The sequence below is a fragment of the Ruegeria sp. YTSC325 genome, from assembly GCF_059609525.1.
Map to the genome: position 1 here is coordinate 1 of NZ_JBXWLY010000016.1, position 57,671 is coordinate 57,671.

At 57.0% G+C, this 57,671-nt stretch carries 54 protein-coding genes (1 of these 54 running past the window's edge); 31 read left to right on the forward strand and 23 right to left on the reverse strand.

Going from position 1 to position 57,671, the window contains the following annotated elements; translation table 11 throughout:
• Positions 1-674: 674 nt before the first annotated feature.
• Both AC2FF7_RS18620 and AC2FF7_RS18625 read right to left on the reverse strand, forming a co-directional pair.
• Positions 675-1,505, reverse strand: a complete 831-nt coding sequence (locus AC2FF7_RS18620) for a ParB/RepB/Spo0J family partition protein (RefSeq protein ID WP_480868513.1) — start codon at positions 1,503-1,505, stop codon at positions 675-677.
• A 229-nt stretch (positions 1,506-1,734) separates the two neighbouring features.
• Positions 1,735-3,120, reverse strand: coding sequence for an AAA family ATPase (locus tag AC2FF7_RS18625; RefSeq protein ID WP_170754356.1), 1,386 nt, complete (start codon positions 3,118-3,120; stop codon positions 1,735-1,737).
• Between the two features lie 580 nt (positions 3,121-3,700).
• On the opposite strand from AC2FF7_RS18625, the gene AC2FF7_RS18630 reads away from it, so the two are divergent.
• From AC2FF7_RS18630 to AC2FF7_RS18660, 7 genes are all read left to right on the forward strand, one after another.
• Complete coding sequence (locus tag AC2FF7_RS18630) at positions 3,701-4,978, forward strand: replication initiation protein (protein ID WP_496906129.1); 1,278 nt, start codon at positions 3,701-3,703, stop codon at positions 4,976-4,978.
• A gap of 1,068 nt (positions 4,979-6,046) precedes the next feature.
• Positions 6,047-7,201, forward strand: coding sequence for a LacI family DNA-binding transcriptional regulator (locus AC2FF7_RS18635; protein ID WP_480868509.1), 1,155 nt, complete (start codon positions 6,047-6,049; stop codon positions 7,199-7,201).
• Positions 7,198-8,553, forward strand: a complete 1,356-nt coding sequence (locus AC2FF7_RS18640; protein WP_480868507.1) for an ABC transporter substrate-binding protein — start codon at positions 7,198-7,200, stop codon at positions 8,551-8,553. The genes AC2FF7_RS18635 and AC2FF7_RS18640 overlap by 4 nt, the downstream gene beginning before the upstream one ends.
• Positions 8,554-8,618: 65 nt before the next feature.
• Positions 8,619-9,851: a carbohydrate ABC transporter permease gene (locus tag AC2FF7_RS18645; protein WP_496906130.1), complete on the forward strand. Its 1,233-nt coding sequence runs from the start codon at positions 8,619-8,621 to the stop codon at positions 9,849-9,851.
• Complete coding sequence (locus AC2FF7_RS18650) at positions 9,851-11,059, forward strand: carbohydrate ABC transporter permease (protein WP_480868505.1); 1,209 nt, start codon at positions 9,851-9,853, stop codon at positions 11,057-11,059. Before AC2FF7_RS18645 ends, AC2FF7_RS18650 begins: the two co-directional genes overlap by 1 nt.
• Before the next feature lie 5 nt (positions 11,060-11,064).
• Positions 11,065-12,312, forward strand: a complete 1,248-nt coding sequence (locus AC2FF7_RS18655) for an MGH1-like glycoside hydrolase domain-containing protein (protein ID WP_480868502.1) — start codon at positions 11,065-11,067, stop codon at positions 12,310-12,312.
• Entirely contained in the window at positions 12,312-13,367 is a 1,056-nt protein-coding gene (locus AC2FF7_RS18660) for an ABC transporter ATP-binding protein (protein WP_480868500.1), read from the forward strand. The genes AC2FF7_RS18655 and AC2FF7_RS18660 overlap by 1 nt, the downstream gene beginning before the upstream one ends.
• A 193-nt stretch (positions 13,368-13,560) precedes the next feature.
• Here AC2FF7_RS18660 and AC2FF7_RS18665 read toward each other — a convergent pair whose 3' ends face one another.
• The 6 genes from AC2FF7_RS18665 to pobA are packed head-to-tail and all read right to left on the reverse strand — an operon-like array spanning position 13,561 to position 18,394.
• Positions 13,561-14,622 carry a 3-carboxy-cis,cis-muconate cycloisomerase gene (locus tag AC2FF7_RS18665; RefSeq protein ID WP_480868498.1) on the reverse strand — a complete coding sequence of 354 codons (1,062 nt, stop codon included), beginning with the start codon at positions 14,620-14,622 and terminating at the stop codon, positions 13,561-13,563.
• A gap of 36 nt (positions 14,623-14,658) precedes the next feature.
• Complete coding sequence (locus AC2FF7_RS18670; protein WP_496906131.1) at positions 14,659-15,510, reverse strand: 3-oxoadipate:acetyl-CoA acetyltransferase; 852 nt, start codon at positions 15,508-15,510, stop codon at positions 14,659-14,661.
• Complete coding sequence (pcaG, locus tag AC2FF7_RS18675; protein ID WP_480868496.1) at positions 15,503-16,102, reverse strand: protocatechuate 3,4-dioxygenase subunit alpha; 600 nt, start codon at positions 16,100-16,102, stop codon at positions 15,503-15,505. Before pcaG ends, AC2FF7_RS18670 begins: the two co-directional genes overlap by 8 nt.
• A 2-nt stretch (positions 16,103-16,104) precedes the next feature.
• Positions 16,105-16,821: a protocatechuate 3,4-dioxygenase subunit beta gene (gene pcaH / locus AC2FF7_RS18680; RefSeq protein ID WP_480868494.1), complete on the reverse strand. Its 717-nt coding sequence runs from the start codon at positions 16,819-16,821 to the stop codon at positions 16,105-16,107.
• Positions 16,818-17,198, reverse strand: a complete 381-nt coding sequence (gene pcaC, locus AC2FF7_RS18685) for a 4-carboxymuconolactone decarboxylase (RefSeq protein WP_480868492.1) — start codon at positions 17,196-17,198, stop codon at positions 16,818-16,820. The genes pcaH and pcaC overlap by 4 nt, the downstream gene beginning before the upstream one ends.
• 26 nt (positions 17,199-17,224) lie before the next feature.
• The gene (gene pobA, locus AC2FF7_RS18690) at positions 17,225-18,394 is read right to left on the reverse strand and encodes a 4-hydroxybenzoate 3-monooxygenase (RefSeq protein ID WP_480868491.1); all 1,170 of its coding nucleotides are present in this window, start codon (positions 18,392-18,394) and stop codon (positions 17,225-17,227) included.
• A gap of 249 nt (positions 18,395-18,643) precedes the next feature.
• Here pobA and AC2FF7_RS18695 point away from each other — a divergent pair, with 249 nt between their 5' ends.
• From AC2FF7_RS18695 to AC2FF7_RS18780, 18 genes are all read left to right on the forward strand, one after another.
• Complete coding sequence (locus tag AC2FF7_RS18695; protein ID WP_480868489.1) at positions 18,644-19,672, forward strand: TRAP transporter substrate-binding protein; 1,029 nt, start codon at positions 18,644-18,646, stop codon at positions 19,670-19,672.
• A gap of 82 nt (positions 19,673-19,754) precedes the next feature.
• On the forward strand, positions 19,755-20,315 hold the full coding sequence (locus tag AC2FF7_RS18700) for a TRAP transporter small permease (RefSeq protein ID WP_480868488.1): 561 nt from the start codon (positions 19,755-19,757) through the stop codon (positions 20,313-20,315).
• Positions 20,312-21,808 (forward strand): TRAP transporter large permease, encoded by a 1,497-nt coding sequence (locus AC2FF7_RS18705; RefSeq protein WP_480868486.1) that lies wholly within the window; start codon positions 20,312-20,314, stop codon positions 21,806-21,808. Before AC2FF7_RS18700 ends, AC2FF7_RS18705 begins: the two co-directional genes overlap by 4 nt.
• A gap of 227 nt (positions 21,809-22,035) precedes the next feature.
• Positions 22,036-23,574 carry a benzoate-CoA ligase family protein gene (locus AC2FF7_RS18710; protein WP_480868484.1) on the forward strand — a complete coding sequence of 513 codons (1,539 nt, stop codon included), beginning with the start codon at positions 22,036-22,038 and terminating at the stop codon, positions 23,572-23,574.
• Complete coding sequence (locus AC2FF7_RS18715) at positions 23,571-24,389, forward strand: alpha/beta fold hydrolase (protein WP_480868483.1); 819 nt, start codon at positions 23,571-23,573, stop codon at positions 24,387-24,389. Before AC2FF7_RS18710 ends, AC2FF7_RS18715 begins: the two co-directional genes overlap by 4 nt.
• Positions 24,386-24,838, forward strand: coding sequence for a DUF309 domain-containing protein (locus AC2FF7_RS18720; protein WP_496906132.1), 453 nt, complete (start codon positions 24,386-24,388; stop codon positions 24,836-24,838). The genes AC2FF7_RS18715 and AC2FF7_RS18720 overlap by 4 nt, the downstream gene beginning before the upstream one ends.
• 80 nt (positions 24,839-24,918) lie before the next feature.
• Positions 24,919-26,577, forward strand: a complete 1,659-nt coding sequence (gene boxC / locus AC2FF7_RS18725) for a 2,3-epoxybenzoyl-CoA dihydrolase (RefSeq protein ID WP_480868479.1) — start codon at positions 24,919-24,921, stop codon at positions 26,575-26,577.
• A 33-nt stretch (positions 26,578-26,610) separates the two neighbouring features.
• On the forward strand, positions 26,611-28,062 hold the full coding sequence (gene boxB / locus AC2FF7_RS18730) for a benzoyl-CoA 2,3-epoxidase subunit BoxB (RefSeq protein ID WP_496848030.1): 1,452 nt from the start codon (positions 26,611-26,613) through the stop codon (positions 28,060-28,062).
• Positions 28,063-28,142: 80 nt separating this feature from the next.
• On the forward strand, positions 28,143-28,310 hold the full coding sequence (locus AC2FF7_RS18735; RefSeq protein ID WP_170783010.1) for a hypothetical protein: 168 nt from the start codon (positions 28,143-28,145) through the stop codon (positions 28,308-28,310).
• Entirely contained in the window at positions 28,307-29,497 is a 1,191-nt protein-coding gene (boxA, locus tag AC2FF7_RS18740) for a benzoyl-CoA 2,3-epoxidase subunit BoxA (protein WP_480868475.1), read from the forward strand. Before AC2FF7_RS18735 ends, boxA begins: the two co-directional genes overlap by 4 nt.
• Positions 29,497-29,943, forward strand: coding sequence for an acyl-CoA thioesterase (locus AC2FF7_RS18745; protein WP_480868473.1), 447 nt, complete (start codon positions 29,497-29,499; stop codon positions 29,941-29,943). The genes boxA and AC2FF7_RS18745 overlap by 1 nt, the downstream gene beginning before the upstream one ends.
• A 64-nt stretch (positions 29,944-30,007) precedes the next feature.
• Positions 30,008-30,928, forward strand: a complete 921-nt coding sequence (locus AC2FF7_RS18750) for a helix-turn-helix transcriptional regulator (protein ID WP_480868471.1) — start codon at positions 30,008-30,010, stop codon at positions 30,926-30,928.
• Between the two features lie 48 nt (positions 30,929-30,976).
• On the forward strand, positions 30,977-32,485 hold the full coding sequence (locus AC2FF7_RS18755; protein WP_496906133.1) for an enoyl-CoA hydratase-related protein: 1,509 nt from the start codon (positions 30,977-30,979) through the stop codon (positions 32,483-32,485).
• A gap of 403 nt (positions 32,486-32,888) precedes the next feature.
• Entirely contained in the window at positions 32,889-33,794 is a 906-nt protein-coding gene (locus AC2FF7_RS18760) for a LysR substrate-binding domain-containing protein (RefSeq protein WP_496906134.1), read from the forward strand.
• An 88-nt stretch (positions 33,795-33,882) separates the two neighbouring features.
• Positions 33,883-35,064 carry a CaiB/BaiF CoA transferase family protein gene (locus AC2FF7_RS18765; RefSeq protein ID WP_480868466.1) on the forward strand — a complete coding sequence of 394 codons (1,182 nt, stop codon included), beginning with the start codon at positions 33,883-33,885 and terminating at the stop codon, positions 35,062-35,064.
• Positions 35,061-35,771, forward strand: coding sequence for a glutathione S-transferase family protein (locus AC2FF7_RS18770; protein WP_170724620.1), 711 nt, complete (start codon positions 35,061-35,063; stop codon positions 35,769-35,771). Before AC2FF7_RS18765 ends, AC2FF7_RS18770 begins: the two co-directional genes overlap by 4 nt.
• Positions 35,772-35,799: 28 nt before the next feature.
• Complete coding sequence (locus AC2FF7_RS18775; protein WP_170355221.1) at positions 35,800-36,213, forward strand: GFA family protein; 414 nt, start codon at positions 35,800-35,802, stop codon at positions 36,211-36,213.
• Positions 36,214-36,291: 78 nt separating this feature from the next.
• Entirely contained in the window at positions 36,292-37,200 is a 909-nt protein-coding gene (locus AC2FF7_RS18780) for a carbon-nitrogen hydrolase family protein (RefSeq protein ID WP_480482436.1), read from the forward strand.
• A 9-nt stretch (positions 37,201-37,209) separates the two neighbouring features.
• On the opposite strand, the gene AC2FF7_RS18785 is transcribed toward AC2FF7_RS18780, so the two are convergent.
• Both AC2FF7_RS18785 and AC2FF7_RS18790 read right to left on the reverse strand, forming a co-directional pair.
• Positions 37,210-38,838, reverse strand: coding sequence for an FAD-binding oxidoreductase (locus AC2FF7_RS18785; RefSeq protein ID WP_496906135.1), 1,629 nt, complete (start codon positions 38,836-38,838; stop codon positions 37,210-37,212).
• An 80-nt stretch (positions 38,839-38,918) separates the two neighbouring features.
• Complete coding sequence (locus AC2FF7_RS18790; RefSeq protein WP_480868461.1) at positions 38,919-39,539, reverse strand: glutathione S-transferase family protein; 621 nt, start codon at positions 39,537-39,539, stop codon at positions 38,919-38,921.
• A gap of 112 nt (positions 39,540-39,651) precedes the next feature.
• Between AC2FF7_RS18790 and AC2FF7_RS18795 the strand changes: the two genes are divergently transcribed.
• Entirely contained in the window at positions 39,652-40,551 is a 900-nt protein-coding gene (locus tag AC2FF7_RS18795; RefSeq protein WP_480868459.1) for a LysR family transcriptional regulator, read from the forward strand.
• 29 nt (positions 40,552-40,580) lie between these two features.
• On the opposite strand, the gene AC2FF7_RS18800 is transcribed toward AC2FF7_RS18795, so the two are convergent.
• From AC2FF7_RS18800 to AC2FF7_RS18845, 10 genes are all read right to left on the reverse strand, one after another.
• Positions 40,581-41,402 carry an inositol monophosphatase family protein gene (locus tag AC2FF7_RS18800; RefSeq protein WP_480868457.1) on the reverse strand — a complete coding sequence of 274 codons (822 nt, stop codon included), beginning with the start codon at positions 41,400-41,402 and terminating at the stop codon, positions 40,581-40,583.
• Positions 41,399-42,379, reverse strand: coding sequence for a zinc-dependent alcohol dehydrogenase (locus AC2FF7_RS18805; protein ID WP_480868455.1), 981 nt, complete (start codon positions 42,377-42,379; stop codon positions 41,399-41,401). Before AC2FF7_RS18805 ends, AC2FF7_RS18800 begins: the two co-directional genes overlap by 4 nt.
• A 24-nt stretch (positions 42,380-42,403) precedes the next feature.
• Positions 42,404-43,225, reverse strand: coding sequence for a RibD family protein (locus AC2FF7_RS18810; protein WP_480868454.1), 822 nt, complete (start codon positions 43,223-43,225; stop codon positions 42,404-42,406).
• Positions 43,226-43,261: 36 nt separating this feature from the next.
• Positions 43,262-44,041, reverse strand: coding sequence for a class I SAM-dependent methyltransferase (locus AC2FF7_RS18815; RefSeq protein ID WP_496906136.1), 780 nt, complete (start codon positions 44,039-44,041; stop codon positions 43,262-43,264).
• Positions 44,025-44,420, reverse strand: a complete 396-nt coding sequence (locus tag AC2FF7_RS18820; protein WP_496906137.1) for a 6-pyruvoyl trahydropterin synthase family protein — start codon at positions 44,418-44,420, stop codon at positions 44,025-44,027. Before AC2FF7_RS18820 ends, AC2FF7_RS18815 begins: the two co-directional genes overlap by 17 nt.
• Positions 44,421-44,432: 12 nt before the next feature.
• Positions 44,433-45,506: a glycosyltransferase family 4 protein gene (locus AC2FF7_RS18825; protein WP_480868448.1), complete on the reverse strand. Its 1,074-nt coding sequence runs from the start codon at positions 45,504-45,506 to the stop codon at positions 44,433-44,435.
• A complete protein-coding gene (locus tag AC2FF7_RS18830) occupies positions 45,503-46,405 on the reverse strand; it encodes a lysylphosphatidylglycerol synthase transmembrane domain-containing protein (RefSeq protein WP_480868446.1) in 903 nt (300 codons plus the stop codon). Before AC2FF7_RS18830 ends, AC2FF7_RS18825 begins: the two co-directional genes overlap by 4 nt.
• Positions 46,402-48,015, reverse strand: a complete 1,614-nt coding sequence (locus tag AC2FF7_RS18835) for a sulfatase-like hydrolase/transferase (protein WP_480868444.1) — start codon at positions 48,013-48,015, stop codon at positions 46,402-46,404. Before AC2FF7_RS18835 ends, AC2FF7_RS18830 begins: the two co-directional genes overlap by 4 nt.
• A complete protein-coding gene (locus AC2FF7_RS18840; protein WP_480868442.1) occupies positions 48,012-48,632 on the reverse strand; it encodes a CDP-alcohol phosphatidyltransferase family protein in 621 nt (206 codons plus the stop codon). Before AC2FF7_RS18840 ends, AC2FF7_RS18835 begins: the two co-directional genes overlap by 4 nt.
• A gap of 201 nt (positions 48,633-48,833) precedes the next feature.
• A complete protein-coding gene (locus AC2FF7_RS18845; RefSeq protein WP_496906138.1) occupies positions 48,834-49,568 on the reverse strand; it encodes an endonuclease/exonuclease/phosphatase family protein in 735 nt (244 codons plus the stop codon).
• A gap of 85 nt (positions 49,569-49,653) precedes the next feature.
• Here AC2FF7_RS18845 and AC2FF7_RS18850 point away from each other — a divergent pair, with 85 nt between their 5' ends.
• A complete protein-coding gene (locus tag AC2FF7_RS18850; RefSeq protein ID WP_480868440.1) occupies positions 49,654-50,235 on the forward strand; it encodes a YceI family protein in 582 nt (193 codons plus the stop codon).
• Positions 50,236-50,400: 165 nt separating this feature from the next.
• Entirely contained in the window at positions 50,401-51,243 is an 843-nt protein-coding gene (locus AC2FF7_RS18855) for a cytochrome P460 family protein (RefSeq protein ID WP_496906139.1), read from the forward strand.
• Between the two features lie 80 nt (positions 51,244-51,323).
• On the opposite strand, the gene AC2FF7_RS18860 is transcribed toward AC2FF7_RS18855, so the two are convergent.
• From AC2FF7_RS18860 to AC2FF7_RS18870, 3 genes are all read right to left on the reverse strand, one after another.
• Positions 51,324-53,483, reverse strand: coding sequence for a Tex family protein (locus AC2FF7_RS18860; protein WP_496906140.1), 2,160 nt, complete (start codon positions 53,481-53,483; stop codon positions 51,324-51,326).
• 65 nt (positions 53,484-53,548) lie between these two features.
• On the reverse strand, positions 53,549-54,571 hold the full coding sequence (locus tag AC2FF7_RS18865; protein WP_170754271.1) for an Ldh family oxidoreductase: 1,023 nt from the start codon (positions 54,569-54,571) through the stop codon (positions 53,549-53,551).
• Positions 54,572-54,646: 75 nt separating this feature from the next.
• Positions 54,647-55,594, reverse strand: a complete 948-nt coding sequence (locus AC2FF7_RS18870) for a c-type cytochrome (protein WP_170754268.1) — start codon at positions 55,592-55,594, stop codon at positions 54,647-54,649.
• A gap of 48 nt (positions 55,595-55,642) precedes the next feature.
• Here AC2FF7_RS18870 and AC2FF7_RS18875 point away from each other — a divergent pair, with 48 nt between their 5' ends.
• The 3 genes in view from AC2FF7_RS18875 to AC2FF7_RS18885 are tightly spaced (at most 57 nt apart) and all read left to right on the forward strand, a layout consistent with a single transcriptional unit that may run on beyond the window.
• Entirely contained in the window at positions 55,643-56,215 is a 573-nt protein-coding gene (locus tag AC2FF7_RS18875) for an RNA polymerase sigma factor (RefSeq protein WP_331251810.1), read from the forward strand.
• A complete protein-coding gene (locus AC2FF7_RS18880; protein ID WP_480868433.1) occupies positions 56,212-56,958 on the forward strand; it encodes an anti-sigma factor in 747 nt (248 codons plus the stop codon). The genes AC2FF7_RS18875 and AC2FF7_RS18880 overlap by 4 nt, the downstream gene beginning before the upstream one ends.
• A gap of 57 nt (positions 56,959-57,015) precedes the next feature.
• Positions 57,016-57,671 carry the 5' portion of a helix-turn-helix domain-containing protein gene (locus tag AC2FF7_RS18885; RefSeq protein ID WP_170754265.1) on the forward strand. 418 nt of this gene lie beyond the right edge of the window, so the window shows 656 of its 1,074 coding nt (coding positions 1-656); its start codon is at positions 57,016-57,018; its stop codon lies beyond the right edge, outside the window.

A 57,671-nucleotide genomic window follows, 5' to 3' on the forward strand; every position in this document is an offset into this window, starting at 1 on the left:
ACGATGAATTCATCGATGTCACCTATGTCCAAATCCAAGCATGAGCAACCGAACGACGGTTAACGTGACAACACCGTTTCTGGAGATTTGTTGCAAATCATGTCGCCGACGTTGGTCCTCAAAGAAGTTTACGACACATTTTTTTAACAGAGCATTGCCTTTACTGCCCATTTTTTACAGCTTTTGAGCACTGCTTTGAAGCCGTGTTACAGGTGTATGGTGATGTTAGGCTCTTTAACCCTAGCTGTCTTTTGGCTCACCACAACTAGCAACCTTGTCTTGTTAACTTTTTCTGTCTTCTGAAATGCGCGCAGTAATCAATAGCCCTGCTTTTCACCTCGGCAGGTACACTTCATAATCCGTAGTACGGCTCTTGCTTGTGACTCAGGCATCGATCGTAGACTTCCGAGCAACTCCGATCAAACCGCAGGACCATTTAGCTTCCAGGTTTGGTATTTCCGGAATGGCTATTCGAAAACTTTTTTTCTCGGAAGACGGCCAGCGTACCTGCAAATCTCTTCGCCACTTAAACGTTGACACTTCACACCCAGCTTTTCGGTGCAGCTAAAACCTGATCATTTCATGCCAGTTGAAGTAGCTGCGCTCTGTTCTCTCTCAACGAAGACAGAGCACAGCCAACCTTCGAACCCAAGGCTTACAGAATGGAACGTGACCTAGGCCAGACTGCTAGCAATCTTTTCAAGCAACGCCTGAGCTTCCTCGACTGAAACGTTTTCAATCTGAATGCGGATACGCACTTCATTGGCCGACAATTCGCCGACCACGTTGCCTCCACCGGACAACGCGACAGAAGTCAGTTTTTGCACTTGCTGAGGCCTACCTCCCCGCGACTTGATTTTGCCGGGTTGGTTCAATGATTTTAGTGCTGCGTTTAGAACAGCCCATTCTGACTTCGCATCACTCGGCTCAGAAGCGACCAAGGCATTCCGGAGCTCCGTCTGAGCGCCCGAACGCAATGCAGCCGCAAGGGACAATCCTATTTTCTCTGTCAAATCAATAGGGTATCGCAAAACGTCCCCCAATGCTTCGTGCACGAGGGCAAAACTTCTGACTTTCGAGCGCTTGGCTTTAGAAGCTGCTGCAAACAAAACATCCACCGCCTCCTCGGTCGAAGAAAAAACCCCCTGCCCCGCAGCCAACACGGCAATGCGACCTCGTTCGTATGGGCTAAGATTCGCTCTCAGTTCATTCTCTTCGACCATCGAAACGTAGGCTCCCTGCCCCGTTCCAGCCTGGCGCACAAATGCCGGGATTTTGGCAAACCGCGACTCCGTTTGAGATAGACGACGGAAGGCCACCAGTCGTCGAAAGCCGGAAATCAGCCCATAGCCTTCGCCGCTTTGCGTCACCTCAATTGGCGTTCTCAATCCGTTTTCCCGTAGCGATTCTAGCAACTCGGCCATCGCCTCTTCGTCCTCGGCCATACGGTCGCGACGAATGAAGTCAGGATCAATCGCTTCGATAGGCAGCTCTTCAGCGACCAATCCGGCGTCCTGAGCTGCGCGCCATTTGGACGCGTCACCTTGATCTTTCGCCAAAGCAGCCCGATCAGTGACGGACGTCATACCGTTTAGCATGGCAGCTTCTGCAGCAACTTGCGCTATTGGGGGCGTGACACCCGAACCCTCAAATGGGTTCAACGATGGTTTCGCGGCGAAACCTTCCTCGATCTCCTTGAGCTCCTTAGTGTCCGGCACCGAAAGTCTTCTGCGTTTAGCCATTGCTCTCACCTCCCATATTTGCGTCGCGCCACCAGCAACCGATCAGGACTTCTTTGAATTCTGCGTATGTGCGATCAAACGTTTCCCGCCCTCTGACGTAGGTTTCCCGGTTGAAGTCTCTGTAATCCGCTTCATAGATGCCGTTAACTTGCTCGCCCGCCTGCCCGACAAGCGCAGTAAAATCCTGCCGGTAAGCATTCATAAAGTCACCAAAATAAGCTTGGATGACATTCGCCATGTCTGTTTGCTGGCTGGCGTCAAACCTGGTTATGATGGCCCGAACAACGTCCCACTCAAATTTCAGTTCCGGTAGGCCTGCGGCCCTCAAGGCTGCATTCTCTCCGTCCTCTATACTGGCGAAAGTCGTGTAGAGCATATCGAAGAATCTGCCCGTTGAATCAAATTCAAGGAACGAGGCCCCCAACGGCACCAAAAGAATGTCAGCGGCTGCAAGAGCGTTGATTGTAAGGTACCCAAGTGCAGGAGGGGTATCGAGAAAGACAATATCGTAGTCATTCAGAACCCCCTCATCCTCTAAGAAATTTGTCAACCCATCCCACAACGGCCAACTCCGAAGTCCCATTCGCCACACAGGTATCTGAAACTCGGCCCAGTAGAGGTTCAACTGCGCTCCGATAAGGTCAATGTTTGGCCAATGTGTTTTTTGAATTACGTCTTTTGGGGAGGTTTTCATCGCCTCTTCTAGAGTTTCATCCAAGGCTATTTCTGGCTGTCCTGCAGCGCTTCGCACACGGTTCTCTTCCTGTACCGCACGCGCGTAATCTTTTGCTATCAAAGGGAAAACTGTTTGCCACTCATCTGCTACGCGTCCGCCCAAGATAGAGGTCATGGATCCTTGACTGTCCAAGTCAACAACCAGCACCTTGTAGCCGTCTAAGGCAGCGGACATTGCCAAATGCGCGGCGGTAGACGTTTTACCAACGCCTCCTTTGAAATTTGCGACAGCCACAACTTTCGCAGGCAATCCTTCCGGACGATAAGGCAGGTATTCTTTCGTACTAACTCCGCCTGCCGCAAAGTGTTTTCTGAGACTTATAACTTCTTCAAGAGTAAACCATTTGGAGCCGGCCTCACCTTCTCCTTGCGGAAGTTCCGGATTGGCCTTCAATACGCGTCTTAAATGCGCAGGAGCTACCGGAATTAGGTACTTTGTTATTTCCCAAATAGAAAAACGGCGAAGGCGTTTTTCTCCGTCTGGAGCGTAACCTCTTAGTGCCAGGTCTTCCCTCCCTTTAGCACAAAAGGTTGCCGCCTTGGCAAACCGCGTGGTTCCAATAGGGTCTGGAAGTTTCCCTGCCGCTTGCTCTGGATCTAGGTTAAAGTAGGGGGGCAGGGGAGGTTGCGTCGGTTTGCTCATTGTGTGTGCCTCACAGTATGTTCGCTATTAGAGCGTATATCGCCGAACTTAACGAACATTTTACGTAGGCGCTATCCTGTGAGTCGGGGTTTTCCACAAAAAACATGGATAGAGCGCCTTGGAGGTGTGTTCTGAATAAAAAAATGAATAGAACAACGCAACAAATCGTTTATTTATTTTTAGATATTTAGAGTCTTTGCCATTAGAAAAACGCTTAAAAACAACAGTATATAGCGTTTTGGGTACCTGGTTACAGGTGTTAAGGGACCATTCTTCGGTATCAAAGGTACCCGTATGCGGGTCGATTGGTAACAGAATTCGGTGGGAAAGGGCCCGATTCGCAGGATGTGCGGAAACCCGCCTTTTAGGCTCTGAGAAAAGCAAAAAATGTATCGGCGCTGGCTCGTGGTTACGGAGGTGTGGTCAATATACAGAGGTTTCTGTGGATAAGTTCGGATGGAAAGTCTTTGGGTACCCGTCTGCAGGATAAGGGTCATCCCGTATTTAGGCACCCAAAACTGTTTGCTCCGGAGGTACCTTTCGTGTCAAATGTCACAATAAAGAGCAGTCAGGCAGAATCATGCCAGAAACGAAATTGAACCTCGACCGTCTCTCGGGTGCGTTGCGCCGTGAAGCAGTCAAAAAGAACGTCGCTGCTATACACATCAGCGGTAAGTTGACGCTATTGCAGCGTAAGTTGTCGAATGTACTTTTGCTCAACGCCTATGATGCATTGACGTCTGCGACAACCCATACAATTGATGCGCGAACACTAGCGATGATGGTTGGGTACAACTCAAACGATTTTGATACATTGCGATCAAGCCTTCGAGCTTTGGCTGAAACTGTAGCCGAGTGGGACATGCTTGATGAAAAGGGCCGTCAAGAGTGGGGAGTTTCGTCTCTTTTAAGTTTTGCAAAGCTGAAGGGCGGTGTCTGTGAATATGCCTATTCACCAGCCCTGGCTCAAAAACTCTACGACCCCAAGATTTACGCTTTGATTAACGTGCAAATTCAGAAGAACTTCAGTTCTGGTCATGGACTGGCGCTTTATGAAAACTGTTACAGGTTTGTCAGAACCGGTTCGACTGGGTGGTGGTCGTTGGATGTTTTTAGGAAGTTGATGGGCGTTGATGGAAGCGACTACTACAGTAGTTTCAAGCATCTGAACGCAAAGATTATCAAGCCGGCTGTGGCAGAGGTAAACAAGAGCTCGGATATTCTGGTTGAGGCGGATTTTCAAAAGAAAGGTCGTACAGTCACCGATATTAGGTTCAGGATTAAAAGTAACCCCCAAAAGGCAATGTTCCAAATTGACGACAGTGATGGGGTTCGAAATTTGCCGGTTTATAAGAAGTTGCTAAAGCAAGGCGTGTCTGACCGGTTAGCTCGTCAGTGGATCGCGGAGCACGGTGAAGACTACGTACAGCAGAAACTCGAATATGTAAGCGGGCAGGGGAGTGTGAAATCTGCGTTGGGGTATCTTTCAGCGGCTCTACGGGACGATTACCAATCAAACTCACCTGAGAACGACGTTGAACCTTCGCCCGAAGCCAAAGAGGCTGCTCGGCTGCGGCGCCTGGAAAAGTATGAGGAGGATCAGGCATACGCAAAAAGAGCTGCCGAGCGTTCGGAACGTTCACGTATGTTCGCTATTGTTGAGAAGTTGGTTTCGCGGCGAAACCCTACGCAAAGAGATGCTGATAAGCGTCTGTTCATGGCAGGGTTGGAAAATGAACTTGATCGAGAGCACTTCCGGACACATGGTTGGCGGTCCGGGTTGAATGCCTCTAAGATTTTTGAGTTTTGGGAAGATCTTGAGCCTGAAGCGTTCATGCTGGTTTCGAAAGATGCGTAATAGGATCTTTGGTATCTCAATAGTGTTTTGCAGTACTATATTGAGCCATTCGACGCTCGCACGGCATTAGAGCCACAATTTGTTCATCACCCGCATATCCTTAGCAAGGAAGTTTCTCCTACCTTTGAGAATATATGTAATTGCACAACGTTGGCTGATCAAAATGCCAATTGTAGCTTACTGGGAAGAATTGGGATGCGCGACGAAAACTTTTCGTTTGGTGTGTTGAAAGGTAATACGCAAAAAGGTAGGATAATGAGCGCATAGCGCGAAGCGACTATTACTGACTTGCTGGTTTAAAAGAGCCCTATGACTCCAAAACAAACCCGTTTTCGCTGGTTTTGTTGCCAAGCTTTGAGTCACGGAACTGTCCTGGCGAATTCGCCAAAGTACCGAGCAACCAATCAGTTTGCAGTGTTGTGGACAACTGAGATACCGCAGCAGGCCATGACTTCTTCCAGATCCTGGCAAGAAATTCCGTACCGGATATAGAAAACTACCGCAAAAAGGATCACGCCCTTTTGGATTCTGCGTACCTTTGAAGAAATCCAAGAACTGGCCTTCGGCTGGTTTTACCGAAAGTCATTCATCCGCGGTATCTGACGCCGTCAATAGCCAAAAGTATGTAACAGATTCTGGTGATACTTATCGAAGTCCTACTGGGTATTTCGGATCTTGCCGTGAAGGTAGGCATTTCCGTCGGGTAGCTTCAAAGAAGATACTTTAACAAAGCAAGCGCGAAGCTACTGGATATTTGTAAAGTGTCCCACTTTCTAAAACATGCTTGATAGTGGCACTACCAACTGGTTCGCGCGTTTGAAAAATGCCTGAACTGCGCAGAGAATTAGTGTGGCCTCAAGTTTTCAAAGGCCGCATTGGTTCTAGCGCTAACAAACGCACTACTTTTGATGGTTCCTTAGTGGATGTGAATGCCTATAAGTTTACTGGTCTCTCGTGCGCTGCAAGAATTGCCAAGACAATCCTCAAAACTTCCAAAAAATAGACAGTTTGCACTTTTTTTAACTTTTTTGTTGCCGAAACCGGTTTCGGAACATTGAAATACCCTTAATGACTACGAATCTTTCATATCCACTAACCAACCATTCCAGCCAGATGACTGTGTCCGGCCGAGTTAAGCTGGACGAGTTGGCCGCACACCTCGGCTTGTCCAAGAGCACGGTTTCGCGGGCGCTCAACGGGTATTCCGATATTTCTCCGGTTACGCGTGCGCGGGTTGAAAAGGCCGCGCGGGCCTTGGGGTATCGACCGCTCAGTCACGCGCAGGCGATCCGAACCGGGCAGGTTCGGGCTATTGCGATGGTGCTGAACAGCGAAGAGCCGGATCAGCACAATCCCTTCTTGCAGGACTTTCTGGCCGGAGCCTGCCAAGCGGCGAGCAGTCTCGACTGGACCATGACCATCTCTACGGCCACATCCGAGAAAGACACGCTGAAAGTGCTCAGCCGACTTTACCAGGAGCGCAAGGCAGACGGATTCATTCTACCGCGAACAGCAGTGAAGGATGCGCGCATCGGTTTGCTGCGTAGCCTCGACGTTCCGCATATCCTTTATGGGCGCACGGGCTATGGGCAGCCGAACAAGTGGGGCGAAACCTCGTGGTTCGACATTGCGGGGGAAAGTGCAATGCGCAACGCCGTTTTGCGGCTGAACGAATTTGGGCATTCGCGTATCGGCTTTGTTGGAAGCGACCCCAAGTTCAACTACGCACATCTGCGCCGTGACGGCTATGCCGAGGGTATGCAGGCTGCTGGCCTGCCTTTGGACACGGATTTAATCCGTGAGGGCGCACGCACGCGCGAAGACGGTGCGTCGCAGGGGCGGGCGCTGATGGCGCTGGAATGTCCTCCGACAGCGATTGTGTTTGCGACCGATCTGGCAGCTCTGGGGTTCTGCGCGGATGCGCAGGATCAGGGTTTCGAAATTGGGCGCGATATTTCGGTGATTGGCTATGACGGCGTACCGGAATGCCAATACGCCCGCCCGGCGCTGACAACCTTCTCGGTGGATTCGCGCAAGGCAGGGCAACGGTTGGCAACCTTGTTGATCCAGCAAATCCAAGGGGCTGACCCCTCGACATTACAAGAACTGGTTGATGCCACCCTTGTTACGGGTGGTTCGGACGGCCCGCCAAGACTGACGCCAGAAGAACTGGCGCAGAAACGACAATATCTAACAAACCAAAAACGGGGAGATCTAACATGAGACTGAAATCCAAAGCGTCCCGGCTGTTGCTTGGAACGTCGCTCGCCTTTGCGTTGACCGCGTTGTCGGCGCAAGCGGACACGATCCGGTTCTGGACCACAGAGGAACAGCCCGAGCGTTTGGCCAAGCAACAAGAGATGGCCGATCAGTTCAAAGTCGAAACCGGCACCACAGTCGAGGTAATCCCGGTCACCGAAAGCGATCTGGGAACGCGCGCTACTGCCGCATTTGCCGCTGGGGACCTGCCGGACGTGGTCTATCACACTTTGCAATACGCTCTGCCTTGGGCCGAGGCTGGTATTCTGGACACCGAAGCCGCGACCGAGGTGATCGAAGAACTGGGTGCTGGCACATTCGCTCCGGGTGCTTTGGCGATGGCTGCGTTCAATGGCGAAACCGCGTCGGTGCCGGTGGATGGCTGGACGCAGATGATTGTCTATCGCAAGGACTTGTTTGACGAGGCCGGACTTGAGGCGCCCAGTTCCTATGCAAATGTCTTGGCCGCGCTGGACAAGCTGCACAACCCGCCCGAGATGTATGGATTTGTTGCCGCAACCAAGGTGGACGAGAACTTCATGAGCCAGGTGCTGGAGCACGTGTTTCTTGCCAATGGCGTCAGCCCGGTCGGCCCGGATGGGTTCCAGCCTCTGGACGAAGCGAAGACAACCGAGGTCTTGGACTTCTACAAGGCGATTTCAAAAGCGTCGCCTCCGGGTGAGTTGTTCTGGAAGCAATCGCGCGAGCTGTATTTTGATGGCAAAGCCGCGATGATCATCTGGTCGCCCTTCATTCTGGACGAGTTGGCCGGTCTGCGCGACAGCGCGCCGCCAACAATCAACGATGATCCGACCTCGCGCGATTTGGCGTCGAAAACAGGGATTGTCACCAATTTCTCAGGCCCCTCCAACCCGGATGGGGCAGCTTGGGGCGATGTTCGGTATTTTGGGATCACCAATGACGCCGACACGGACGCGGCGATGGAGTTTGTGAAATTCGCTATGGATGACGGGTACACCCAAACCTTGTCAATCGCGCCCGAGGGTAAGTTCCCGGTTCGTCGCGGTAACGCCGAAAACCCGACCGCTTTTGCCGAAGCCTGGGCAGAATTGCCTGTAGGCGTCGACCGCAAGGCGCCGCTGGGTGATCTTTATGATCAGGCGATGATAGATGAGATTGTCGGCGGATTGGATGTGGCGCAGCGTTGGGGAGTGGCCGAAGGGCAGCTCTCGCTGGCCTCCAAGATGATCAACAGTCAGGCCATCAACCGGGTTGTGCGCCAGTATATCGATGATGAAATCGACGCCGCGGCTGCCGTGGCCGCGATGAATGATGAGCTTGCCAAGGTCCAGTAAACTCCTGCTTGACCGGCAATTGTAGCGGCGTGCGCGCCGCTACACCTAAACCTCTGAGGTCCCTTATGTCTTCGGCCACCCCACCGACCGGAACCGGGGCGCTAGCCAGACGCGAGGCGCGTCTGGCCTGGGCGTTGCTTTCCCCGACCGTAATCAGCGTATCGCTTGTCGTGATCCTGCCTTTGCTGGCGATCTTCTGGATCAGTTTCAAGCCGTTCACCTTGTCCGATCTGCGGCCGCCCGCACCCGTTGTGCGCGAGAGCTTGCGCGGATCAGGTGATGATTTGCGGATTGAATACCGCGTGCGAAACTCCAGTCAGGATATTGCTGTCACCGGTGTCACCTTAACCGACGTTTTGCCGGATGGCGTGACCGCGGGCGAGGTCTTGGCCCCTTGCGTGCTGGACGGGCAGGATTTGTTCTGTGATTTCGGCACTCTCGAAGGTGGCTATCGCGAACGTGTTCGCATTCCGGTCACGCTGGAAGGTGACCCGGATACTTTCGAAGATCTGATCGAAGGGTCCGAACCCAGCATAACTGGAAGTGGCCCAAGCGTTCTGACCAATTTCGAGTTCAGCCTCAAAAACTTCGCCCGCGTTTTTGACGGGGATGAGTTCTGGGGCGTTTTGTGGGTCACGCTGTTCTACACGGTGTTCGGCACGATCGGGGCGCTGGTGATGGGATTGTTCGCAGCCCTGTTGCTGAACAAAAGTTTCAAAGGGCAGGGGATCATACGGGGTCTTTACCTGTTCCCCTACGTGGCCCCGGTCATTGCCGTGGCCTTTACTTGGGTTACGCTGTTTGATCCGTTCTCAGGCTCTGCCAATGCGCTGCTTGTGCAAATGGGACTGAGCAGTGAGCCTATCAATTTCTTCGGCGAACGTCCTCTGGCCCTGATCATGGTGACAGTGTTCGAGATCTGGCGCTATTTTCCGCTGTCCTTCCTGTTCATTTTGGCGCGAATGCAATCCATCGACTCTAGCATGTATGAAGCGGCAGATATGGATGGGGCGTCACCGTTTCAGAAGTTTTGGCTGCTGAGCATCCCGCAACTGCTGGGCATCCTGTCCGTGCTGTTCCTGCTGCGCTTTATCTGGACGTTCAACAAGTTCGACGACATTTTCCTGCTGACCGGCGGCAACGCGGGGACCCGTACGCTGACCGTGAACGTCTATGAACAGGCCTTTGCGATTTCCAATATCGGGGCAGGGGCGGCGGTGGCCGTGGTGATCCTGATGTGCCTGATCGCCTTCAGCTTTGTCTTCTTCCGTTTCATCAGCCGAGAGGAGGGCCTGTGATGCGCAAAGGCTATTTGACTGGTCCAGCCTTGGGCGCGCTCTGGCTGGTTGTGATTGCGACCACCGTCGCCATTACCATGTCCTTCTCGACAGGGGCGGCGTTTCGACCGCAGGTTTTGCTCTGCCTTGTTTGGGGCGCTGTAGCCGGGTTGATCTATGTGCGTTACCCCGAACGACACGCTATGGCGCGGCTTGGTCTGTCGATCATGCTAGGACTGTCGGCCCTGACGCGCTTTGGTCCCGTTCTGATCGGCTCTCAAACGTCCCTGCAGGCGTTGTTGGTGACCGTTTTTGCCATGGCTGCCGTGACGCACCTGTCGCTTACCGCGATATTGCGGGACACGCCGTTTGGGGAACTCACACGGCACGAGTTCGAGGATGCCGTGATCCGGTTCTGCACCGGCTTTGGCTATATCTTTTTCACCGCCATTGTTGTGATCCCTTTCTACGTCATGGTCATGACCAGCCTGAAATCGCAACAGGCGCTATTGCAGAACCCTTTGGATTTCTCGGTCGACCTGTCGCAGGGCAGTGCGTTGTTCCGCAGCTATACCGAGCTGTTCCGCGACTTCAATTTCGGCACCTACCTGTGGACATCCTTCTATGTCTCGGTCCTGACGGTGTTCATCACGCTGGCCTTCAGCGTACCCGGTGCCTACGCAGTGGCGCGGTTCCGGTTCAAAGGCCAAAAGGCCTTCTCGCGCTCAATCCTGCTGATCTACATGGTGCCGATGATCGTGTTGGCGCTGCCGATCTACATCGCGTTCTCGCTGACCGGGCTGCGCAACTCGATCCTGGGCATCGTTATGATCTACCCGGTCACGACGATTCCGGTCGCCCTATACATGCTGCAAGGCTACTTCCGCGGCCTGCCGACCGAAGTCGAAGAGGCGGGTCTGATGGACGGCCTGTCGCGGCTGGCAGTGATCTGGAAGATCACCTTGCCGCTTAGCCTGCCGGCACTGGCTTCGGTCTCGCTTTACGTCTTCATGATCGCCTGGAACGAGTTCCTGCTGGCCTTCATGCTGCTGGATGACCCGTCGAAATTCACCCTGACCCGAGGTGTCACGATGCTGAACTCCTCGGAGATTCCACGCCAACACCTGATGGCCGGTGCGGTGATTGCCACCGTTCCGATCATGGCCCTGTTTCTGGGGCTTGAACGTTTCATGACCAAGGGCCTGACGGCAGGCTCGGTCAAAGGATGACTGACATGAACTACTATACGACCCCAAGTGAATCGGCCCGCAACATTCTGATCGCCAATGATCGCGGTGGCTATACCATCCCCACCAGCGGCCTTTACCCCTATCAGTGGAACTGGGACAGCGCGATTGCCGCGCTGGGTTTTGCCGAGTTCGACATCACGCGCGCCTGGACCGAACTTGAAACGCTGTTCTCGGGCCAATGGGCGGATGGCATGGTTCCGCATATCCTGTTTCACAAGCCCGATCCGGGTTACTTTCCAGGACCGGATGTTTGGGGCGGCACCGGGCCTATCCCGTCTTCGGGCATAATCCAACCACCACTGGCCGCCACAATGGCCCGGCGGATTTTGGACATAGACCAGGCCATTGGGGCAGAGAGGATGCGCGCGCTATTTCCCAAAATGCTGGCCTGGCATCGCTGGATCATGGCATGGCGGCTGGACGATCACGGTGCAGTTTGCACGACGCATCCGTGGGAGGCCGGGCGGGACAACGCGCCTGATTGGGACAATACGATGGCGGCGATTGATGCCTCGGATGTGGGTGAATATCAGCGCCGTGACACCAGCCACGTGAACAGCGCGGACCGACCGACGAAATACGATTACGACCGTTACATTAAACTGGTGAACATCGGGCGCGAGGTCGGCTGGGATCAGGAGAAACTGCTGGCATTGAATCCATTCCGTGTGGCCGATCCAACCATGAGTTTCACAACCTTGCGCGCCGCCCGCGATCTGTTGGCTATCAGCAACGATCTGGGGCTAGAAGCGGAAGGGCTCAGTGAGGATGTGGACATACTGGAAACCGGAGCACGTTCGCTTTGGAATGACGCGCTTGGTGCGTTTGACTCGCGCGATGCGCATACCGGTGAATGGGCGGACAGCGTCTCGAACGCCAGCTACTTGTGTTGGTATGCGGGCATTGACTCTGACCGGATGCTTGAGCGGGTCAAGACGGTTCTGACTACTGTCCCACACCCCATTCCAAGCTATGACCCGCAAATGCCCAAGTTTGACGAACGCCGCTACTGGCGCGGCCCGACATGGGCATTCATGAACATGCTGACAGGTTTCGGACTGGCCGAGATGGGCCATGGGGTTGAAGCCGAAGCCTTGCGTCTGAAAACAGCCCGGCTTATCGCGGGCCACGGATTTGCCGAGTATTTCGACCCTCTTACCGGAGGTCCGGCAGGAGGCAATTCTTTCACTTGGACGGCTGCGGTTTGGCTGCATTGGGCGGGGAAGAACTGATGGGGAGTATCCAGCTTAAAGCCGTCGAGAAATGGTTCGGCGAAGTTCAGGTGATCAAGGGCATCGACCTGGAAATACAAAACGGTGAGTTTGTCGTTTTCGTGGGGCCGTCTGGTTGCGGCAAGTCCACATTGTTGCGGATGATCGGTGGGCTCGAGGATATCTCGCGCGGATCGCTTCTGATCAATGGCGATGACGTAACCGACCATCCGCCCTCCAAGAGGGGGCTGACGATGGTGTTTCAGTCCTATGCGCTATACCCTCATCTTACCGTGGCCGAAAACATGGGTTTTTCGTTGAAAGTTGCGGGCGTGTCGAAACCTGAAATAGCTGAACGTGTGGGAAAGGCTGCCGAGGTTCTCAAATTGGATCCTTATCTGGAGCGCCGCCCCAAGGATCTTTCCGGCGGCCAACGACAGCGTGTCGCGATCGGCCGGTCGATCGTGCGCGACCCCACTGCGTTCCTGTTCGACGAGCCCTTGTCCAACCTTGATGCCGCTCTGCGGGTCGAAATGCGCTATGAGATCGCGAAACTGCACCAAAGTCTGAACCGAACCATGATCTATGTAACCCATGATCAGGTCGAAGCGATGACTCTGGCGGATCGCATCGTGGTGCTGGAATTCGGCAAGATCGCGCAGGTGGGCACTCCGCGCGAGTTGTACGAACGCCCCGCCAACCTTTTTGTCGCGCAGTTCATTGGCAGCCCAAAGATGAACGTTTTGCCTTGCTCTGTGGCGGGGGACCGGTTTCGTCTGGAAAACGGCGGGATTGGCCCATTTGACAGAACAGGTGACGCGACCCGGTTGGGTATCCGTCCTGAACATATCAGCGTTGTTGAATCTGGTGCGGGGAATAGTGATGGCGTGGTCGAGGTTGTCGAATACCTTGGGGCCGACATGTTTGTTATCGTCGACTGCGGATTTGACGAGAAGGTGACTGTTCGCCTTGGCGGGGATACGCAGATAAAGGCCGGAATGCAGGTTGGCCTTCTTTTCGCGCCTGAGAAACTGCAGTTCTTCGATGCGTCAGGGCAGGCGATCAGCGCAAATTAAAAGGGGGATAACCTTTCAAGGTTTAGTCTGGTCGTTGCCAATGTTTTGCACAGGCCATCGCTTCCAAAGCATAGTTTCATGAGCTTGTCGAAAAAATGGAGTGGCGCGGTCGCAACTTTGCTAGGTCGCCCCCAAATAGTTCTGATGGTTGAATCCAAGCGGTGCAGGGATCAATTCAACAAGCAGAGCGGCGTCAGGCGGGCGCGACACCAATAGAAACGATCTGAGAGCACAGTGTGCTCGCCGCAGTGAGTGACCGAGCCGTGGTCTGCGCCATAATCGGTAAGATCATCCATTCCAACGCCCAAGCGCTGCCAGATCGTTCCTGTTCATGCACCAACGCGTGATGCATCCCGGACACCTGTGTGGCGTTAAACCGGGCCAGTGTGACCAGCAGTTCGGCCAGAATGGGGTTCTGTTTATGTGGCATGGCCGAAGATGTCCCGCCGCCGGACAGCGTGATCTCGTCCACGCCCTGTTGGGCCATCAGGCAAATATCCTGCCCGATTTTCCCAAGCGAGCCTGAGATCCGCGACAACAGATTGGCATAATCAACCAAACCGTTGCGGTCGGTCTGCCAACCATGATCCACGTCATGCAACCCCAAAGAGTTGGCAATATGGGTCGCCAAATCCCGCCGCGCGGTCCCAATCGTCTGGCCATCGCCAACAGGGCCGCCTAGCTGAACGCGCTCGATCTTAGGGCGAATGTCTTCGATACTATGGTGAAAGGCATGTAAAGGGCTGCGCCAGGTTCCGATCCGGTGGCCGACGGTGACGGGCAGGGCTGCTTGCATCCGCGTGCGCCCCATGATTTTGCGTTCACTAAACTGTTCACTCAGATCGCCCAACATGTCCGACAGCTGCGACAGGCGCGTTTGCAGCAGGTTGCTGGTCTCGCGCAGGGTCAACGCCAAGGCCGTGTCCATCACGTCTTGGGATGTTGTTCCGGTGTGAATGGCCGGGGCCAATGGGCCTGCATCCGATCTAAGGGCCTGAACCAGAGCCGGTACAGGCAGCCCATCCGCCATGGTGCCAGCGCGCAAGGTATCCATTCCGGGCACGGCCTGTTCAATCCATGCGGCAGCAGCGTCCGCTTGCTCGGCGGGGATTCTTCCGATTGCACCCAACCCGCGCGAATAGGCGGCCTCGAAGGCCAGCATATGGGTAAGTGACCGCTCCGCCGACCAGATCTCTTGTGTCTCGGCATCTCCGAACAGGCCCGAAAACCAGGGGTGCGAGAACAGATCGGTCATAGTCTACGTCCTTATTTTGGGTCGTCCGGCCTAACGTTAGGCCGCAGCCGGGCGCAGGCCCAGAATGGCGCGCGCCTGGTCTACACTCGCAACTGGGCGGTCGTAGGCGTGGCACAAATCGACGGCTCTCTGCACCAGCGCTGCATTGGACGGGGCAAGCGTGTCGCGATCCAGACGCACGTTGTCCTCCAGCCCCGTGCGCACATGCCCGCCCGCCGCGATGGACCATTCGTTCAGCTTGATCTGCCCAGCCCCGATCCCGGCGGCGCACCACGGGACGTCTCCGAACAGGCGGTGCACGGTTTTGACGTAGAAGTCGAATACATCTCGATCCACGGGCATGGCATTGCGGACCCCCATGACGAATTGGACATAGGGCGTATCGGGCAATTGCCCCTCGCGGTGCATCCGGGCCGCTTGCAGGATATGCGACAGGTCAAAAGCCTCGATCTCGGGTTTGACGCCGTAGGTTACCATCTCACTGGCCAACCAGTTCACCAGATCGGGCGGGTTTTCATAAACGCGCGTCGGAAAGTTGTTCGATCCCACCGAAAGCGAGGCCATATCCGGGGACAGCGGCAACATGCCCCCGCGCGCTTTGCCCGCGCCGGACCGCCCCCCGGTTGAAAGCTGCACAATCATGCCGGGGCAGTGCGTTTCGATTCCCTCCTTCAGCGCTGCGAACAGGTCGGGGTCCGAGGTGGGTTTGCCCTCAGCGTCCCGCACATGGCAATGAGCGATAGAGGCTCCGGCCTCGAAAGCTTCATGAGTGCTTTCGATCTGCTCCGGCACGCTGATGGGAACGGCCGGGTTATCGGCCTTGGTGGGCACCGATCCGGTGATCGCCACACAGATGATGCAGGGGGTTTGTGAGACAGGATCAGACATCGAAAAACACCGTTTCTGAAGGGCCTTGCAATTGAATATCGAACCGGTAGCCGCCTTCAACCTGTTCCGCGATAAGAGTTTGCCTGCGCACGGGCTGCTCAATCAGGTTCAGCACCGGATCCGACGCATTTGCCGCCATTTCATCGGGGAAATAAAGCCGGGTGTTGAGGCCCAGATTGATCCCACGAGCAACCAGCCACAAGTTAATATGCGGAGCCATCACCGCGCCGGATTGGTCTGTCACGGCGCCCGGTTTGATTGTGCCGAACGCCCATTCGCCCGTCTCGAAATCCGGTATCACACGGCCCCAGCCACGAAAGCCCGGATCAACAGAGCCCTGATCGGGATAAACGCCATTTGCATCCGCCTGCCATGTTTCGATCAGTACATCCTTGACCGGCGCGCCGGTTCCGTCGCGCACCACACCGCGCACAGTGATCTTCGTCCCTGACGCGTCTGGCCCCGCGATGTCACGGCCTAACTCGTGCCGGTAGATATCGAACCCGGCGTCTCCGGGGGCCAGCCCGATATGCACATAGGGCCCCGCGGTCTGTGAGGGTGTTTCCTTGAGATAGTCCAGCTTTTGCACCATGGTCAGTTCCCCTCGGGCCGGTTTTCGAAATAAGTCGACCGCTGCCCGCGCAGCACGATGTCGAACTTATAAGCAAGACAATCGAAAGGGACGGAGGCATTGATATCCAGCGCGGCCACCAGTTGGTCAATCGCGCGCGGGTTGGGGATAGTGTTGATGATCGGACATTTGGCAATCAGCGGGTCGCCTTCAAAGTAAAGCTGCGTGATCAGGCGCTGCGCAAAGCTGGTCCCGAAGACTGACACGTGAATATGCGCAGGCCGCCAACTGCTGACCCAGTTGCGCCAAGGGTAAGCGCCGGGTTTGACGGTGCGAAACTGGTAGTAACCCAGATCATCGGTCAGCGTTCGCCCACAGCCGCCGAAATTCGGGTCGATAGCGGCCAGATAGGTATCTTTCTTGTGTCGATACCGCCCTCCGGCATTGGCTTGCCATATCTCGACCAGAGTATTGGGCACCGGGCGGGCGTTTTCATCCAGCACCCTTCCGTGCAGCAGGATACGCTCGCCCACCGGATCGCCGGTTGTAGCGAAATTGCGCAGCAGGTCATTGTCCAGCGGGTCGATGTCAACATGGCCAAAGGTCGGGCCAGACAGCTCGCTAGTGGTTCCTTCCAGAGACAAAAGCGGCTGTCTCGGAGACCGCGTCACGCTGGTCTTGTAGTTGGGGTCCAAGGCTTGCGGATGCCAGGCCCTGTCGCGTGGGAAAAGCTGGGTCATTCCGCCATGTCCTCCATCTCGGAAAAGGTTTGTTTGGCAAGGGCAATGGCCCGATTGGCGCAGGGAACGCCGGCATAGACGGCGGCGTGCAGGAAAGCCTGAAGGATATCGTCTTTCGAAGCCCCGGTATTGGCGCAGGCGCGCACATGCATGGGGATCTCGTCAAAGTTCCGCGTCGCGGCCAGGAGTGCCAGCGTAATCATAGATCGTTCGCGCGGGGTGATCGTGTCGTCCGCCCAAAGCGTGCCCCACGCAGTTTCGGTGATCATGTCCTGAAACGGCGCGTCAAAGGCGGTTTTGCGCGCCTCGGCGCGATCCACATGGGCGTCGCCCAGAACTTTGCGGCGCACGGATATGCCGGTTGCATGGCGATCCATCACAGTCCCCTTTTCGTCGGTCATCTTCAATACGGCAGCCCCACATAGTTCTCGGCCATCGCCTTTTGCGCGGCTTCGTTCGTGCGCAGAAAGTCAATCTCGGCCCGTTGCATCTTGAGGTCAAATTCGGACTGGTCGGGAAAGCGGTGCAGCAGCGTTGAAAACCACCAGCTGAACCGCTCGGCCTTCCAAACCCGCGCCAGAGCGTTTTGCGAATAGGCGTCGATCCCGGCCTCAGACCCATCTTGGTAATAGTCCTTCAAACCTTGAAACAGGTAGTGCACGTCCGAGGCTGCCGTATTCAGTCCCTTGGCCCCGGTTGGCGGCACGATATGCGCCGCGTCCCCGCATAAAAACAACCGCCCCCACTGCATCGGCTCGGTCACGAAGGAACGCAGTGGCGCGATGGATTTTTCGATCGACGGGCCGGTTACAAGGCGATCGGCATATTCCTGTGGAATGCGGCGTTTCAGCTCGGCCCAAAAAGCGGCATCAGTCCAGTCTTCAGGGTGATCGGACAGAGAACACTGGATGTAATAGCGACTCAGCGCCTCGTTGCGCATAGAACACAGCGCAAAGCCGCGATGGGACGAGGCATAGATCAGTTCGTGATGCACAGGCGGGGTTTCGGACAAAATGCCCAGCCAGCCAAAAGGATAGATCTTTTCGTATTCGCGCCGGACCGACAGCGGGATGGTTTGGCGGCTGACCCCGTGAAATCCGTCGCAGCCCGCGACGAAATCCGCATCGATACGCTGATCTTGCCCATCAGTGGTGAAGGTCACATAGGGGGCGTCGGTTTCAGCGTCATGAATGGTGACGTTTTCGGTGTTGAAGATCATCGCGCCACCTGCGGCCTCGCGCGCGTCATAGAGGTCGCGGGTCACTTCGGTCTGGCCGTAAACCAGAACTGGGGTGCCGGTATGGTGCTGGAAGTCGACCCGGAAGCAGTCGTCTTCGACCGCTATCAACGTGCCGCTATGTTCAATTGCCTCAGCGTGCAGGCGCGGGCTGGCGCCTGCCTGATCCATCAGGTCGACAAAACCCTGCTCCAGCACGCCGGCGCGGATGCGGCCCAACACATAGTCCTTGGTCCGACGCTCCAGTACGATGCTGTCGATTCCCTGCGTTGCCAGAAGCTGTGATAACAGCAAACCCGACGGCCCGCCGCCGATCACAAGAACTTGCGTCCGCATCTTATCCTCCTGTCCCCGCTGTGCAGGATTGCATTGTGCAAGAGGTTTCGCAACGCACGGATGCGGCCATACCGTTGCGATAAAAGCATATGGGGGCCATACATGATCCCATGCGATGACTGGATACCGCCCCGTGTCGGACCTAGGACGCTGGACTGATGATAAGCGGGTCTGCAAAAAAAGTTGCGATATTATGCATGTTATGCATTAAATTGCATCGCGACGCATCGCGCAGAGGAGGAGGAAACAATGAAGATCAAACGCACGCTGATCGGGGCGTTGGGGGCTATGGCCCTTGGCATGGGAACGGTGGCAAACGCGGCCGAGTATGAATTCAACCTGCAAAGCTTCTTGCCTGCGCAGGCGACGATTCCATCGAAAATCATCGACGTCTGGGCCGACAAGATCGAAGAGGATTCGGGCGGACGCATCGAAATTACCCGCTATCCGTCGATGCAACTGGGCGGCAAGCCGCCGGAACTGCTGGATCAGGTGATCGACGGCGTGATTGACATGACTTGGAACGTCATCGGTTATACGCCGGGCCGCTTCCCGTCGACCGAAGTGTTCGAATTGCCCTTCCTGGTGAATGACGCCAAGCCCGCTTCGGCCGCGTTTTGGACCTTGCTGGAGGAAGACATCGCCGCGCGTGAGTTCTCGGACGTAAAGGTTCTGGGTGGCTGGGTCCACGGCCCCGGCATGATCCATGCCAATAAAGAGGTTCTGACGCCAGACGATTTCAACGGTATGAAAATCCGTGGCGCCTCGCGTCAGGTCAACGCCTTGCTCAGCACATTGGGCGCGACCCCGGTGGGTATGCCTGTGCCTGCGGTGCCCGAGGCGCTGTCCAAGGGTGTGATCGACGGCACGACCATTCCGTGGGAAGTGACCAAAGCGCTGAAAGTGCCGGAACTGGTAGAAAACCATACCGAATTCACAGGGCCGATGATGTATACCGTGACCTTCGTTCTGGCCATGAACAAGGAAAAATACGCCGCACTGCCGGATGATCTGAAAGCTGTCATCGACGACAACTCGGGTCTGGAGTTCTCCATGTTCGCAGGCGAAGTCCAGCAGGCCTATGACGAGCCCGCACGTGAAATCGCGCTGGATCGCGGGAACAACGTGGTGACTCTGGACGCCGAACAATCCGCCGCCTGGGCCGAGGCCGCACAGCCTGTCTATGACACCTGGCTGTCAGAGATGAACGAAAAGGGCATTGACGGTCAGGCCCTGATAGATCGGGCCAAAGCGTTGATGAACGAGTACGGCAGCTAAGCCGGACCTTCCGCGCGGGGCTCAGACAGCGCCGCGCGGCATTTAAACCAAAATCTGCATCGGCACCGTTGGTGGAGGGGACATGCACCAAACGATAGAAAAGCTGGCGCGCGGCATGGCATTGCTGGGCGGCGCTGTTCTGACGGCTTTGATCCTGTTGATCTGTATCTCGGTTCTGGGCCGGTCCCTCAATACATTGCTGCATGGTTGGATCGGACAGGTTGCGCCGGGCTTTTCTGAATGGGCTCTGGGGCTGGGTGTCGGGCCTATCAATGGTGATTTTGAGATTGTCGAGGCGGGCGTGGCCTTTGCCATCTTTGCGTTTCTGCCGCTCTGCCAGTTGAATTCGGGCCATGCGGTCGTGGATATTTTCACCTCGAAACTATCGCCCCGGGTTGACCGTATCTTACGCATGTTGGCCGAGGTGGTCTTTGCCGCCGTTTTGGTGCTGATCGCAGTGCAGTTGTTCGGGGGCATGATGGCGAAGCTGCGGTTTGGTGAGAATACGTTTATCCTGCAATTCCCCGTCTGGTGGGGTTACGCCGCCAGCTTTTGCGCAGCCGTCGTGGCGGCGGTCGTTGGTCTTTATATGGCGGGCATCCGCATCCGCGAATGCGCGACAGGAAAGGAACTCCTGCCGTGAGCGATCTCGTCATCGGGTTGCTGTCCTTTCCCGCTCTGCTTTTGCTGATATTCGCCCGCGTGCCGATTGGGTTGGCCATGTTCGTCACCGGTCTGGTCGGGATTGTGACTGTCACCGGCAACCTGAATATCCCGTTGGGCCGGCTGAAATCCGAGACCTACACGACCTTCTCCAGCTATTCCCTGTCGATTGTGCCGATGTTCCTGCTGATGGGGTATTTTGCCACGCTGGGCGGGATGTCGACGGCGCTGTTCAAAGCGGCAGAGGGCTTTTTGGGCCATCGCCGGGGCGGTGTCGCCATGGCCGCGATCGGAGCTTGCGCAGGGTTCGGGGCGATCTGCGGATCGTCGCTGGCGACGGCGGCCACGATGGGGCGCGTGGCACTGCCTGAGTTACGTCGGTATGGCTATGCCGGTGGCTTCTCGACCGCCACGTTGGCCGCAGGGGGGACGTTGGGCATTCTGATCCCGCCTTCGGTTGTGTTGGTGATCTACGCGATCCTGACCGAACAGAATATCGCCAAGCTGTTTCTAGCTGCATTCATCCCCGGCGTTCTGGCGGCATTGGGTTATGTGATTGCCGTCTCGGTCTATGTGCGCCTTTACCCAGACAGCGCCGGAACCCGTCCTGCCGTGCCCTACCGTGAACGGTTTCGGCTGTTGCTGGACGTCTGGCCCGTGCTGGTTGTCTTTGGCGGCGTTGTCGGCGGCATTTATGCGGGGTGGTTCACGCCCACAGAAGGCGCTGCTGTGGGGGCGGCTGGAACCGGACTCATCGCGCTAGCTAATGGCGGGCTGACATGGTCGACGCTGAAAGACAGTTTCACTACCACGGCCAAATCCACGGCGATGATCTTCTTCATCATTCTGGGCGCGGGGTTCTATAACGGGTTTCTGGCGCTGACGAATGTGCCGCAGGAACTGGCGAATTTTGTGCTGAGTCAGGGCTTCAGCCCCTGGGCAATTCTGGCTCTGATCCTTGTGTTTTATCTGGTTCTTGGTTGTGTGATGGACAGCCTCAGCATGATCCTGTTGACGATTCCCATCTTCTACCCGGTTATATCCGTGCTGGATTTCGGCTTGGTCGACTTGATCGCGATGCAACATGATGCAGCACGTACTGCGCTGGCCGGAGCTGCCGACATCGCCCCCGACATCCGCGCTGAAGTCGAAGCCCTGATTGCCTCGGGGGCTGAGATCAGTCGCGATTTACAGAAAGAGATCGGTATCCGAGTCACACAAGGCATGGCCGACCGCATCGCCGAAGAACGCACAGCCATTTGGTTCGGTATCCTCGTGTTGATCGTGGTTGAGGTCGGGTTGATTACGCCTCCAGTCGGGATGAATCTGTTTGTGATCAACACGATGGACCGTGAAACCCGCATGACCGAGACCTACAAGGCCGTGCTGTTCTTTGTCGGATCTGACATCCTGCGTGTTGTCCTTTTGGTGCTGTTCCCGGCGATCACTCTATTCCTGATCCCATTTGGCTGACCTTTACTGGGTTGTGCAAGAAAATGCACAAACGCAAAAAACACTGTTGCAAACATATGCGGGAGATGTGCATTATAACGCATAATTCAGGCGTCGGGGCGAAATTTTCTGAAACCCCGGTTCGAATGATCCCCCAACGAGACGACCCATAGGGGAGATGGGCGGCACATCAGGGTGATTGTTTTTCCGGCAAGCAGCCGCTGGCCCGTCGAGGGGAGGAGGAACCCGTGTCAGAAAACCAGAATGCAGCCCTTTGGTTTGTGGATCGTCACCTGCGCGAAGGGCGCGGCGACAAAGTGGCCTTTCACGAGGCCGACGGACAGCAACGCACGCTGACCTATCGCGCCTTGGCCGAGGAAAGCGCGCGGTTTGCGGGCGCGCTGACGCGCCATGACGTGCGCCGCGAAGAACGTGTGGCGATGGTTGTGCTGGACCAGATCGAATTTCCGATCCTGTTCTGGGGCGCGATCAAGGCCGGAGCCATTCCGGTGCCGATCAACACATTGCTGTCCGCGCCGGTATATGCCGCGACCCTGAACGATAGCCGCGCGACGGTTCTGATCGTATCGGCCGAGATGTGGGCCACGATCGCACCTGCGATCCAAGGCAATACAAATCTGCGGCAGGTTATCGTTGTAGGCGACGCGCCCGATGGCACCACCAGCCTTGAGGCGTTCATGGATGGGGCCACGCCAGTGGAAACCGTCACCTCGGACAGTGATGAGGCCGCGTTCTGGCTCTATTCCTCGGGCTCGACGGGTCTGCCGAAAGGTGTGCGCCATGTGCAGTCCAGCCTTCGGGCCACCGCCGATACATTCGGGGCGCAGGTGCTGGGTATCCGGGAAGAAGACGTGGTGTTCTCGGTCGCCAAGCTGTTCTTTGCCTATGGGTTGGGCAACGGGCTGACCTTTCCGCTGTCGGTTGGGGCAACGACGATCCTTCTGGGTGGCCGCCCAACGCCGGATGTGGCGTTTCAGATCATCGCCGCGCACAAGCCGACGCTATTTTGCGGTGTGCCCACCTTCTTTGCCGCGATGAACGCACGGTTCGAGGCGGGCGATCTACAAAGCGAACCAAATCTGCGCCTGTGTACTTCGGCTGGCGAGGCGCTACCGCGCGAGGTGGGTGAGGCGTGGGAGAAGAATATGGGTGCGCAGATCGTGGATGGCGTGGGCTCGACCGAGATGCTGCACATTTTCCTGTCGAACCGCCCCGGTGACATAGTCTACGGAACTTCTGGCACGGCGGTGCCCGGCTATGACGTGCGTCTGGTCGACGAAGCCGATCACGAGGTTGGCGATGGCGAGGTGGGCGAGCTGCTGGTGCGGGGTCCTTCCTCTGCCGAAAGCTATTGGAACCGGCGCGAGAAATCGCGTGCGACTTTCGAGGGGCATTGGACCCGGACTGGCGACAAGTATGAGCGCACAGCCGAGGGTCGCTATATCTATTGCGGGCGTACGGATGACATGTTCAAGGTGTCCGGTATCTGGGTCAGCCCGTTCGAGATTGAACAGACGCTGATCGAACACCCCGCCATTCTGGAGGCCGCGATTGTGGCCCATGCCGACGAGCAAGGCCTGGACAAGCCTCGCGCCTTTGTCGTTCTGAAAGATGGTCAAAGCGCGGATGCGATTGGGGATCTGAAAGACTTTGTCAAAGACCGGATCGGCAAGTGGAAATATCCGCGCTGGGTCGAGGTGGTGGACGATTTGCCCAAAACCGCAACCGGCAAAATCCAACGTTTTAAACTGAGGGAAACCGCATGATCTGGCAGGATGGCGGCTCGGGCCGCATGGATGTGAACGGTAGGGAATTGGAATATGGCACCTGGGGCCCTGCGCCACAGGATGCGCCAACCATCGTATTGCTGCACGAAGGGCTGGGTTGCGTCGCGATGTGGCGGGATTTCCCTGCCGAGATTTCGGCGGCAACCGGCTTTGGTGTTCTGGCCTATTCCCGTGCTGGCTACGGCCAATCCGATCCAGCAGAGCTGCCGCGCCCGCTGGACTACATGACCGTCGAAGCGCAGCAGGTTCTGGGTCCCGTTCTGGATCAGACTGGCATTCAGCGGGCGGTTCTGCTGGGCCATTCCGACGGTGCGACGATTGCGGCGATCTATGCAGGCTCGGTCTCGGACCAGCGGGTGCGGGGGCTAATCCTGATGGCGCCGCATTTCTTTACCGAAGAGATGGGGTTGGCTTCGATTGCCGCCGCGCGGGAAGCGTTTGATACCGGCGACCTAGCAGGGCGGCTGGCGTCTTATCACCGCGACCCGGCGGCGATGTTTAATGGCTGGTGTGATGCGTGGCTGGACCCCGGTTTCCGCAACTGGAACGTGGCGGATGTCATCGACTACCTGCGCATTCCGACGCTTGCGATTCAGGGGCGTGATGATCAGTATGGCACACTGGCTCAGATTGCCGAGGTTGAAACCCGCAGCTATGCCCCAGTCGAAACAGCCATACTGGACAATTGTCGACACGCCCCTCAGTTTGATCAACCCACAGCAACCCTGACAGCAATCGCAGAGTTCACCGCCCGGCTTGAGCGGTTGGAACACGCAATGCCTGAAATGGCATGACCAGCGACTGTTGGCCTCCGCATGCTTACGTACCGGGTCAGACAGCGCGTCACCCCGAAGGTCTGTTTGACCCGCTGAAAACCGGCCTGGCGGATGTTGCGCCGTCGGATCTGGTGGGTACATCTGCCTGGACCAGCGGTTTGGCCTTTCTGAACGAAGGGTATTTTTGGGAGGCGCATGAGGTGCTCGAGGCCGTCTGGCTGGCCTGCCCGCCCAATTCGCCAGAACGTCTGATGGTGCAGGCGGTTATCCAATACGCAAACGCCTGTCTGAAAGGTCGGATGGGGCAGCCTCGCGCGATGGCGCGGCTAATGACCTTGTCCGACGATCTGGCTTGCGAGGCGGTGGACCGGGCAGGAGGGGCTGTTCTGGGTTTGAATGGTGAGATGTGCAAAATAATGCATAACAAGGTAGCAGCAGAGGGTAGAATCGGCAAAAAATGCATCTAAAAGATGCGTTATGTTGCACTCATTCCTTTACTCGATACATGCAGCGCACTATCCTGCATGTCTGAACGTAGGAGTTGCACATGACCAAGGTCATCAATTTTCAGACCCATCCATCGCAGTATCGCCATTGGCGGGTGGAATATGAAGGGCCGATTGCGAACCTGTTTATGGATGTCGACGAAGATCAAGGGCTGTTCGAGGGGTATCAACTCAAGCTGAACTCTTACGATCTGGGCGTCGATATCGAACTGGCCGATATTGTGCAACGGATGCGCTTTGAACATCCCGAAGTGAAAGTGGTCGTCATGCAATCCGGTAAGGACCGGGTGTTCTGCGCGGGTGCCAATATCCGGATGCTCGGGGGGGCGGCCCACAGCCACAAGGTGAACTTCTGCAAATTCACCAATGAGACGCGCAACACCTACGAAGCTGCCGAAAAGGACAGCGGCCAGAAATATATTGCCGCCGTCAAAGGCGCTTGCGCAGGGGGTGGCTACGAGCTAGCGCTGGCCTGCAACCACATCATGCTGACCGATGACAGCACGTCCTCGGTCGCGCTGCCCGAAGTGCCTTTGCTGGCGGTTCTACCCGGAACTGGTGGGCTGACGCGGGTGACGGATAAACGCAAGGTGCGGCGCGATCTGGCAGATGTGTTCTGCTCGACCGAAGAAGGGGTCAAAGGCAAGAGGGCGCTGGATTGGCGTCTGGTGGATGAGGTCGTGCCGAACTCCAAGTTCGACGCCACCGTGCAAGAACGTGCCCGCGAATTCGCCGCCGCGATGCCCAAGCCGGATGCCACAGGGGTTGCTTTGGGTCCGTTGGACAAGACGGTCGGCGAAGATGGATCGGTCACGTATAGCCTGATTGAAGTGGCTGTTGATCGGGATGTCCGCAAGGCGACCGTGACGATCAGCGGCCCGGATGCCGACGCTCCGCAGGACATGGCCGCGTTCACGGCGCAGGGGGATCAGGCCTATCTGTTGCGGCTGGCGCGCGAACTGGACGACGCCATCCTGCACCTGCGCCTGAATGAGATGGAGTTGGGGCTTCTGGTCTTCCGCACCCAAGGCGACCCCGAGCTGTTCCAGGCGCATGAGGCGCTGTTGCTGGTCAACCGTGACCACTGGCTGGCCAACGAGGTGCTGCAGTATTGGAAGCGCCTACTGAAACGGATCGACGTCACATCACGGTCGATGTCAGCGCTGGTCGAACATGGCTCGTGCTTTACCGGTATTCTGGCCGAAATCCTGTGGGCGGTGGATCGCACATATATGATGGAAGACGAGTTCGAAGGCGACAATCGTCCCTTGGCGACGGTCACTCTGACTGATGCGAATTTTGGACCTTTGCCCATGGGCAATGACCTGACCCGGCTTGAAACCCGGTTCTACGGCACGCCCGATGCGGCGGGCCAGATGGAAGACCATAAAAACACCGCGCTGGATGCCGAAGCTGCCGACGAGCTGGGCCTTGTGACGATGATCCTGGATGACATCGACTGGGAAGACGAGATCCGCATCTTCGAGGAAGAGCGCGCCTCATTCAGCCCCGATGCAATGACCGGGATGGAGGCGAACCTGCGTTTCGCGGGCCCCGAAACCATGGAAACCCGCATCTTTGGCCGCCTGACCGCATGGCAGAACTGGATTTTCAACCGTCCCAATGCGGTGGGTCCCGATGGCGCGTTGCAACGGTACGGCACCGGGCTACGCGGCGAATATGACATGGAACGTGTGTGACAGGTTCCGCCCGAGCTTCATCAGGAGAAAGACATGCTAGACGTCATCAACGTAAGTTACGACACTCAGATCCCCAACAATGTCGGCCTGAGTCAGGACCGCAAGGTACTGAAAGCGCTTGAGAAATGGCATCCCGGCTATATCGACTGGTGGAACAAGCTGATCCCACAGAACTTTCAGGAATCCATGGTCTATCTGCGCACTGCCGTCAGTGTTGACCCCAAAGGCTGGGCCAAGTTCGACTATGTGAAAATGCCGGAATACCGTTGGGGCGTTCTGCTGGCTCCGCAGGTCGAAGAGCGCATCATTCCAATGGGTGAGCATAAGGGTGAGAAAGCATGGCAGGAGGTGCCGGGCGAATACCGCAACATGCTCAAACGTCTGATTGTCATTCAAGGCGATACCGAGCCGGGCTCGGTCGAGCAGCAGCGGTTCTTGGGACTGACTGCGCCGTCGCTTTATGACATGCGCAACCTGTTTCAGGTCAACGTGGAAGAAGGCCGCCACCTGTGGGCGATGGTCTATCTGCTGCAGAAATACTTTGGCAAGGATGGCCGGGAAGAGGCGGATGACCTGCTGATCCGGTCCTCGGGCTCTGAAGAAGCGCCGCGGATGTTGGGCGCCTTTAACGAAGAAACGCCCGATTGGCTGTCTTTCTTCATGTTCACCTATTTCACTGACCGTGACGGCAAGATGCAGTTGGAAAGTCTTGCGCAATCTGGATTTGATCCGCTCAGCCGAACATGCCGCTTTATGCTGACCGAAGAGGCCCACCATATGTTTGTGGGCGAAACCGGTGTCAGCCGTATCGTGCAACGCACCTGCGAGGCGATGAACGAGGCCGGTTTGACCGACCCCTACGATATCGGCAAAGTGCGTGATCTGGGCGTGATCGACCTGCCGACGATCCAGAAAAAGCTGAACCTACACTATTCGCTGTCGCTGGACCTGTTCGGGCAGGAGGTCTCGACCAATGCCGCCAACGCCTTCAACGCGGGTATCAAGGGCCGGTATATGGAGAACCGTATCGACGACGACCACATGCTGCAAAGCGACACTTATGCAGTTAAATCCATTGTTGATGGGGCGATCGTGACGCAGGATGTACCTGCGCTGACCGCGATCAACATGCGGTTGCGCGACGACTATGTCCGCGATGCCTCGGGCGGTGTCGGGCGTTGGAACAAGATCATTCAGAAGGCCGGGATCGAATTCAACTTGGCCCTGCCAGACGAGGCGTTCCACCGCCAGATTGGCGTCTTTGCCGCGATCAAGGCCAATCCCGAAGGCGATATCATCTCTGAGGCGGAATGGGCCGCGAATGCCGACAAATGGCTGCCGTCCAAGGAAGATGGGGCCTATATCCAGTCGCTTATGGTGCCGTGCTATGAGCCCGGCAAATACGCAGGCTGGATCTCGGCCCCAAAGGTTGGGATCGATAACAAGCCTGGCGATTTCGAATATGTGAAACTGCACATGGCCTGATCTCGGGCCTGTTTGGCAGGGCAGTGGGGACCCCCTCTGCCGGCCGCATCTTGCCAGCCAACGCGGGAAGGAAATGGATGATGGCGGCGGAACGCTCCGCACTCAGCGCAGACAAGGCCGAGATACAGCCCAATCACTCGGTTATCCGGGGGCGTTGTCTTGGCTGTGACACCTGCACCGGCATCTGCGCAGCACTTATCGACGCCATGACCCTTCCCGCCCTTATCCAGCGACGGCATAAATCATGAACAAACCCATCAAACAGCACCTGATCGACCCGGAAATCTGTATCCGTTGTTACACCTGCGAGATGACCTGCCCCGAACAGGCCATCGAACATGACGACAACAACGTGGTTGTGAATGCGGATCTGTGCAACTTCTGCATGGATTGCATCCCGGTCTGCCCGACCGGTTCGATCGACGAATGGCGCGTCGTGACCGAGCCTTACAGCCTTGAGCAGCAATATGAGTGGGAGGAGTTGCCGGAACAAGAGGATCTGGTCTCGGATGACGCCGACACCGGGATTGAGGCGCTGGATGATGCGATGGCCGCGTTGCTGGCCGATGCCCATAAGGGTGCGGGGGGCAAATCCAAGGCCCCCGCCACGGCGTCGAAACCCACGATCAATCTGTACAACTTGGGCAAACCTGTTCAAGCCGTTGTGCAGGGCAACTACCGCCTGACCGAGGCGTCCTCGGACAGTGACGTGCGCCATATCATTCTTGATTTTCAGGGCCACCCGATGCCGGTTCTGGAAGGTCAGTCGATCGGGATCATCCCGCCCGGCACCACCGGCGAAGGGCAGCCGCACCTGCCGCGGCTTTACTCCGTGTCCAGCCCGCGCGATGGCGAACGACCCGGTTTCAACAACGTCTCACTGACCGTCAAACGCGAAGAGGGCGGCGTTTGCTCGAACTATGTCTGTGATCTGAAAAAGGGTGATGCGGTCAATGTTACCGGCCCGTTCGGGTCGACCTTTCTGCTGCCTGATGATCCCGACGCGCGCATCCTGATGATCTGCACCGGCACCGGCTCGGCCCCGATGCGCGCCTTTACCATGCGCCGTCAGCGCAAGGTGGGCACGATCCACGGTGGCATGACGATGTTCTTCGGGGCGAGAACGCCTGACAGCTTGCCCTATTTCGGGCCGTTGCAGAAAGTGCCCAAGACGCTGTTGGATCAGCATCTGGTATTCAGCCGGCAAGAGGGGCAGGACAAGGAATATGTTCAGGACAGGATGCTGGCCAAACGAGATATCGTCGCCGACTTGCTGCAAGACACCAACAGCTACGTTTATATCTGCGGCCTGCGGGATATGGAGGACGGGGTCGAGCAAGCTCTGACCGAAATCTCGGCGGGCGTTGGACAGGACTGGACCGCGCTGCGGGATCAGATGCGCGACGCGGGTCGATACCACGTGGAGACCTATTGATGTTGGTCCGGCCGGCCTCGGCCTATCGGCATGATATCCGGGTGACGTGGGGCGATTGCGACCCGGCGCGCATCGCCTATACCGGGCGCCTGCCATGGTTCGCACTGGATGCGATCAACGCCTGGTGGGAAGAGCATCTGGGTCAGGGCTGGTATCAGCTGGAACTGGACCGCAATGTCGGCACGCCCTTCGTCCGGCTTGAGATGGACTTCAAATCGCCGGTCACGCCCCGGCACACGCTGGCCTGTCACGTATGGCCCAGTCGGTTGGGCACATCCTCCATCACGTTTCGCGTCGATGGCGAACAGGATGGCCAACTGTGCTTTTCGGCCCAGACCGTCAGCGTCTTCATCGTGGCAGACGCGTTTGAAAAACGCCAACCTCCGCAGGATATCCAAGACCTGTTGGCTCCGTTTTTGTGTGACGCGGAGCAGACCGGGACATAACCGTTTTCCTTTTTGGTCCGGCGAACGTATTGTGCATTATTATACACATTCGGAATTGCGAAACATGGCGGAAATTACAACCTTCAGCGGGGTGTCGACCCAGATCGACACGGAATCCGAGATCGAACGCAGCATCTCGGCGCTGATGGTGCAGGTGGGTGAACGGGTCCGCAGCGCGCGTGAACGCAAGGGCATTTCTCGTCGGGTTCTGTCCGAAAGCTCGGGCGTGTCACAGCGCTATCTGGCGCAGCTTGAATCCGGGACGGGCAATATTTCGATCGGGTTGCTGCAACGGGTCGCGCATTCGTTGGATCACCGGATCGAGTGGTTTGTTGGCGCAGAAGATCCGTGGAATTCCACAAGCCTACGCGTGGCCGAGCTATTTTCTGCAGCCGATAGCGAAACACGTGATCAGGTGTTGCAGGCGCTCTCGCCGGGCAGCGATCAGGGTGGACGGGCACAGCGCGTCTGTCTGATTGGCTTGCGCGGTGCGGGGAAATCGACGCTTGGTAAACTTGCGGCTGAACAACTGGATGCGCCGTTTTTGGAGCTGAACAAAGAAATCGCCCTGCATGGCGGAATGCCGATTGACGAGATCCTCGCCCTTTACGGGCAGGAAGGCTATCGCAAGCTTGAGGCCGGGTCTTTGGATCGGGTCATCGAAAACTATGACCGCGTGATCCTGGCTGTGGCCGGTGGCATCGTGTCCGAGCCTGAAACTCTTAACAAGTTGCTGTCCAGTTTCCATACGATCTGGCTGAAGGCCTCGCCGCAGGAGCATATGGACCGGGTGCGCGCGCAGGGTGATGAGCGGCCCATGGCGGGCAATGCCGACGCGATGGAGCAGCTGACCTCGATCCTGGCAAGCCGAGAGGTTCTTTATGCGCGGGCGCGGTTCATGCTGGACACGTCGGGGCGGGCGCTGGACCAGTCGCTGGATGAATTGGTGACGATGATCCGGACGCAAAAGCTGTTGGAAGCGTGACCTAGGCCTATATCCGTACATAAGTGAACTATAACGCAGAAGGAGCCGATGATGGCCGTGGATGTCTGGCGTCAGGGAGCCGTCGGGTTTGTCAGGCTGAACAACCCGCCTGTGAATGACATCGGTCTCAGCATTCGGCAGGGCTTGCGGGATGCGGTGGCTTGGGTTCAGGCACAGAAAGGTCTGTCGCGGGTGGTGCTGCATGGATCACAGCGCGCATTTGCTGCGGGTGCGGATGCGCGAGAGTTTGACACGCCGCCAGTTGCGCCGCATTTGCCGGAAATTTTGAATGGGATTGAGGCCTCGGACGTGCCGTGGGTTGCGGCGATCACGGGGGGTGCGTTGGGCGGTGGGTGTGAGCTGGCGCTGGCCTGCCGCTATCGGATCGCGGCGCCGGGTGTCCGGATTGGCCTTCCCGAGGTGACGCTGGGCGTGGTGCCCGGCGCGGGCGGCACGCAACGCTTGCCCCGCCTGATCGGGATTGCGGCTGCTGTCGAGTTGATTGCAACCGGCAAGCCCGTTCCGGCTGAACAGGCCGAAGCCTTGGGGCTGGTGGACGGTATCGCAGAGGACCCGGTGGATGTTGCGCTGCATCTGGACGTAGGCACGCTGGAGCTGTCTGTGCCGCCCGGATTGCGGGACCGGCCCGCCGCAGATGATACGGCGATTGCGGCCGCGCGCGCCGATGTCTCGCAGCGGATGCCCCACCAGATCGCGCCGCCAAAGGCGATTGATCTGGTGGCCCTGTCGACCACGGCCACTTTGTCGGAAGCAATGGCCCAAGAACGCGCGACGTTTTTGGACCTGCGGCAAGGCGCACAAGCCCGCGCCCTTCGCCATATCTTCTTTACGGAACGCGCTGTGCGTGGGCAGGACGCCCCCAGCACTAGCCACATCGCAAATCGCATTCTCGCGCGGTACCACGAAGCGGCGGATACGGTGCTGATGGATGGCTCGACCCCGTGGGAGGTGGACGAGGCCATGGTCGAATTCGGCTATACCATGGGCCCTTACGAGGCGCAGGACCTGAACGGTGTGGACATCGCTCTTGCCAATCGCCGCGAAAACGCCCCGCGCGACCCGAACCGCCGAAATATTCCCATCGCGGACCGGATGCTCGAGCTGGGCAAGCTGGGCAAAAAGGTCGGAGCAGGCTGGTATCGATATCCCGGCGGGGGTGGGAAGGTTGACGACCCGATCGTGGCCGACCTGGCATTGGAGGAGGCACATTTCGCAGGGATCACCCGCTGTGACTATTCTGAGGAGGAGATCAGGGACAGGCTGCTATGTGCGATGATCAACGAAGCGGTTGGTCTGCTTGACGAAGGAATTGCCTTATCGGCTCGAAGTATTGATCTTGTTACCGTAAGAAGCTGTGGCTTCCCACGGTGGCGTGGTGGGTTGATGTTTTATGCGGATACGATCGGGGCTGAAACTATCTTGGCGCGTCTGGATACCTATGCGAACGAAGACAGTTTGGTTTGGGCACCCAGCCCTTCCCTGCGATATTGCGTGGAAAACAACGTCTGCCTGTCTGACCGGTTTCCGACCAAGTGACACTTGGAGACCCACAGTTAAACTTATCTGTTTAGAAAAGATCAGACGTTCGGGATTGTTGGAAGAAGAGTTCTCATAAACTGAGGAAGAGATGTCAAAACAGCGGCTTGAGCCCGGAATGGGCTTTCTGACTTCGCCAGTTCTGAGAGAAATAGGCCCGTCTTTGAGGTCGATCCCCAGACGCCGGAGTTCACCACTTGTGCCGATGTTCTGTGCATTCGCATAGGAACATGGTTAAACGCCCGGAAAGGTAATATGACGCGAGTGAATAGGCGTCACGGAGTTATCAACCAAACAGCGTTTTCTGGTTTGCTAAAAACTGTATGAGATAGCCATGTACTGTGCGAAAGGGATTTGATCTGCTCTGGCTGTTCATCTCCCGAACGATGGCTAAGATGGCGCCATGTCCAAGGTCAGACCGCGCATTCCACATGATTATTTTCCGCCTTTTGGTGGGTTGAAATCCTTCTACGAGGTTGCTTTGACCGGCAGCGCCGTCAAGGCAGCGGAACGCTTGCAAGTTTCGGCGTCGTCTATCAGCCACCAAGTCAAGTCGCTTGAATCCGAATCGGGGGTCCGGTTGGTCGAAAACCGCAAGGGACGTCTGTTTCTGACCGCCGATGGCGCACAGTTTTTTGATCAGATCAAAGGGCCGATGTTCGAGATACTGCGCGCGACCGAGGCCATCCGTTCGATGCCGGGACGCAAGCGGATATCTTTGACTCTGACGCCGTCTTTTGCAGCCGGCTGGCTGTTGCCGAGGCTTTCCGATCTTGAACGTAGCCACCCCGATCTTGAGGTCAATTTGGTCACCACAACACGTGTGGTTGATCTAGAACGGGAAAATGTTGATCTGGCAATCCGGCGGGGAATGGGCGAGTGGCCTCAAACGGTTGTAACTCCGCTTATGCGCGAAGTCATCGTGCCCGTGATTTCGCCTGCGTTTGCTCAGACGATTGGGGGTATGGCGCTGGCGGAAGTTTTGAAAACCCAGCGGGTTTTGGCAAATACGACCGTGGATGCAGAATGGGATCACTGGTGCCAGGCGCGGGGGTTTCAACCTCCGGCGGCCAATCAGCGGTACAGTCTTGAAACCTATGAATTGACGATTCAGGCGGCACAGGACGGTTTGGGTATTGCTTTGGGCCGCAGGCCGCTGGTGGATTCTTTGCTTTCTGCTGGCGTTCTGTGCGCGCCTTTTGATCTGCCCGACGCCGACAATATCGGCTATTATGTCGCGCGGCCCGATGGTGCCATGCGGTCCGATGTCAAGCGGTTCCATGACTGGTTGCTGACGCAAAGGAATTGAATTTTTTTCAACTCTTGCTGAGGTTTTTGCAGTACAAACCTGTTCCTTCGCAACCTAGCTTCAAACTAAGGTTTGCAGGAGTTTGGCGATGGCCCAGCACAGTGACATTCAGCGCAACGGCCCCCTGTCGGGCATCAGGGTCATTGATCTGACCGCCGTTGTGTCCGGCCCCATGAGCACGATGATCCTTGCCGATCAGGGAGCCGATGTAATCAAGATCGAACGCGCCGACGGCGACTTTACCCGTCACGTGGCGACTCGCCGAGGGGGACATTCGGCCTCTTACCTGAACAATAACCGCAACAAACGCTCGGTGTTGGCCGATCTGAAAAATCCCGATGATATCGCCATGATCAAGACGCTGGTGCAGGACGCCGACGTGTTTATCCAGAATTTCCGCCCCGGTGTCGTGGATCGTCTTGGGCTTAGCTATGAAGTGCTGAGTGTGCTCAACCCCCGGCTGGTCTATATGTCCATTTCTGGGTTCGGGTTCGACGGACCTTTGGCCAATAAGCCTGTCTATGACCCGCTGATACAGGCGTTATCGGCGCTGACCACGGTTCAGGCCGGATCGGACGAGGAGCGTCCGCGTCTGGTCCGCACGATCCTGCCCGACAAGCTGACGGCGGTACAGGCCAGTCAGGCGGTGACCGCCGCGCTGTTTGCCCGCGAACGCACAGGAAAGGGCCAGAAGGTCACGCTGTCGATGCTGGACACAGTGGCGGCTTTCCTCTGGGCCTCGGACATGAACGGCCACACCTTTGTGGGCGATGAGATGGAGGTTGAGGCCAGCCAGTCTTTCCATGATTTGATCTATGAGGTGAAAGGCGGATACCTCAGTATTTCGATCATGCAGAACAAACATTGGGAGGCTCTGGCCCATGCCACAGGTCGCCCTGATATCATCGACGACGAACGCTTTAAAACGACCGAGTTGCGCGACATCAACCGGGACGCGCGGCTGGACTTGACGCAAGAGATGGTGCGTGACCTTGACCGTGACACGTTGTTGACTGCACTGGAAGAGGCGGGTGTCCCCTGTGCCCCTGTCCTGACACGACGCGAGATGCGCCAACATCCGCAGCTCGAGGCCAATGGTATGTTCGTCGAATATGACCACCCGACTGCCGGTCGCCTGCGGCAGACCCGGCCGGCTGCGGTGTTTCATGGTACTCCGGCGACCGACTTGCGCCCCGCGCCGGAACTGGGCGAACACACTGCCGAGGTCCGCGCGAGCCTGACCCCAAACCCTCTGGCGGATGCATCATGATTGACTTCTATTACTCCCCCACACCGAACGGTTGGAAAGTCGCGATCATGCTGGCCGAAACTGGTTTGGATCATCGCACCATTCTTATGAACCTGCGCGGTGGCGACCAGTTCCAACCCGACTTTCTGGCGATCAGCCCAAACGCCAGGATGCCGGCCATTCTGGACCATGACGCAGACGGTGGCCCGCTGAGTGTTTTCGAAAGCGGCGCCATCATGTTGTACCTGGCAGATCGCAGCGGCCAATTCGGCCCCGAAACCCCACGCGAGCGGATCGCCTTTACCGAATGGCTGTTCTGGCAGGCAGCCAATCAGGGTCCGATGGGCGGTCAACTGAGCCATTTTGTGAACTATGCGCCGAAGGACCAGCCCTATTCCCACAAGCGATACAAGGGCGAGTTCGAACGATCTCTGGCGGTCCTAGAGAACCGGCTTGAGGGGCGCGAGTATATGTTCGACCGCTATACGATCGTAGATATGATGTGTTTTCCGTGGGCCTTCATCGCGAAACCTTTAGGCGTTTCATTGGATGCTTTTCCAAACGTTGCCGCCTGGCGTCAACGGATCAAGGCACGCCCTGCCGTTCGTGATGCGATCAACCTGCACAAAAACGCTCAATTCACGGGCAAAGCCACGGCGCAGCAGAACGAAACCCTGTTCAACCAATCGGCCGCCCACCTGATGCCAACAAAAGAGAAGTCCCAATAAAATCAGAACCACCAGCAAGGAGACACCAATGCCCAAGATCGAAGGAAGCTGCCTGTGCGGACAGGTCACCTATAGTTCTAGCGCCGATGAGCCTGCCATGATGGTCGTCTGCCATTGTCCGGATTGCCAGCGGCAAAGCGGCTCGGCCTATTCGACCAATGTGCTGGTGCCGACCGCGTCGATCGCATTCGAGGGTGACAGCCGCAGGACCTATGTGATGAACGGGGCATCCGGGCAGCCGGTGACCCGTAATTTCTGCGGCAATTGCGGCTCGCCCCTGTCGACCGAGATGCCGGCCTTTGGTGACCTTGCGGCGGTAAAGGCGGGGACGTTGCAGGACAGTTCATGGGTCAAGCCATCGATCCAGATCTGGTGCAATTCTGCGCAACCCTGGGGCCCGGTTTCGGATGAAATGGACAAAGCGCCGGCCAATCCGGGCTAAACGTCTGATTTGACACACTGGCCCGTGCCTGATGAGATCATGCGCGGGTCATAGTTAAAACGAGCAGGACATTGCCTTATGAAAGTTGCCGCTGTTCAGGCCGCTCCGGTCTTTCTTGATCCACAGGCCAGCACGGACAAGCTGATCGCCCTGCTGCGGGATGCGGCATCCAATGGGGCCGAATTGGTTGTCTTCCCCGAGGTGTTTTTGTCCGGCTATCCCGTATGGCTGCGCGCCCCGAGCGTGGCCCATAATGACGAGCTGCTGAAGATCGGGCATGTAGCCTATCTGAAGTCCGCGATTACGACCGACGGCCCCGAGATTGCTGCTATCTGTGCCGAGGCAACTGACCTTGGCGTTGCCGTCATGACCGGGATCGTTGAACGGGCTGGTTCGGGCGGTTCGGTTTATGCCTCGTTGGTGACAATCCTGCCCGACAAGGGTGTCGTGAATGTGCATCGCAAGCTCAAGCCGACGTTTCACGAAAGGCTGCTATGGGCCGATGGGGATGGGCATGGTCTGGCTGTTCAGGATTGGAAAGGCATCCGGGTCGGCGGTTTGAATTGCTATGAAAACTGGCAGCCTCTGGCCCGGCAAGCGCTGTACCAGCAGGGAGAACAGTTGCATATCGCAACATGGCCAGGTGATCTGGACGTAACCGACCACATCACACAATTCATCGCGATGGAGGGGCGAGTTTATGTTGTTTCGGTTTCGGGTCTGCTGCGCAGCAGTGACATTCCTGACAGCTTCCCCTTGCGAAAACACGTAACCGAGGGGCGCGATGTCATCAACGACGGCGGTAGCATGATCGCGGCACCCGGTGGCAAATTGATTGCGGGCCCAGTCACGGGCGAAGAGATCACGCTCTATGCTGAGATCGATGTGGATCAGGTTATCGCCGCACATCTGAAACTGGACCCGGCAGGGCATTACAGCCGTCGCGACATCCTTAGCCTCAACCATAGCAAACAGCGGTTGGACTAACGGCAGCGGTCAGGCAGAGCCGAAGGTTTCATAGTGGATTTGGCTTCCGTCTATTCCGGCAGCTTCTAAACCTAACTTCAGATCAGTCACGAATCCGGCGGGACCGCAAAGCATGTAAAGCGCATCCGCACCGGTATCGAGCGCCAGAACCTCTGCGGCCGTGACACGGCCTTCTGCGTCGAAATCGCGGCCAACCAGATCGCCGCTGTCGGGTTGGCTGAAAAACACGCGTTTCCGTGCGCCGCGGGTCGCCGAGATCAGGCGGTCTGTTTCTTGGGACAGTGCATGGTGACGACCGTTGCGTGCGCCATGCACGAACCATACCTGGCGTCCGGTATTCTGTTGCGCCAACCGATGCAGCATGGCCATCATTGGTGTCAAACCAACACCCACGCTGACCAGAACCAAAGGGCGTGTTGAATCAGGTATCAGAAAATCACCAGCCGGAGGGCGGGCTTCGATCGTGTCTCCTATTTTGATGCTGTCGTGTAAGAATTGCGATGCAGTCCCACCTGGCTCGCGCTTTACAGTGATCCGGTAAGTGTCTTCACCGGGTTTGCCCGACAGGGAATAAGACCGACGTATCTTTACATCATGCGCAGGTATTTCGAGGGCGATCGGCAAATGCTGCCCGGCTTGAAAGGGTGACAGAGTATCGCCCTCGGCCGGAGCGAGGTGGAACGATGTGATCCCCTCGGCCTCGGATTTCTTGTCGACTACGGTCAGGTTTTGCGACGGGGCAGGGTCCGCTGACCAACGTAACGAAAGTGCCTCGGTCCGTTCAATCACCGCGTCGATCGTAACGTCGATCATGCGCAAAATGTTTGGATCACGCGCTTCTTCGGGCGCCCAGTCGATCTTGGCGCGCCCGGTCAGATGCAAAAGTCCACCGGTTGCGAAATCGACAAACAACAATCCGACACGGGGGTCTTGCAGCAGATTTCCAATCGTGTTGAAAAAGTTGTTCCCGGAATAATCCGGTATGCGCAACCGGGTTGGGCTGATCACGCGCACGAACCCTGGCTCACCGCCTCTATGCGAAGCGTCGTACCCATCCGAGGCCGCCTTTTGCGGGGCGTGATGACCGGAACCCAGGAAAAGCGTGTCAGCGGCACGGATGCGAGCGATTTGGCCGGGGCTGAGATGGTAGGATTCTTGGGCTTCTGTGGGCACGGTTCGCGGGGCGCGCCACCAGTCGCGTTCATTGATGTACTGCGGGCAGTTTCCGAATGTTTGGCGAATGTCTATGATCAGCCCTTGGTCTGAACGTCGGGTCCGGCCGCTAAGACGGTTGCGGCGCCTTGTGGCCAGTTCGATCCCGACGACCCCAATATCGGTCCCTTCCTGCAGGCTGTGTACCAGAGGGTCCAGCGGGTCAACTTGTGTATCCAACGTCAGGCGTTCCGGATCAGGAGACCCGATGAAACCATCAGGCCCTTCGATGATTGTTGCCCAGACCTGACCGTCCGAGTCACCTGAGGCGACGACGAGAAACGGTTGCGTCTGATAGAACGTACGGTGCTGTTCGGGCATGAAATCGCGTATATAGCGTGTTCCGATGGTGGCAATATTATCCGCGCCCGCGCGTTTTTGTGCGGCCAGTTCACCGGCATGGAATGGGGTATCTGCGTCGACCATCGGTTCACTCCTTCTTTATTTCCCAACACTGGGAACCCTTGCCCGAAGCTCTTTACACTCAAGTTTCGGGCAGGTTTGGTTCAGGCCACGAGGCCCGCAGCGGTGGAGGGCATCGGTTCAAAGCCATCCTGGGCCTCGAAACGCGCGATCCAGGCCCGTACGTTTGGGTAAGGGTCAAGCGAGACATTCCCCTCGGGCGCATGGGCGGTGTAGGAATAGCCAGCTACATCTGCAATGGTCGGGCGGTCGCCAACCAGCCAATCACGCCCCTCAAGGCCATTTTCTAGCTTTTTCATTGCCTTGGCTGCGGTGGCCGCGGCAAAATCGGCATCCAACGGAGCACCAAAGACTGTAATCAAACGTGCGGCACATGACCCAAACGCAATTTCACCTGCGGCAAGGGTCAACCATTTCTGGACAGCAGCTTCTCCGACTGGATCGCTGGGCATCCAGTCAGACGCATATTTCCGGGCAAGGTACACCAGAATTGCGTTCGAATCCGATACGACGACATCGCCATCTTGCAAGACCGGCACTTGACCGTTTGGGTTCATGTCCAGAAATTCTGGTGTCTTGTGCTCTCCGGCAGCCAGATCAACAAAGATGGCCTCATGCGCAATTCCTGCGAGCTGGGCGAAGACCAAAGCACGATGCGCGTGACCTGATTTCGGGAAATGGTGGATACGAACTGCGTCGGACATCTGTTGGCTCCTGTCATTCATAAGCTGTGTCTGACGGACAGATAACTCTTGCGAAGTTGGATGATAATTGTCAGATTTTGCGAATAATTAGGCCCTGAAAGGGCGCAATTAAATGGACAAGATTGATCGAATGCGCGCATTCGCGCTGGTGGCAAAAAATGCCTCTTTCACGTTGGCGGCGCAGCGGATGGGGCGTTCATCTCGACTGGTCAGCAAATATGTTGCTGATCTGGAAGAGGCATTGGGCGTGCAGCTTTTGAACCGTACGACACGCAGCGTATCCCTGACAGATGCGGGTGCGACGTATCTGGCAATGTGCGAACCGCTGCTGGATGGGTTTGACGAACTTGAGGAAACAGTCCGAAACGCCCAGAAATCACTGCGCGGCGTAATCCGGATTTCTGCGCCGACCGGCTTTGGCTCGGTGCGGCTTGCGCCGTCACTTGCGGCCTTTGCAACACAGCACCCCGAGGTCGAGATTGACCTGAACCTGTCCGACCGCAGGGTGTCGATCATTGATGAGGGTCTGGACCTCGCTATCCGGATAGGTCCGATGCGCGACAGTTCACTGAAAGTGCGTCAACTGGGGCAAATGCCTTTAATCGTATGCGCATCCCCCGCGTATCTGGACCGCGCAGGCACGCCGACAGACCCACGCGCCCTGGCGACACATGACTGCATTCTTGACGGGAACATGTCCGAGCCCGGGCTGTGGCGGTTCGATATCAAAGGCGAAGATGTGGCGGTTCCGGTAAGCGGACGGTTGCGCGCCAATGCCCCCGCAGCTTCGGCGCGTCTTGCGATGGATGGTGTGGCGATCGCACGATGTCCTGCTTACACAGTAGCTGAGGCTCTCAGGTCGGGTGCTTTGATCGAACTGTTTGCTACTTACCGTGTGGCACCTTATGTCGTCGCCGCTCTTTTCCCGCAAAATCGCCGTATGACGACCCGCGTCAGGCACCTGATCGACCACCTTGCAAAAGACGACCTCATCACAAACGCAGGCGCGTGACCAGGCGGGGGTATTTGTCTAAGATCACCTCAGACAATGAATTTGCGGAACGTATTTGCCAAGGCTGCGTTACTTGCCAGAAAAGAGCCTGACGAGAAGATGTCTTGATCCGGCCAAAGCGGGTGCACGACCCCTTTGGCTTCCTGCACCAACAGAATTCCTGCAGCCATGTCCCACGGACCCAGGTTCCGCTCCCAATACCCTTCAAGCCGCCCGGCGGCGACATAGGCAAGATCAAGGGCCGCAGCGCCGTTTCTGCGAATACCGGCACACTCTGGCATAAGTCGTTCAAGGTCCTGAAGGGCAGGTTTCAGATAGGTCACACGCCCCCCGGCAGGGACGCCAGTGGCAAACAAAGCTGCGGTCAGATCACCTTCGCCGCTGACCGATATCTGTCGCCCGTTCAAAAATGCGCCGCAGCTGCGTTCGGCTGTGAACATTTCGGCTTTCTGGGGATCGTAGATCAAGGCAGCCAGTACATCGTCGCCATCACATAACGCTATGGATATGGCCCAATGGGGAATACCTTTCAGGAAATTCGTCGTCCCGTCCAACGGATCCACCACCCATCGCAAAGCCGTCCCGATGCCCGCGCGCGTTCCAGTCTCTTCACCGAGCCAACCATACTTGGGATAGGTCGCGGTCAGGTGCAGATTGATTTCCGCTTCTGCCGTGCGATCTGCGTCGGATACGAAGTCGCCTTTGGATTTTTGTGAAATGTTTAGCGTGTCGCGGGTCTTGAAGGCTTGTTGCAACCCGGCCCCGGCGCGAAGCGCGGCCCGTGCCATCGCTTGCATGTGTTCAGACGCCTTGGGCGACAGCCAAGGAGTAACTTCCTGCGGCAACGTCATCTGTTGGAATACCGTATTCTATGGCAGAGGGTCGATGGATCTTCCAGAATAGACCCGTAATTCTCTGGAAGATCTGCGAATTCAGTTTCACCCGAAATCAATGCGTCCAGAACTGGGTCTGCCAACAGGTCAATCGCCTTGGTTAGCCGCATTTTGTAGTCCCAGCGCGCTCCCAAATGTGCGGGGATACGACCGACTTGGCTGCTGATGATCCGCAACCGCCTTTGATGGAATCGGGCACCAAGCGGCACGGTCGTGAGGTGATCACCATACCAACTGGCCTCGATAATCGTTGCTTCGACACCGGCAGCGTTTATTGCTGTCGCCAATCCGCTTGAGGTGGCTGAGGTGTGGATGACCATGTCTGCGTCTTCGGGCACGTTTTCGGGGGCGGCAAATGCACAACCCAACTGTCCGGCAAGGGCGGCCTTGTCCGGGTTGATGTCCACTATGCAAACCTCGGTTCCTGGCGTTCTGGCGCACAGGTATCCGGTCAGCGCGCCGACAACACCGCCGCCAACAATGGTCACTTTGCTGCCTGCGCAAACGCCCGCGTCCCACATGATGTTCAATGCCGTTTCCATATTGGCCCCCAACACGGCGCGGGCAGGAGGAACGGATGGGTTGATCGAAATGGCCGCATGTGAGGGTATGCTGAACCGTGTCTGGTGGGGATATAGCGCGAATACAGTCTCACCCTCACGCGGTCCGGATTGAACGGTGCCAACAGCCGAGTAGCCATATTTGACGGGGAAGGTGAAATCGCCTTGCTGAAACGGCGCACGCATGGTGCCATGTTCGCTGCGCGGTACCTGACCGTAAAACACAAGCCGTTCGGTGCCCCGGCTGATGCCCGAGAACAGGGTGGACACTTGTACATGGTCCAGGCCATCAAGGATGTCCGTTTCGCGTATTTCAGTGCTAGCGGCTTTGGTAATCCATAAAGCCCGTGTAGGCTGTTCTGGGTTGGCGGTCATTGTTCAAAGTTCAACTTATTCGCGTTAGGACGCATGAGCAGCGTTCCGGCAGGGTAAGGGGTAGGTGGCCACTTGTTCATGTCGAGGTTCCAGTGTGCAGTCAAACAGGACGTCGGTACCCAAACCATAGACGTCCGTCTTGGGCCGAAGGGCCTGCGCTAGGCTGGCGACCGGTGATGTGGTCAGCCCTTGTGGTCCGGCCCCGATCAATAGGGGTGCAACCGCGACATGCAGCCGGGTCAGCAGCCCTGCTTCAAGAAACTGAGCAATCGTGATGCCGCCACCTTCGATCAAGACGCGATTCAATCCGCGCTGACGCAAGGCGCCCAGGATTTGTGCTGGCGAAATCCAATGGGTGCGCGGCAACTTGACCACTTCGATATGGTCGGGACGCGGTGCATCTACCGATTGGATGACTATGCACCGGGCGTTCATGTCCTGCATCAGACCGATATCGTTTGGCATCCTCCCGTTTGGGTCAATGATCACGCGGACCGGATTTTGACCTTTGACGAGGCGAACGGTGAGGCGTGGGTTGTCATGCAGTGCAGTTTTAACGCCGATCACAACCGCATCCGACAAAGCCCGTAGACGGTGTAAATGTACCAGCCCTTCGCGCCCCGAGATGTCTTTGGCATCGCCCGACACAGTTGCAATCCGTCCGTCCAGTGATTGCCCGATCTGCCCGATTACCTGACCCGAGGGGTTCGGCTGTGCTAACGCTCCGTAGACAGAGATAGCCCGCTTTTCGCCTTCCGTCCAATCCGGATCGCACAGACAACCATGACCCGCTCGAACGGCAAGAATGCGGTCCCAAACCCTGGGTGTTACGTCAACGTCGTGCATTGGTTTCTCCGCATTCTGTATAGAGTTGAGCGACTGTCATCGCGGTACCGATAAGTGATCAGTGTGCCCAATCATCCCAAGCGTTTCCGCGACTGCGCCCCGCCTGTCTCTTCCCCAATCGAGGGCGTGTTTCGCGCCAGCCTCGTGGGCTGCCTGCGCGATTCCGTCTAAAACTGCGTCATGCAGTTGGGTCTCTTGCGGCCCCAACCGCCAAGGGCTTTGTGCGGAAGCAACAGTGTAGCCCACTATTTCGCTCAATTCCGCAAACCGTGACCCGGATAACGGCCCCAGCGCTGGTCCCAAACCTTTGTCGTTCGTCTGGTGCCGGTTGAACGCAAGAGTGACGACACAGTCACGTTCATCGTTGGGTGTCCAGCTCATTTGGCCATCGTAGTTCAGAGCCGTGTAGATTGGTATGCCCGCATCGGCTGCACGGAGGATCAGAGCATTGATCCAGCTTTCGGGCACAAGATCGAACAAGGCCGAAGCCGTGATCAGGCCGACGTCCCCGAGCGGCAGATTTTTTACGTCACCGAGATTGCCGACGACGCATTCGGCTTCGGGATGGCGATCACTTGCAATACGCAACAGGGTCGCGTTGTTGTCGAAAAAGCGCCAACGCATCTTGCCGAACCCTGCTTGAACAAATGCCCGGGCCGTTGATCCGGTGCCACTGCCCAGATCCAGTACAACGGACCCATCCTGAACGCTGCCTGCGGCTCTAGCGAGCAGTTTTGGATCGCGGGCCCGGTGATCGGCTGGTTCCCGAAGATTCAGCCAATCCGGTTCAAAGCTGGTTTCAGATGTCTGCTTCATACCACCCACGCGCCACATGGCTTTCGTGCAGCTGCACCCGAATGTGTTTGACGCGGCCATTGTCGCCCAATCCGCTGGTTTTTGCGACCGTCTTGAGTTGATCCCAAATGTGATAGCAAAGAAACTCTGTCGTTGTGATCTTGCCCTTGAACGCTGGGACTTCGTCCAGATTGGCGTAGCGCAGCGGGGCAAGCGTGTTGGCCAGAGCCTCGGTGGCCAAGCCGATATCAACGACCAGACCGTTTTCATCCAGATCTTCGGTGTAAAACGCCGCATCCACCACGAAGGTCGCGCCGTGCATCCCTTGCGCGGGGCCAAAAACAGGAGAGGGTAGGGAATGTGCGATCATTACATGGTCGCGGACTTCAACAGCAAACATAGGCGGTCCAGTTCATTTCGTGGGTCCAGAGGGGAAAGGCGGCACAATTGACTCGGCCACCCGTTTGATGACATCGGCGAAATGCCGGGTTGTGTCGTGCCAGCTCGGCAACCCTGCCGACTGTTCCAGTGAAGCCTGCGCAGCTTTCACCAACTGATCCGGGTCTTCCAGCAGGGTGCGCAATTCGGCTGCAAAGGCATCGGGTTGATCGGCGGGCACAAGACGCCCGGCATGGCCAACCGTTTCGGGGACCGCACCGACTGCGCAGGAAACAACCGGCAGACCGTGCAGCATCGCCTCGCTCAGGACCATGCCGTAGCCTTCGTATCGTGTGGCCAGAGCGAACATACTTGCGCGTCGGTATGCATCCTCGATGGCGGCACCATCGACCTCGCCCCTTAGTTGGATACGATTGGCTAACCCTGCATTCGAGATCAGTGATTGCAATTCTGCGGTATAGTTTGGGTCTTGCGGGCGGCCGATAATTTCCGCTTGCCAAGGCAGGTCGGCAATTTGCGCCAAAGCAGAGATCAGAACGTCGTGGCCCTTGCGCGATGACAATAATCCAACACTCAGGATCAGCGGTGGTGAAACAGGTGCTGAACCAGTCATGGGGCGCAGGAAGCCGGGGCTTGCCACAGTAATCCGATCAGGGGACACACCGAAATCGGCCCAAAGCGTCTCCCCGATATGGGTGCTGGTCACGATGACATGGGCGACATGTTCCAGCACTGCGGCCTCGTTGCGGATCAAATCCTGTGCGCGGGCGGGATCTGTTCCGGTTTCCAGCCCAAGCGGATGGTGGACAAGCGCGATCACAGGTGCGGCAATACTGGCGACACCTTCGGGTGGCATGGCGCCCAGAGCCAAACCGTCCACGATAACCGGGGTAGAGGCAGGAACGGCCCGCAGAGCATTCAGCGCAGTTTCCATGTCATGCGCAGGTGCATTCGGAAAACTGCCGGGCAGTTCCAGATGCGCGGTTGGGCAGCCGATTTGGTTCAACAAATCCAATACGGTCGCATCATAGATATAACCGCCGGTGCGCTGGTCTTTGTCTCCGGGTATCGCAAAAACGGCGCTCATGATGCGTTTTCCAAGGGATTTGTGTTCAACTCAGCTTCGGAGGGCATAAAAACAAAAGCAACCGCAGGAAGGGCGGCCAACAGCATCACAGCACCATAACAGATACCCATCGCGATCCCAGCTTCGGGCGATGCCCCCAGTATGGGAAAAAGCGCGGCGGCGGCGCCTTCTCTCCATCCCCAACCGGCGATCGACAACGGAACCAGCATGGCGCACAAGACCAAGGGCAGAACTGTCACGCTTGCCTCAATCGATAGTTCTGTTCCAGTAGCACGGGCGCATGCATAGAGGCCGAAGATCAACAGAGCAGCGGCCGTCATGGCATGAGCCGAAATCTCTGGGCGGACCATCAGCACAAGGCAGAACTTCGTAAAACGGGCTGTCTTTTGAGCCGACGCCAGCCAGATCAACACACCGAAAGTCAGGGTAACGCCAGCTCCCAGCATCCATCCTGTCCCGCTGGGCCATTCGATTCCACCCGGCCACAACAAACTAACGGACAGACCGGCAAAAAGGACCGCAAACAGAGCCACCTGACCCATAAGCCGCTCGGCCACGACGGATTGCGCTGCGCGTTTCAGGTCGCCATGCTGGCGTGTTCGGATTGCACGGCTGACATCGCCAACGACACCACCGGGTAACAGGGAATTGGCGAGAAGGGCTAGAAAATATTCCTTTAGCGCTGCGCGGAAAGTCATCTTCAGCTCCAACGCCCGCGCGGTTAGCTGCCATCGCCGTGCCATTGATAGGGTGCTGCAATTCAAGGCAAGGATTGCTATCACAATCCAGAACGGCTGAGCTTCGCGCAGTCTTTCCCAGACCTCTCCGGCCGCGCTCCACCACAACACGACGCCCAACAGCGCAAGTGATCCGAACAGGCGAAACAGGCGGCCACTCATCTCGGTTTCCCCGCTAATTGCCCCGAAGAAGTGAAGGCTAACAGGAAATCATCGCGAAACGTATCCATCCGACGTACCGGGCCATCTGCGGCGGGCGCTAGACCGTCAGCCCAGCCCCAGTGGTTAATCAAAGACAGAACATCTGTGGGGCCGATAACATGGATCGGGACATCGCGATTGTCACTGCCAGCCACAAAACCTGCGGCTTGATGATCTCCTGCGACAATAACCAGTGGTGCTTGCTTACCCAGTTTTGCCACATGCGAAAACACTGCTTGCAAACTGTAGTCGACCGCGCGGCGATAGGCGTCCCGCACATCATCGTGATCCTGCCATAACTCGCGCGCGGGGGGGCCTTGCTCGGCCATCGGTGTGAAAACGGTTCCATCGCCCAGGTCCTGATCCCTGATCATCCGCGGGATCGGTGTCCATGGTGCGTGAGACGAGATCAGCGCAACTTGAATGAAATCAGGCCGTGGGTCGGGCGGTAGCAAATCCTTATAGGTCGCCAGAGTGAACTGATCAGGCATAGTCACCCAGCCAAAACGTTTTCCGCGATAAGGAATGTCCGCGGCTGCAAATATGTGATCGAACCCCATCACGGCGCTTTCGGGCCACGCCAGCGTAATCGCAGGCATGATCGCCGCCGTGCGATAGCCGGCATCCCGCGCATAGTGGAACAACCACTTTCGATTGCTGACCAGCATCGCGTTGTAGCGTCCGTTATCCGACGTCCAAAGTCCGGTCGACAAGGCGCCATGTGCCAGCCAGCTTTCGCCACCTGCCGTGGGTGAGGTCAGCCAGCCGCTTTTGACGGACAGTCCCGCTTGCGTAAGGGCCGTCTCGGCGCTTTGTAGCGTCGGCAGGTGGGTGTCGGAATACAGTGGATTATCAAAGCTCGCGCGGCCATAGCTTTCAATCCAGATCAGTAGAATATCGCGGCCCGAAAGCCTATCCAGCAAACCTTGCGCTTGGCGCATCGGATCTGCCCGCGCCTCGCGACGGAACACAGACAGATCGTCAACGGTTGCCTGCATCTCGGTCCCACGCTTGAACACCAGCCGGGATGTCCACGCCGTGCCCGGAGGGCTTTGATCAAAACGCCAGTATTTAAGGTGATGCCCGGCGTCCGCCACGGCCCAGGATCCTGTGATCATTATGCCAAGCACCGCAGCCGTCTTCGCCCAAACGGGGGGTGACAGAGACCCCCAGGCTTTCAACCCAAATCGCAGCAATACGAAATAGATGGCCACCAGCGCGCCGCCTGTCACAGCCATCGCTATGGCCAAGGGCCTGCCAACACTGTCTTGCAACAAGCCAAAACCTGCCTCGATCAAAAATGTATCGACGATTGGATTAAAGGTGCGGTTATACGCGGTGAACGTGGCGTAGTCAGCTAGTTTCATCAGGCTGGCTGCGATCAAAAGGGCCGCCAGAATTGACGCCACCCCAGGAATCCTTCCGAATGCGATCATGAACAAAAGGATCACGGGTAATTCCAGCGGCCAGCGATTCACCGCAGACCAATTCATTGTGCCGGGATGGTTCGGCAGGACCAAAGCGCAAAAGACCAAAAGAGCGCCGAGGACAAGTGCGAAAGATAACCTCATGAGTTGCGGCTCAGCAGCCAACGGATATCCACGCCAAATGAGTAACTCAGCGCGATTGACGCACTGATGGAAATCGGCGCGATCAGAAAGTGAGGTGCCAACGGGCAAATGAGGATCAAAAGTGCCGTGATCTGTACCACGCAGATGGTTTTGCGACGAAAGGATGGCCTAAGCTCTCCTTGCAGTCGGGGTATTGCCCAACCAGCAATAACAAAGGCATAGCGAGCAAAACCAAGGATCAGAACTTCGGCCTGTGTGGTTCCGGATAGCATCAGCCACAGCGCAAGCACTGCACCCAAGGCGGCATCGGTTTCCATGTCGAACCGCGCGCCAAAATCGGATTTCAGTCCAGAGCGACGGGCCAGCCAGCCGTCCAGGCCATCCATCGCAAATGCACTTGTTCCGATACAGAATATCACCCAGCCCGACACAGTGTCGGCGACAAAAAGCGTGCCGAAAAGGAACGCCACAAGGGCCGCGCGCAGCAAGGTTACGGTATTGCAAAGGCCCAGCAACCTGTGAGGGTACGAAGTTGCCAACCCCAGCCCGGCAAGGGCCGAGGCCACGAAGAACGCAAGTAGAACCCAAAAAACGGTTGGCAGGGTTAACCATGCCAAGATTGTCAGCCCACACCCAATCAAACCTACCTGAAGCCAAAAGGAGGTCAGGGGCGACATCAGCCAGAGAGACTGGCGGTCGGTTGTCACGCGCTGTGACGCTTGGACTTTGGATTGCGGTGTCATAATCTATTGTGATCTAGCGTAGATTTCCCTTTTGACTAATCTCTTAACAAATGCCGAGCGTCATTATTCAGGTGATCACGAAACCTTGACCGAAGCAATCAATGGTAAATGGTCTGACGCCATGCGCAGATTCGGCGTCGACATAGCCTGTGCATCAAAGACCCCATCAGGCCGATCAGTCATAATTCGGTCCAGAGGCAACAAAGGGCGGCGTGACGGAAAGGTCGCCCGCGCGGGTCCTGCAAGCTTTTGCCCAACAAGACGTCTGTGAAACATCAAACCACCCCACGGCCGCCATTCGTTCAAGTCACCCAGAAGAATTGTCTGCATCTTAGGGCGGCGCGGCAAATATTGCCCGATGATACGCATTTGTATGACGCGCAAGGGTTGGAACAGCGATAAATGCGTAGAGAGAATTCGCATATCGACGCCGTCTCGCAGGGTCTCGACCACGACCGCGCCGCGGTGGCAATGCCCCGGAAGATCGACAACATCGCGGTGGGTTACCTCAAGAAGCGGATGAAGAAATAGAATGGTTCCCAGGAATCCGTCGCTTTGTGATCCCCATCGCATCGCATGCTGATCATGCTGGTAAACCAAGCCGGTGTCGCCCTGTATACGGCGCATGTCTAAAATTCGCGCATGTGGCCGGCACTCGCCATCGGCCTCCTGCAAGGCTAAAACGTCCAGCCGAAGAGGGGCCAGATCAGAAGCGATGGTTCGATGGATACGATCGGGATCAACCCGCTTGTCCGCTCCCTTGGCGCGGTGAATGTTCCAAGTGGCACAAGTTAGACGGGTTAAGCGCATTTAGTTTACTTTGTCGGTGCAGGGCGCGGGCTATATGGTTGTTTGACTACCTTTATCTAGTTCGACAATCGTCAAGGGACCAGCCATGCGCAATATTGCTTTAAGCTTTCTGATCGCAACCTCTCCAATCGCAGCGGCCGCCGAAATGGCGAGCTACGAACTGGACCCCGAACATACGACAGTGTTTTTTACCATAGAACACATTGGATATGCCGACACGCTGGGGATATTCGGCAATGTGCAGGGTATTTTCGACTATGACACCGAGACGCAGGAACTGGCGAATGTTCAAGTCGCGATCGACGCCAAAAGCGTCAACACCTTTAACAAGGCGCGTGACGGGCACGTTAAAAACAAGGATTTTCTGCATGTCTCGGAGTTCCCCGAAATCACCTTTGTCGCAGAGTCTGGTACAGCCGCCACGGACAATGCGGGCACAGTGACCGGAGACCTGACGATATTGGGCGTGACCCAGCCGGTGACACTGAACGTGAAGTTGAACAAGGCTGAACCCTACCCATTTGGGCACAAACGGTTTGTGCTTGGGCTTTCGATAGAAGCCTCCATCAAACGCAGCGACTATGGCATGACTTACGCGGTCGAGAATGGCCTTGTGGGTGACCTTGTGAACATAAAAATCGAAACCGAAGCTATGCGGATCGAATGACCCGTTTCGGCCTGCACCAAGCTTAAAAATGGTCTCATTTTTTTGTGCGCGTTTGTGAACGGTGCATCCATTGCGTGCGTAGTTCATGTGCCTAATGTCCTGACCACAGCAAGCATCGCCGTTTGTCATGTTTCGGGCGGCTGCCAGCCAGTGAAAGGACATTTGATGAAATCGTTGGTAAAAGCCGCACTAAGGGCCGCCATAGTTGGCACCTCGCTGGGGACCGTTGTGAATGCCGGAGATATCCAGGCTGGTAGTGAAACGGCCGCGCAATGCGCCGCCTGCCACGGTAGTGCTGGTATCAGTACGGCCGACAACTTCCCAAACCTTGCCGGTCAAAAAGAAGGCTACATCAAAAAGCAGTTGATGGCGTTCAAAACCGAAAGCCGCAAGGATGATTTGATGAACGCCATCGCAGCGAACCTGTCCGATGCAGAGATCGATAATCTGGCCGCTTATTTCGCCAGCCTGCCCGGGGGCGAAGCTGGGGCGGTTGCCAGCAATGAAACGGGTCTTGACGGATCGTTGATGGCGTTCCCGAAGGATCATGAAACCACGTTCACCCGTTATCACCGCAAAGGCTATGACGACCGTAAACAGGTTCGGTTCTTCAGCGGTAACGATTTGGCGCTTGAAGGGGTCAAGACCGGTCTGCCGTTCAAACCTGGTTCGTATTTCCTGGTCGAGATTTACGACGCTAAAAAAGACGCTGATGGTAATCTGCTAAAGGACGCTGAGGGTAAATTGATTGCTGGCGAGCGTAAGCTATTTACGGCAATGGAAAAGCGCGACGGTTGGGGGGATGATGTCCCTGAAATCTATAAGAATGACGATTGGCGTTATTCGGTCTTTGAAGTCGACGGCTCGAACAAGGCTGGTGTGAACGAAGCTCCGTGCATGGCCTGCCACAAGCCGCTGACCGAGGATGACTACGCGTTTACCGTTGACTGGGTCGAAGACTTCCACGCGTCACAAACGGCTGGCTATTCGCACAAGATCGTCGAGTAAAAGGGCGTTCGCCGCACTGTAGATTTCTGAAAACCCCGGCTGAATTGCCGGGGTTTTTTGCTTGTGCAGCGTACCCAAGGCTATCCCTTTTTCTTGCGCATGCTCAAACCAATGCGTTTGCGCTTGGTGTCCACATCGACGACGGCCACTGTGACAATCTGGCCGGTTTTGACCACGTCATGGGGATTTTTGACAAACCTGTCGGTCAACTGGCTGACATGCACCAGCCCGTCCTGATGAACACCGATATCAACAAACGCGCCGAAGGCGGCGACGTTGGTCACGGTGCCTTCCAGAACCATTCCGGGCTTTAGATCGGAAATCTCCTCGACACCTTCGCGGAAAGTCGCTGTTACAAAACTTGGACGCGGGTCGCGCCCGGGTTTTTCAAGCTCGGCAAAGATGTCTTGGACAGTCGGAAGGCCAAATCTGGCATCGACGAATTGCTGCGGTTTCAGTCGTTTCAGGGCCTGTTCATCCCCCATGATCTGCCGAATGTCTCGCCCGCAGGCAGAAACGATGCGCCGGGCTACGTCGTAGGATTCGGGATGCACCGAGGATGCATCCAGGGGCTCTTTGCCGTCCCGGATGCGCAGAAACCCTGCGGATTGTTCATAGGCGCGTGGTCCCAACCGCGCGACGTCCAAAAGTTCGGACCGCGTGGCGAACGGGCCGTTGATGTCACGATGTGACACGATGGCTTCGGCAAGGCCAGGCCCCAGGCCCGAGACGTGTGAAAGGAGCGGAGCAGACGCGGTATTCAGGTCCACCCCGACGGCGTTCACGACATCTTCGACGGCGGATGCCAGCGACTGCGATAACCGGTGCTGATCCACATCGTGCTGATATTGGCCCACTCCGATTGATTTGGGTTCGATCTTGACCAGCTCGGCCAACGGATCTTGCAGGCGCCGTGCGATTGAAACAGCGCCGCGCAGTGACACATCCAGATCGGGAAACTCACGCGCCGCGAGTTCCGAGGCCGAGTATACCGAAGCGCCCGCCTCGGAAACCACCACCTTGGTGGGCGCTTTCACTGACTTGGGCAGCAGTTTCAACGTGTCGGCGACCATCTTCTCAGTTTCGCGGCTTGCTGTGCCGTTGCCGATCGCGATCAACTCGATCTGATGCGCTTCGATCATAGCCAGAATGCTTGTCTGCGTGGCCTTCAGGTCGTTTTTCGGTTGAAACGGATACAGCGTGGTGGTGGCGATGACTTTGCCGGTTGGGTCGACAACAGCCGCCTTCACACCGGTACGAATGCCGGGGTCCAATCCCAGCGTTGCCTTGGCACCTGCTGGCGCGGAAAACAGCAAATCCTTGAGGTTATTCGAGAACACCTGAATTGCGTCATCCTGCGCCCTGCTGCGCAGATCGGCCATCAATTCAACCATAAGGGACAGGGACAGTTTAACCCGCCACGTCCAACCCGCCACCTTGCGAAGCCACACGTCTCCGGGTGCATCGCTGCGCGTCTGCAAACACGCAGCAACGATGGCCTCGGCGTGCGCCACTCCTGTCTCGGGTTCAGGCGCGATATCAAGTGTAACAATACCATCCTTGGACGCGCGCAGCATCGCCAACGCGCGATGAGAGGGCGTATTCGCCCAAAGCTCGACATGCTCAAAATAGTCGCTGAACTTGGCACCCTCCTTTTGTTTGCCGTCGATGACTTTGGACGTCAGATACGCTTCGCGTTGCATGAAGCCGCGTAAATCGCCAAGCAAGTTCGCATCTTCGGTCAATCGCTCGGCGATGATGTCACGCGCGCCGTTCAAGGCATCTTTGGTGGTGGGCACGGCTTCGGTTACATAGCGCTCGGCCAGTGCCTCAGGTTTGGCCGAGCGGTTTGTCAGGATCGTATCGGCCAGCGGCTCCAACCCGTTTTCGCGCGCGATCATGGCTTTGGTGCGGCGCTTGGGCTTGTAAGGCAGGTAGATGTCTTCCAGCTGCGCCTTTGTGTCCGCCCGAGTAATGGACTTGACAAGATCGTCGGTCAGTTTGCCCTGATCCTTAATCGAGCCCAGAATCGTTTCGCGCCGCGCTTCAAGTTCGCGCAGATAGGTCAGCCGGTCAGACAGCGTGCGCAGTTGAGTGTCGTTCAATCCACCGGTTGCCTCTTTGCGGTACCGCGCGACAAAGGGAACGGTGGCTCCTTCGTCCAGCAATTTCACCGCAGCACCGACCTGTTCGGGGCGGGCGCTGATCTCTGTGGCGATGGTGCGGGCGATGCGGTCCAAGGGGGCCTCCTGAATATTATCCGGAGGACCTACTTAGCCAGCCATATGCCGAAGGGAAAGAGGCCTTACACCTGAGCGGCTAGCGCCTGCAAATCGTCGTGCAGCGTTTTGGCAATTTCGACGTAACCACGTTCAGTGTTGCGGGCCCTTGCGGCAAAGCGCCTTTGCGAGGGCAGGCGTGCGCCCTGACCGATGATATCGGCGAACAAACGCTCGGCGCGGGTATCATTTGCGGCCAAACGGCCACCGCTGAACTGGGCCGGATCAAAAGCAAGAATGATCTCGCCGTGATAGGGCGCGCCGCCCGCGCCTTCGGCGTATTCCATGCTTTCAAGGCTGGTCAAATCGTCGATCAGAGGGCCTGCCATCAGCTCGATCATGATCGACAGGGCCGAGCCCTTATAGCCGCCAAAGGTCAGCATCGCGCCCTCCATCGCCGCCTGTGGATCGGTCGTGGGTTGGCCGTCCTTGTCGATGGCCACACCCTCGGGCAGGGGCTTGCCCGCGCGTCGATAGAGTTCAATTTCACCGCGGGCAAAGGCACTGGTGGCAAAGTCGAAGGTAAACGGGTCTTGCCCCTGACGCGGCCAACTGAAGGCCAGCGGATTGGTGCCGAGGCTACCGCGCGTGCCCCCCGCAGGGGCGACCCAGGAATGGCTGGGCACCATCGCCATCGCGGCCAGGCCAACCGCAGACAAGCGCTCGACCTCGGGCCAGAGCGCCGAGAAGTGAAAGCAGCGGTTGATCGCCATGGCGGCAATGCCGTGGGTTCGCGTCTTCTCGATCAGTACCGGCAGCGCCTGTTCGAAGGCCAGCAAGGACATGCCGTCCTGCGCATCCACCCGAACGATGGCATTGTCCGAATGTTCCAACACCGGCGCGACACGCCCATCGATCTTGCCCGCTTTCATGGTGTCGTTGCACATGAACAGGCGGAACAACCCGTGAGACTGGCAATCGTCGATTTGACAGGTCGCAAGCATCCCTGCAATTGCGTTAGCGTGGTCCGTTCCAAAACCGGATTTCGTCAAGATGTTGAGGCTAAGGGCCTTAATCTCGTCCAGTTCCAGTTTGACCGTCTCGTTCATGCCCCGCCCCTGCGCTGTCATTTGGTTATGACAGGCATAGCGCGGCGGGGCAGGTGAGGGAAACGGTTTTGAGCCTTAGCTCTGCGCCTCGTCCTGCAAATAGGCAATCACGTTGGTGATGTCTTCCTCTTTCTTCAGGCCGGGGAACTGCATTTTGTTGCCGGGCAGGGCCCCTTTGGGGTCAGCCAAAAAGGCAGCCAGAGTTTCAGGGTTCCAGACCAGCCCTGACGCCTTCAGAGCATCCGAGTATTTGAACCCTTCCGCTTGTGCTGCTTGTGCACCGACGATTCCGTACAATGACGGTCCAACGCCATTCTTGCCTTCTTTGATTTGATGGCAGGCTTTGCATTTGCGGTAGACTTTCTTACCGGCTTTAATGTCGCCTTCCACCGCAGCGACGGCGACCGGGGTTGCAGCGGCAGCGGGTGTTGCCTCGGCTTTGTTTTCATCCATGTTGAAGAACAAGCGCGCAGTGACTGGTACGGTGCGGGTGATGCCGGGCAGGCTGGCCAGTTCCATCAGCTTGTCGACACCTGCATTCACGCCTGCGTCTTCGGTGCTGATAAACACCATGTCATTGGTTGACACCATAACCGACGTCTCGGATACGCGGACAACGAACATTTCTGCCTCGAATTCCACGTCTGTCCCCACCAGCGTAAGTACCGCTTCGACGTCAATTACCGCGGTTTCGCCTACTCCAAGCGCCTTGACCTCGGCCATGTCAAACTCGGCCTTCAGGGCGGCAGTGCCCGCTTTGCGGAAGACGTGCTCGATCATCCGCTCGTTACGGATGTCGATATTCGTTTCGACCGACGACAGATCGATTTCGATCTCGGCCTTGCCATCTGGACCCACGTGACCGGAAAGGTTGGTGAAGGAATTGACCTCGCCCACGGTATCTTTCTTGATGGTACCATACGCCAAATGAGAGTTTTCAGGCGACAGGGTCCAATGCTCGGCCAGTACTGGCGTTGCAACAATTGCCGACGCAATCGTGACTGCTTTCAACAGAAGTTTCATTTCTTTCCTCCACGGGTTATGTCAATTCTGACCAGGCGGGCCCGGCTCGTGAATGTCAAACACACACAGGTCACTATTTATTCAATGGTTGGTGCAATTAGTTCCGAACAAGCCGTACGCGGCGCGATACAGACGCATTCAAAACGCGTCTGGCGGTTTGGGCTGGCCTTGTCCGGCGCCTCCGACGTAGCCGACGATTTATTGCAATCCACTTGCCTTCGCGCGCTCGAGCGCCATCATCAAGTGACATCACATGACCGGTTGGACAGTTGGCTGATGACGATCTGCCGCTCGATCTGGCTGAATGAAGTCCGGGCGCGCTCGGTTCGGAAGGCGCAGGCGCTGTCGGTCACACCCGAAGCAGAATTAATTTCGCCTGAAGCTGACTCGGAAACGAATATTTTCGCAGCTGAGGTGTTTACTCAAGTGATGCACCTGCCTGAAGCGCAGCGGGAAACGGTCATGCTTGTGTTCGTTGAGGGCTATAGCTACCGCGAAGCGGCTGCGATGCTGGATGTGCCGATTGGAACCATTATGAGCCGGTTGTCTAACGCCCGGCAGAAACTTAAAACCGTGATGCAGCTAAGTGCTGCAGACGCCGTTCGACGGAGTGGCAAATGAAGTTTTCCGATGAGACGCTGATAGCGTATCTGGAAGGCACAGTGGATGACGACCAGGCAACCGCGATTGAACACGCGGTCGAGGACGACCCTGAGCTCGAGGCGCGCCTTATGGCGCTGGACCCGTTCGCACCTATGGTGCAGGCGGTATTTGAAAAGGTGCCCGCCGAGGCGCCGAAAGTTGAGCTGCCAGAGCCGCAGCCGGTGGAATCTTCGCATTCTTCAGGCGGACCGTGGCGCCTGATGGCCGTTGCGGCTTCGGTGGCAGTTGTCGCTGTGTCAGCAACGTTCTGGACAACCCGGCCTGAACCTCTGGGTTGGGCGCAGCAGGCGGCGATCTATCAGTCGCTTTATGTACCAGACACGATTGCGTCGCTGGACAACTCGGAACAGGCGCTGAAAATGCAGTTCGATTTGGCAGAGGCAGAGCTGGGACGGTCCTTGAACCGCGAAACGCTTGAAGCTTTGCCAGGAATGGAACTGAAACGCGCGCAGGTTTTGTCATTCAATGGCAAACCGCTGGTTCAGGTGGTATTTGCCGACGAACAAGGCCAACCCTTCGCCTTTTGTATCATCCGACAAGGTGAGGGTGCCCCCAGTAAGGACGTCAATCTTGCCGAGCTTAGCGGTCTGGCAACGGCGACATGGTCCGAAGGTGGCTATGGTTATATGCTGATTGGCAGCAATCCGCAGACACCTCTGGAAGGGCAGCTGGATATTCTGACCTCAAGTTTCGCCAGCTGATCAATCTGCTGCAGAAACGTCTTGTGAACTGGTGGAAATACCCGAAATATGCCGGGTATGACCACTAAACCTGTCAGGCCAGACCCGGAAGACGACGACTCGCTGGGGCCGCGCAGCATCTATGATGCTGATCCGCCAGAGGAAGACGATCTGTGGTTTCTGCCCGCCGACGCCGAGATTGACGAAGATTTTCTGCCACCGGGCCCGAAGGCCGATCGCAGAACACTGTTCGACTTCAGGGATTGGCGGGCCGCGCAGGCCGAACTCTCCTATGAACTGGCGGATCTTGCGGCAAGTTTCGGGGCTCTGGACGAGAGACTACGAGCGGGTCCAGAGGGATGGACGCATCGGTTGGCACTGATGGATGTTTCAGACCTAGGTTGGTGGACCGGTGACCGGATTGGCGTTGATCGTCTGGCGCTGTGGACAGGGTTGCGGATCGGATCGACCGGAGATGACGTTCAGGCGTTGTTTCGGGCAGGTTGGGCCGTCAGACGCCTGACAACCGGAGCTGGCCCGGCCGAGGGTGGCTGGACCACTGGATTGACCGCATTTCTTGATCGTATGGCGCTTGACATGGACGAGGTCCCCGAGGCGATTGCTGATTTGGCGGACGTGATGGACAGGGTTGCAAGCCTGCACCCGGTTACGCAAGCAGCGATTGCATTCCACGCATGGCGCGCTCTGTCTCAGGGCATGGGACAAGACACAGA

Bases quoted from the DNA above. Each gene is read 5' to 3' on its own strand.
- AC2FF7_RS18625 (WP_170754356.1), bottom strand. From the start codon at position 3,120: ATGAGCAAACCGACGCAACCTCCCCTGCCCCCCTACTTTAACCTAGAT.
- AC2FF7_RS18630 (WP_496906129.1), top strand. From the start codon at position 3,701: ATGCCAGAAACGAAATTGAACCTCGACCGTCTCTCGGGTGCGTTGCGC.
- AC2FF7_RS18635 (WP_480868509.1), top strand. From the start codon at position 6,047: ATGACTACGAATCTTTCATATCCACTAACCAACCATTCCAGCCAGATG.
- AC2FF7_RS18640 (WP_480868507.1), top strand. From the start codon at position 7,198: ATGAGACTGAAATCCAAAGCGTCCCGGCTGTTGCTTGGAACGTCGCTC.
- AC2FF7_RS18645 (WP_496906130.1), top strand. From the start codon at position 8,619: ATGTCTTCGGCCACCCCACCGACCGGAACCGGGGCGCTAGCCAGACGC.
- AC2FF7_RS18650 (WP_480868505.1), top strand. From the start codon at position 9,851: ATGCGCAAAGGCTATTTGACTGGTCCAGCCTTGGGCGCGCTCTGGCTG.
- AC2FF7_RS18655 (WP_480868502.1), top strand. From the start codon at position 11,065: ATGAACTACTATACGACCCCAAGTGAATCGGCCCGCAACATTCTGATC.
- AC2FF7_RS18660 (WP_480868500.1), top strand. From the start codon at position 12,312: ATGGGGAGTATCCAGCTTAAAGCCGTCGAGAAATGGTTCGGCGAAGTT.
- AC2FF7_RS18665 (WP_480868498.1), bottom strand. From the start codon at position 14,622: ATGACCGATCTGTTCTCGCACCCCTGGTTTTCGGGCCTGTTCGGAGAT.
- AC2FF7_RS18670 (WP_496906131.1), bottom strand. From the start codon at position 15,510: ATGTCTGATCCTGTCTCACAAACCCCCTGCATCATCTGTGTGGCGATC.
- pcaG (WP_480868496.1), bottom strand. From the start codon at position 16,102: ATGGTGCAAAAGCTGGACTATCTCAAGGAAACACCCTCACAGACCGCG.
- pcaH (WP_480868494.1), bottom strand. From the start codon at position 16,821: ATGACCCAGCTTTTCCCACGCGACAGGGCCTGGCATCCGCAAGCCTTG.
- pcaC (WP_480868492.1), bottom strand. From the start codon at position 17,198: ATGGATCGCCATGCAACCGGCATATCCGTGCGCCGCAAAGTTCTGGGC.
- pobA (WP_480868491.1), bottom strand. From the start codon at position 18,394: ATGCGGACGCAAGTTCTTGTGATCGGCGGCGGGCCGTCGGGTTTGCTG.
- AC2FF7_RS18695 (WP_480868489.1), top strand. From the start codon at position 18,644: ATGAAGATCAAACGCACGCTGATCGGGGCGTTGGGGGCTATGGCCCTT.
- AC2FF7_RS18700 (WP_480868488.1), top strand. From the start codon at position 19,755: ATGCACCAAACGATAGAAAAGCTGGCGCGCGGCATGGCATTGCTGGGC.
- AC2FF7_RS18715 (WP_480868483.1), top strand. From the start codon at position 23,571: ATGATCTGGCAGGATGGCGGCTCGGGCCGCATGGATGTGAACGGTAGG.
- AC2FF7_RS18720 (WP_496906132.1), top strand. From the start codon at position 24,386: ATGACCAGCGACTGTTGGCCTCCGCATGCTTACGTACCGGGTCAGACA.
- boxC (WP_480868479.1), top strand. From the start codon at position 24,919: ATGACCAAGGTCATCAATTTTCAGACCCATCCATCGCAGTATCGCCAT.
- boxB (WP_496848030.1), top strand. From the start codon at position 26,611: ATGCTAGACGTCATCAACGTAAGTTACGACACTCAGATCCCCAACAAT.
- AC2FF7_RS18735 (WP_170783010.1), top strand. From the start codon at position 28,143: ATGGCGGCGGAACGCTCCGCACTCAGCGCAGACAAGGCCGAGATACAG.
- boxA (WP_480868475.1), top strand. From the start codon at position 28,307: ATGAACAAACCCATCAAACAGCACCTGATCGACCCGGAAATCTGTATC.
- AC2FF7_RS18745 (WP_480868473.1), top strand. From the start codon at position 29,497: ATGTTGGTCCGGCCGGCCTCGGCCTATCGGCATGATATCCGGGTGACG.
- AC2FF7_RS18750 (WP_480868471.1), top strand. From the start codon at position 30,008: ATGGCGGAAATTACAACCTTCAGCGGGGTGTCGACCCAGATCGACACG.
- AC2FF7_RS18755 (WP_496906133.1), top strand. From the start codon at position 30,977: ATGATGGCCGTGGATGTCTGGCGTCAGGGAGCCGTCGGGTTTGTCAGG.
- AC2FF7_RS18760 (WP_496906134.1), top strand. From the start codon at position 32,889: ATGTCCAAGGTCAGACCGCGCATTCCACATGATTATTTTCCGCCTTTT.
- AC2FF7_RS18765 (WP_480868466.1), top strand. From the start codon at position 33,883: ATGGCCCAGCACAGTGACATTCAGCGCAACGGCCCCCTGTCGGGCATC.
- AC2FF7_RS18770 (WP_170724620.1), top strand. From the start codon at position 35,061: ATGATTGACTTCTATTACTCCCCCACACCGAACGGTTGGAAAGTCGCG.
- AC2FF7_RS18775 (WP_170355221.1), top strand. From the start codon at position 35,800: ATGCCCAAGATCGAAGGAAGCTGCCTGTGCGGACAGGTCACCTATAGT.
- AC2FF7_RS18780 (WP_480482436.1), top strand. From the start codon at position 36,292: ATGAAAGTTGCCGCTGTTCAGGCCGCTCCGGTCTTTCTTGATCCACAG.
- AC2FF7_RS18785 (WP_496906135.1), bottom strand. From the start codon at position 38,838: ATGGTCGACGCAGATACCCCATTCCATGCCGGTGAACTGGCCGCACAA.
- AC2FF7_RS18790 (WP_480868461.1), bottom strand. From the start codon at position 39,539: ATGTCCGACGCAGTTCGTATCCACCATTTCCCGAAATCAGGTCACGCG.
- AC2FF7_RS18795 (WP_480868459.1), top strand. From the start codon at position 39,652: ATGGACAAGATTGATCGAATGCGCGCATTCGCGCTGGTGGCAAAAAAT.
- AC2FF7_RS18800 (WP_480868457.1), bottom strand. From the start codon at position 41,402: ATGACGTTGCCGCAGGAAGTTACTCCTTGGCTGTCGCCCAAGGCGTCT.
- AC2FF7_RS18805 (WP_480868455.1), bottom strand. From the start codon at position 42,379: ATGACCGCCAACCCAGAACAGCCTACACGGGCTTTATGGATTACCAAA.
- AC2FF7_RS18810 (WP_480868454.1), bottom strand. From the start codon at position 43,225: ATGCACGACGTTGACGTAACACCCAGGGTTTGGGACCGCATTCTTGCC.
- AC2FF7_RS18815 (WP_496906136.1), bottom strand. From the start codon at position 44,041: ATGAAGCAGACATCTGAAACCAGCTTTGAACCGGATTGGCTGAATCTT.
- AC2FF7_RS18820 (WP_496906137.1), bottom strand. From the start codon at position 44,420: ATGTTTGCTGTTGAAGTCCGCGACCATGTAATGATCGCACATTCCCTA.
- AC2FF7_RS18825 (WP_480868448.1), bottom strand. From the start codon at position 45,506: ATGAGCGCCGTTTTTGCGATACCCGGAGACAAAGACCAGCGCACCGGC.
- AC2FF7_RS18830 (WP_480868446.1), bottom strand. From the start codon at position 46,405: ATGAGTGGCCGCCTGTTTCGCCTGTTCGGATCACTTGCGCTGTTGGGC.
- AC2FF7_RS18835 (WP_480868444.1), bottom strand. From the start codon at position 48,015: ATGAGGTTATCTTTCGCACTTGTCCTCGGCGCTCTTTTGGTCTTTTGC.
- AC2FF7_RS18845 (WP_496906138.1), bottom strand. From the start codon at position 49,568: ATGCGCTTAACCCGTCTAACTTGTGCCACTTGGAACATTCACCGCGCC.
- AC2FF7_RS18850 (WP_480868440.1), top strand. From the start codon at position 49,654: ATGCGCAATATTGCTTTAAGCTTTCTGATCGCAACCTCTCCAATCGCA.
- AC2FF7_RS18855 (WP_496906139.1), top strand. From the start codon at position 50,401: ATGAAATCGTTGGTAAAAGCCGCACTAAGGGCCGCCATAGTTGGCACC.
- AC2FF7_RS18865 (WP_170754271.1), bottom strand. From the start codon at position 54,571: ATGAACGAGACGGTCAAACTGGAACTGGACGAGATTAAGGCCCTTAGC.
- AC2FF7_RS18870 (WP_170754268.1), bottom strand. From the start codon at position 55,594: ATGAAACTTCTGTTGAAAGCAGTCACGATTGCGTCGGCAATTGTTGCA.
- AC2FF7_RS18880 (WP_480868433.1), top strand. From the start codon at position 56,212: ATGAAGTTTTCCGATGAGACGCTGATAGCGTATCTGGAAGGCACAGTG.